Here is a 53,462-nt window from a genome sequence, read left to right as displayed (position 1 = left end):
CGTGTTTGCTGGCGCAGGAGATCCTCCAGGTCCGGGCGTTCCAGTAACTGGTAAGGTTGTCAAACCAGGCGTTGGCAGAGGTGCAGCGGTTGGAGCCGGGGCCATCGGCATTGGAGCAGCGGGCATAGGAACAGGTTGCGTCGTTTCGGCGTCGCGTCGATAACTCGAAATCTGGAAGCCAAGAGGATTGAGATAGCGATCCTGCTCGTTAATGGGCTTACCCGAGAAACTATAGACAACGGACGCTACCCAGGGCTGACGCATCCCGGGACCTCCGCCCTCAGAGCGCTCAGTATCAAACCGGATCATGGCGGAACGTGGGCCCAAAATGGTCACACTTTTAACGGTAACTTGAATGCGAGTATTTGGGCTAACGCGGCTTTGAATACCGTTAGGATTAGACTTGTCCCAATCCCGCAAATACTCGGTCTCAGCAGCACCCTGGGACCATGCCAGCGTTTTTCGATACTGCTCGCGATAATCCGCAACGTCAAAAGTTTCCCGTGCCAATACATATTGTACAACAAAGGATTGAGCGACGGCTTCTGTTTCGCTCAAATTGCCAAGATTGACACCGCGCGTGGTCTGAACATAGCCGGTCTCACGATCAACCGTGATCGTGTAAGGCATGGTTTGCTTAAGCGGCACCAGGACCACTAAGGCGACAGCTTGAATAGCGGCTATACCAACTGCAATTCCTGCCACGATCCATGCTGTGCGCTGCGATCTCCGCAACGTGGCATGGGTATCCTGCGCCCACGTGCTGGCCGCCTCATAGTAATGGGCGCGGGCAGCAACGCCATTGGGCGGCAAACCGGGCGGGGTGTGGGATGGATCAGCTTGGGGGCCGGTCATGGTGCTTTTCCAGTTGCCGATAGGCTTAGTTTTGATGGGGATTGAGCAAACATGCTTTCACGGGGGAGACTTGGACGGGTTGGGTTATTGCGTTTACGACCATTCTGCCCCAATCTGACGGAGTAATCTCCGCGCAAAGCATCACCGCCACCGCCAGCGACAAGTTCAGTGCGGCGGTCAAAAGTGGTTGAAACCTGGCCACCACCAGACACGGCCGCTGCCAAGCGAGCATCGCGTCGATCACTGCTCGCCCCGGCTACACCGCCCGAAACAACTGCGGCTAGACGCGATGCACGGCTTGCCTCCGTTGGACTATCGGCCGCGAAACCCAGGCGCCCGCCCTCGGTTTGGTTGACCAAAACTGGGTCGGGTTCGCGCGACTTAGCGACAGGCAAACGAAATCCGGCAACGAGACGGGTGCAGAGACCAATCACACTCCCAAAAACAGCCGTAAACGTTAGAATGATGACCATTACAGTCAAAATCGGCTGCAGGTCATAGCGATTTTCGGCCCGTGCAACGGCCAGCCCCTGTAAACTTGGCTCAAGGGAAGCCAAAAGGCCTGCCATGAAAACAACCGTGGCCAAAGGTACAAGCGCAAAACCCAAAGCGGTTCGCAACCACCCCTCAAAAAACCCTTTTGTGCTCTCAAAAAGCAGGAGGCCGACAAACAATGGCCCGAGGGCCAACAGAAGGCCTAACATCAACTTTGCTAGAATTAAGAGTCCCAAAGTTGAGACCAGCAATGTAATCGCGGAAAGCCAAAGAGCTGTGGCGCCAAAGGCTGGCCCACCTTGTAAGGCCGAACGCATTTGAATGACAGGTGCCAAGCCCTTTAGACTCTCTGGATCTGTCCCCGGTGCTGCTTGCAGGACGAAACTTCCCGCATTCAATGAGGCACCGGCCACATTTGGGCCTTGACCAGGAATGTCGCTAACCAGCGACATCGCACTTGCCGATTGGGTCAATTGATCAAATGTATATTGTAACCGCGCAAATATATCGCTTGGACCCATAGTCTGCGGCATGGGCATGTTGGCCAAGAGACTATTGGCGATTTCCGCGGGCCCATCGAATAGCAAGGAAAACACCAAGCTTTGATAGCTAGCCCAAGAGGTGGTCAGCATCACGACGGCACCCAACTTGATTGCAATCATTGGGAGGTCGCCAACGCGCAAATCAGTGCGGCCCGTTAGGAGACGGAAGCCCAACAATGCGACATAAATGGTCAGTAAAACCGTAATGACGGAGCCCAGCATGGAACCTGGGCCAAAAAAGGCAGTGTAGCCACCCTGAACACCCTCACGGATATTGCAGTCAACTGTATCGAGTAGGCCGCGAACTAACCCCAAATCTGCGCGTGGGGCGGAACATTGACCAATCATCGCCGCCCCCCTCGGTTCGGATCACGAGCTTGATGAACACTTGCAGTCAAAAGCGGCAACCAGATGGCGGGATCATCCCCATGCTCGGCGCGTAGCGCATCTAGACGGCGAACTGTCGACTCTCGACCAGAAAGTACGGTCAACACATCAGGCATTCCGTCAAGGTTGAGACGGGCCACAACGCTGTCAGTGCCGTGCTTAATGACAAAGCAGCGCGACGTATCCGGCAGAGCGCGGATCAAGTCCAACTCGTGCAAGGTAAGACCAAACCCGCGACAATATTCGTCTTCCTGCGCCTTTGGGTTCGGCATGAAGATCTGGGTAGCTGCTTGCTCGATAATGGCGGAGGCAATTTGGCTGGACAAAGCGTCTGATGCACTTTGGGTCGCAAAACCTACGATGCCATTACGCTTACGAATAGTCTTTTCCCAATCCCGAATTCGAGCCACAAAAACTGGATCATCCAGTGCTTTCCAGCCTTCATCAACTACGAGAATTGCGGGTGTGCCATCTAGGCGTTGCTCCACGCAATGAAACAAATACATCATGGCCGGTGTGCGCAGGGCGGGGTCGTCCAAGATCGCCGTCATGTCAACGCCAAGCGTGCGGGTCGATAAATCTAGACGGTCTTCTTCGTTATCGAAAAGCCAGGCGCGCACGCCATCATGAATCCATGGCTCTAGGCGCGACGCAAGATCACCAGGAACCGGCCTACGGACACCGGCAAGCAACTCAGCAACATAACGCAGTCGGCGGTACTGTGGCGCTTGGTCAAAATTGGCAGCCACAGCATCAGCAATCTGGGCCTGCTCATCAACACTCAATTTCTCACCATCAACGCTCACTAACCGCGACAGCCACTCCGTAACAAAGGCACGATTGGCTGGCGTATCGGGCAATGACAATGGGTTTAAGCCAGATGGGTTGCCATGACGTAGGGTCTCGTAGCGGCCGCCAATCGCACGAATAAAGATTTCCGCGCCGCGGTCCTTGTCGAACAAGACAATGCGCGGATCAAACTTTCGCGCCTGTGTCAGAAGGAAGTTCAACACCACTGTCTTACCGGATCCAGATGGCCCAATAATGGTGAAGTTGCCTAAATCATTCTTGTGGAAATTGAAGTAATATGGGGTTGCCGAAGTTGTCTCCAAAACAGTAACGGCTTGACCCCAAACGTTGTGATCTTCCTGGCCAATCGGAAAATTGTGAAAACTGGCCAGGCCAGCAAAATTTCCCGTCGAGACTAAAGCCCGACGGGCGATATCTTTGAAGTTCCCGGGAAACTGCGCCCAGAATGCTGGTTCAAGATTCACGTCCTCTCGGACCGAAATAATGCCTTCTTCGGTAAAAGCGGCTTGCACATCGGCTGCAGCTTGATCAAGCTGTGCCTGCGTTGCTGCTTTGATGCACACGCTCATATGGTGCTCGCCAAAGGCAGATCGCCCCGCGGAGACATCGTCTTTGGCAATCGATAAGTCACGACGCAAACTTATGGCATCGTCATCTGCCGCACGCATCCGGCGAAGTGCAAGATTCATGCGGTCGAGAGCGACTTGCCGATCTACAAATGCAAAACTTTCGGTGACAGTCATCTCGACTGGCAGACGCATTAGATCATCCAACATTCCTGGTGCCGTGTGAGGAGGATAATCCTTGATCGAAATCATGGTGCCAAATTGGCGAGGCAGTCCGGGGGCCGCGTGAAGTTCAAAGGCTTCGAGACCAAAGCTGATCCGTCGGTACGGAATATGAAAACCAAGATCTGTGTCGGGCAACAGAACAGGCCGCAACTCTCCGTTATAGAGGCCAGACAGAAACTCCAACGGCTCTGAACAGGGGCCATGGCGGCTGTCATAAACTGACAAAACGCGCGCGCCATAGGGCGAAAGGGATGCCATTAAGGCATCTCGAGCGGTATCCAATTCTCGCATGTCGCGCGCACGCTCAGCAGCAATGGCTTGGGCTGATGTCCCTCGAAAAAGCTCCATTGTCTTGTCGATGAAGCCTGACCGGCCAACAGCAGGGCGACGCACAATCGTCAAGAACAGATCATTGATGAACATAGCCCGACCGTCGAGACGTGCGGACCATTGTTGGTCAACTTCACGGGAGAAGGCATCCGGAAAATCTGCATCAAGCGATGGTTTAACTGGGCTTCGCACAACATGGTGAACCACGGCAAAGCGTGCATGCGCGATAGAACGCAACATCGTGTCACGTATCGCTTTGCGGTAGTTGAGATCCTCGGTATCTGCCGTCTCGAAGGCTAAACCGTCCAGCTTAATGACCTGAAGCAACATGCCATCGCGGGTTTCAATTGTTGTGTCATCAACATGGCGTGCATAAGGCAGACGAGCGCCCGCCGGGGCTTCTCGGTGAGCTATTTCGGCCAGAGTAGCCAAACGCTTGTTATGGGCGCGTCGTCCTGCCATTTAAGCTTCAAACACCCCTTACGGTCGGTACGAGTTACAGCGCCAAAAGGCAAAATTTGCGACGCGAGGTGAGCTGATCATACGCGTGATCCACAGGTCTAGGAAGCGCGGCTCATCTCGCGCTGCGATCACCCCAACTAAATGCAAAACAACAGCAGCAACCAAAGCCCATACTGACTTTGTGACCAAAAAGACTTCAGCCGTAATGATGCCATTAAGAATGAACCAAGTGTAGGTCACGCCGGCAAACATCTGCGGGCGCGTCAGAGCGGCAAAGACTGGATCGCGCTCGAGCTGCGCCATGGTCGCCCCCTAAAACCCTTGTGCAGCGCTGCGGATGCCCCCGACAATGGCAGCGGATCCAAACAGGATAAAGCATCCAAGGATAACCATACCGCCATGCCGCCAGTTCATTCGACCTGTTAGCATCATAAACCCACATCCAGCCACTGCGATCACCGCAACCGCGGTCGCGACCGCGCCTAGAAGGGTACCCTGTACCCAATTCACAGCACCTAGAATGACACCCGAGCCTGCGGGATCCAGATTGGCCGATTGTGCTAGGGCTGGACCTGCCCAAAAAATCGCCCAGATGGAGGTTAGCGCCCAGAGCGCCTTGTGTACTTCTGTCATCGACATCTTCCTCAAGCTTCCAAATGTACTAGCGGATCGAAAGCCGCTCTGAGATGGCCTTCACATAGTTTTGGGTTTCACGATAGGGTGGAATTCCACGATGGCGGGCAACCGCTTCTGGACCAGCATTATATGCGGCAAGCGCAAGGCGGACATCACCGCCAAAGCGCTCGAGCAACGTACTGAGGTAGGCGACACCGCCAAAGATATTCTCACGCGGATCGTAAGGGTTTACGCCCAGCCAAGAAGCTGTCGCGGGCATTAGCTGCATCACACCAATCGCTCCCTTTGGAGAGACTGCGGAATCGCGAAACCGCGACTCTTGCCAAGCCACGGCTCTGACCAAGATTGGGTCCACGCCATATTTTGTAGCCGCTTCTGTTACGTATGCATCCAAGGTTGGATGTAGCCTTAAAGGATAGGCAGGTTCAACCAGCTTAGCGGGGGTATAGGTGCCAGGCCCAGGTGGCGATGCTTTTGCTTCAGGTTTCAACACGGGTCGCGTTGTATCGCCCAAAAACAAAGTTGGCCCGGCATAGACTGTCGCCGTGCCGTTTGTACCAACCTCAATAACATCCGCTCGAGCTTGACCAGTACCCAAACAAGAACAAGCCACCACCAGCCAGGCAAATGCTTGCCAAGCTCCGTGCCTCATAGTCAATTTCACTTTATAGATCATGTGCATGCCAAGCGCTTGGATCAGCGAGTTTTGTCTGAAACGGTTTGTTTGTCGAGGGTTGCCTTGTTTTACCCTCAGTTGCTAACCGCAGTTTTGACCAGATCCATGCCCAAATCCTAATTTCCCCCTGACTTGAAGCCAACTCCAAGGTCCAACGCACCTAAATCATCATACGAAAAAGCCATAGAATGGCAGGAAATCGCAAAGTGATTCGGTAGCTTTGGACTCCAAAATCAGTGGCGGACAGTCAAACTCAGCGAAATCGACCGACCTCTTTTGTAGGTGTTTGATTCGGTACGACCCAGCTTGGAGATTTGGAATTCCTGATTGTCTTCAGCTAGCAAATTGCGGCCGCTGATACCAAACGTATAGTCGACTTTTCCAATGGTGAAATCGCGTTTGTAAACCAAATCAACGTTCGTCCCTGGATTTTCGATTACGGAAGGAACCGAACCTAAACCGCGACGCGCGATACGTTCGTCAACCCAGCCAATCAACAGAGTCAATTGCTGGTCGTCGGTTTCATAGCCTAATTGCAAATTGGCAATGTTCTTGGGCGTACCTTGCAACTCGCTGCCATCCAAACCGAATTGCGAAGCAGAAATCGAGCGGAAATCGATTGGGCTTATCACATTTGACCCTGTTGGCGCATTTACCTCAGAGTGTGTGTAGGTATAGTTAGCGGCAAAATTCCACTTGGCATCTTGAAGAACAGGCATCTTGAACGGCATTTCGAAATTGGCGCGATACTCCAATTCTAAGCCATACAAGGTTGCTTCGGGGGCATTGATGAAGCGGGTAAATGAGCGCTCCAGGCGTACGATGACTTCTTCAATTGGATTGTCGATCTTCTTGTAGAAAGCACCTGCCGTGACGAATTGGCCGCGACCAAAATAGTATTCCAGCCGAGCGTCAAAGTTCTCAAACTCACTATCTTTGAGGAATGGGTTGCCTTGATAAATTCGATTGGATTCTGGGTCGATGTAAGGTGTAAACGCTAACTCGCGGAACTGCGGACGTGCGATGGTCTTTGAATAGCCCAACCGCATCTGCAATTCGTCTGCGAAGTTCCACGTGATCGTGGCCGCAGGCAGCAAATAGTCGTTGGCCAGTTCAACGGGGGCTGTCGGCGTATCGCCAAATCGGTTGGTAGTCCGCACTTTTTGTGTAGCATCCTCATAGCGCACACCAATTGACGCGCGGATGAAGGAGGTAAGCTCAAACTCTGAGGCGAGATAGGCGGCCATGTTTTCGAGGCTACCCACATACGCATCATCTTTACCGGTCTGCTCGCTGATTACAAAACGTGCAGGATCGATGTTGTCCGGCGAAAACAGAAAATCAACCCGTGAGCGCAAGACGTTGTTGGACGTAGGACCACGAGGACCCGTAAATGCGAAGGAAATCAGCTCGTAATTGCGGTCAGTTTTGGACGTGACCGCCCCACCAGAAAGCTCAACCTCTCGCCCCTTCGCGAGTTTTAGAATGTATTTTGCATCAAATCCAAAGCTAGAAACCTCGTCCTTTAGTTCCGAGAAGCGGATCGCATTGCCCAGTGAAGCCCCATTAAATGCTGTAATGCCGTTGACCACAGTGTATGAGATATCACGCTCATAGGGTGCTTTGCGGGTAGATTGACCTATCGAGCCACGCCACTGCAATTCCATCCCACCCAGCTTGTGTTCACCAGAAAGCTGGGCTGAGGCCAGCTCGCGCTCGTACCAAGCAGTGCCTTCAGTGCGATAGGATTGACCACTTGGAAGGTTGGTATCCGTGCCGACCTCAACTTGTGCTTTTTTTGATGTGCTCCGCACCAAAAGACCGGTTAAACCAATACGATTATCGCCCCAATTGGCGCTGGCACTACCAAAACCATTTATCACAATGTCCCAAGTTGACGACAAATTGGTGCCTTCAGCCTCGACCGTATCGGATACAACATCCTGACGCAGGGCTTCTTGGGTCTTAAACCCACTCTTATAGCCAAATACTCCAACTAGGCCGATGGTGGCGTCGTTGACGTCCAGACTGCGACCTGCAGTGATCTCTGCATCGAAATCAGGGCGGGTCCTTTCGCTTTGAATGACCGTCAAGGGTGAGTTGATGAAGCTCTCGCCAATGAATTCAAGCTGCTTAGGCGTAAAGTTAGTATCATTGATACGTTTACCGGTAGCAACGGCATCTCGCACAGGCTGAGGAAGACGACGTAGGTCAGTGTCAACCCCAGTCCAGTCCATTCGGTGGCCTTCATAAACAAGGCCAGTTTTGCCAGTGGTCTCAGAATTATAACCGGTGCCGACCTTTAGGGTTAGGAAGTCTTCATTTGGGGTCTTCAAAGTCCGCAGGTCAATAACGCCGCCACCGAATTCGCCGGGATAGTTAGGGGAGAAAGTCTTTTGTACTGTGGCACCGTTCAGAATGTTGGATGGAAAGAGATCCAGCGGCACTTGACGACGCAGTGGTTCCGGGCTTGGCAATGGGGAACCGTTAAGCAGGGCTGACGAATAGCGGTCACCCAAACCACGCACGTAAACGAAACGGCCAGAAACAACAGACAGACCTGTTAAGCGAGTCAGCGCGGCTGCGGCATTGTCATCGCCGGTTCGCGCAAGATCAGCTGCTGATAAGAAGTTTGCAACTTCTGACGTTACACGTTGAGGTTCAGGAATAAACCGGCCACGAACAACAACCACTTCGACATCTTCTTCGGGTTCATCTCTTGCGGCAGGAGCAGAAGTCGGCTGAGCCGGGGCGGCTTGAGCGCTGGCAAAACTGGGCATCAGTGATGGCACTACAAGAATGCTAGTAAGCAACAGAATTCTGCGCAGACGGGCGGAAATGATCATGTCGGACGGCCTTTAGGAAGACTGAGAAGGGGCCAGGCTGGCCAAAGCAAGAAACCAATCGATGCGGCAAGGAAGCCCTGCCGCACCGATCGATTGAATTCAACAGGACGAACCCGCGGCTAGACTACAAGTCCAAGAAGACCACCATAAGTCGGCAACATCGCGAACTGCTCCTATGTAGTTCGTCGCGGTGAAGAATGGGTCGACCGTCGTTGGATTCACTGCAGCGCGACCCGATTCTGCCGACCCATTGATAAAGCGGCTAGCCAAGGTCGCGGCTGTGCCTGTGGAATTGTTTGAGCCTGCATTTAAACGTGCGGTGGCAACCGCTCCATACCCACCTGAACAACTGGACAAGATCGAGTCGAGCTGTGGTGCTGGGCTGGTATTCGCCGATTCGAAGTTCAAGCATGTTGTTGAACCCGTGACCACGCCGTTGAGAAGGCGAGCCGAGCCACCCGGCGTGCCGCCAGTGTTGTTCAAGACGATGCCAGTCAAGCCAGCCGAAGCATCATTTTGTGGGACACCTACAAAGGTGAAGTTGGCAATGATTGGGTTGGTATTCAGCGTACCAGCCAAGCTAGCGACAGTACGATTGCTGCCTTCGATCATACGATCTGGCCCACCGGTAGCTGTCAAGGCCTGAAGAACAATGCCAAACTGCGCCTTGCCAACCCAACCCTCGTCAAAGTCAAGCGAGTCATCGAGAGCACCCGTGACAACCCAGTTTCGCAGATTCACCGTGCCGCCAAAGATTTCGATGCCATCATCTCCAGAGTTGTGGATTTGGATGTTGCTGATTTCAGTAGCTGAACCGACGCCGCCTAAAGTCAAACCGTTCAAGTCGTCGCCTGCCGCAGCCGAAGTCAGGAAAGCACCTGGATAGCGGATTTGTAGATAGGTGATCCGGCCGCTGTTGTCCGCCGCCGTAGCTCCACCATACAAAGCTTGACGACCTGTTGCTGCGGTAATGCCCTCAACGGCATTTTGGCAATCAACACTGCCTTGAGCCACAGCCGTTGAGCAACCTCGAATGGGTGCCGCGCCTAGCACGATAAGGCCAGCCCATTCCCGACTTGCCCGTGCCTTGTCCGTTTGCGTGCCCGCAACGTCATTGCGTGAAGTCATAACAACTGGCGCTTGGGGTGTGCCGTTGATAAAGATTTGTGAGCCACGGTTCACAATCAAAACATCAGCCGAGGTAGAACCATAGAGGCGAACGCCGGGGTCAATCGTCAAGCTTGCAGCCGTTCCGGAGTTCAAGGCTGCACCGCGGTCAAAGCCCACATCTACCCGACCTGAAATCTGATAGATATTGCCAGCCGTTAAACGGAGATTTGCCGGGATCGTGCCGCTGCCAATAACGCCACTGATGACGCAATTGCGTTGGCCAGCGATGGTGCCCTGCTCAACAGTTCCAGTGGGGCAAGCTGCGGCCGGAAGCAGTTGGATGGTCCAACCCGAAGCCCAGTTCGACGTTGCCGTCGCAGTGGCCGAGAAAGCGCCAACATAGTTAGCCGCTTCGAAGAAAGAATTCACACCGGTTGGATTGAGGGCTGTGCGGGCCAACTCGTTCGGGCCAGGCAGCAACGATGCGCTTAAAGTCGCAGCCGCATTAGAGACGTTATTGGAGCCACCAGAAAGGGCGGCAGCTGCAACCGAATCCATAGTGCCTGGACAGTCGAACAACATGGAGTCGAAGCGCACACTATTGGCAGCACTTGCAACCGCACACGTATTGCTGCCGGTAACCACCCCATTCAAGAAGCGCCCGGATGCACCGGGAGTGCCACCCGTATTGTTCAGAACAATACCTTGGATGTTTGCGCCCGCACTGTTTGTACGAACGCCGACCGCTGTGAAGTTTGCAATGGTTGGGTTTGTATTCAGCGTGCCTGCAAGGCTAGCAACCGTGCGGTTGCTACCTTCAAAAAGACGGTCAGGCCCACCAGCGTTTGGTGTTTGTTTGATCACTAAAAATTGGACAGCACCGGTCCAACCTTCATCAAAGTCGAGACTGTCGTCTAGTGCCCCAGTGATAACCATGTTTTTCATGTTTACCGTGCCACCGAAAACCTCGATGCCGTCGTCACCAGAGTTGTGGACTTGCAAGAAGCTGATATCGGTGGCCGAACCAACACCGCCCAATGTTAAACCGTTCAAATCGTCGCCAGCTGCCGCCGATGATAAGAACTCCCCCGGGTAGCGGATCTGAACGTAGCGCATAGTGCCACTTGTATCCGCAGGCGTCGCGCCACCGTAGAGTGCTTGACGGCCTGTTGCCGCGGTAATGCCTTCAACAGCATTCTGACACTCCAATGTACCCTGAGCGACAGCGGTCGAACAGCCGCGGATTGGTGCGCGGCCAAGCAGGATGAGGCCACCCCACAAACGATTAGATGTATCGGCATTTGCGGTACCGGCGATATCCTCCCTACCTGTGAACACGATGGGCTGGCTTGGAGTTCCTACAGCGTTGATTCGGCTGCCGCGGTTAATAATTAATAGGTCGGAAGCTTCATCTCCAAAGATGGTTACACCGGGCTCTATTGTGAGTGTCGCAGCAACGCCGGTTGCCGCATTCCCTGCCGCGCCCAAATCGCGACCGACATCGACGCGCCCGACCAGACGATAGGCCACGCCGGTGATGCGTGGAAGCGTGAGATTGGTGAGAACTTCGCCAGTCAGATTACAAACTGTGGTCGTACCAATTGCGGTTCCGATCGTAGTCCCGAGCGGACAAGTCGCGCCGCTGCCGGTGCCGCCGGTTCCACCACCACCAGTACCGCCGGGGAGATCGCCAACAAACGTTGAACCAGGTGATTGGATACTACCACCCTGCGAACATGCACCTATGAAAAGCGCCAAAGCGGCCACCAGAGTTCCGCGACTTGCGATAAATTTCATTCTACTCCCCTCACTGGCCTTTGCGCCGCCGTCCCCTTAATCAGTAGAAAATACCCAAATAGGCGTGCTTTTCTTGAAAGTAGGCGCAATTCTGCTCGTGCTGGGTTTCCCTAGTCCTTGGATGTGACAGTCTCACAAAGTCGCTGTGACAGAATTGTAAATTGAGTGTGACCGTTTTATTGCAACCACATCAAAACGCCGCCAATGAAGGCAGCACTTCAGCTCATCCATTAGTCTGTAGACAGATGAAAATGAGCTCGGCTTCAGGACGCCTTGACAGCCTTATTTGGTTGGGTGGCGGCTAACCCGACAATTGCCAAGGCCTCATCAATCCCAGAGATCAACGTCTCGGGCGTAAACGGCTTTGCGATGTGCAAATCCGCTCCTGCTTCAAAGGCTTCAGCCTTATGGTGCGTCATTGCATTCGCCGAAACAGCGATGATGGGTATACGCGTCCGCTGGCTGGTCTGTTCACGGTCGCGCAGAATGCGCGTCGCTGTCAGGCCGTCCATCACAGGCATCTGCAAGTCCATCAGAACGAGGTCAAATTCTTCCTGTTGGGCGGCATCTAATGCTTGTTGGCCGTCTTCGCACAATGTCAACTCAACGCCCAAGGGTTCCAAGATCAATTGCAAGACTCGACGATTGGTCGGGTGGTCATCAACGGCCAATATGCGAAGTCGGTCTGGAGCTGCTTCGCTCAATCCTTCTCGAGATAAATCCCGATACCCCGCTATTGGTGTGCTTGGAGCCTCGGCAAGAGGCAGAGTCAATTCCAAATAAAAGGTCGATCCAACACCGACGACCGACTCTGCATGAACCGTACCGCCCATCAATTGTGCCAGAGATTGGCAAATAGCCAATCCCAACCCTGAGCCACCATGGGCCCGGGTAATGGATGCATCAATCTGCTCGAAACGATTGAACAAGCGCGCGAGATCATGGGACTCAATGCCCGGCCCCGTATCTGTCACCGCTATCGACAGGCGCATCTGACGGCATGCACTGGTGTCGGCGGGCATCATATCGACGGCAAGCTTTACAGACCCTGTGGCTGTAAACTTAATCGCGTTTGATAGGAAATTCGCTAGAATTTGCCTTATACGGACCGCATCCCCGACTAGCCAAGTATGATCAGACTCCAGACAAGGCTGGGAGAACTTCAGTCCTTTATCGTCAGCACGAACAGCAAAAAGGGCGCATGTCCCTGTGATCAGATCGGATAACCTGAATGGTGTCGCCTCAATTTCAAGGCGACCGGACTCCACTCGCGCGAGATCGAGAATATCATTCAGAACACGCTCCAGCGAAACACCAGACTGGCGAACAAGATCGACCATTTCACGCTGGGAATCAGAGAGTTCGCTTTGAGATAAGGCGCCGGCAATGGCCACAATCCCATTTAAGGGCGTCCGTATTTCGTGGCTCATATTGGCCAGGAACGCACTCTTTGCCATGTTTGCAAGCTCAGCATTTGCACGCGCTTGATCTAACGCCTCCCGACGAGCAACGTCGTCAGTGATGTCGGTTACAAAGGACCGGATTGTTCCAGCGCCCGATGCGGGTCGGCCAAAAACACTGACGATCGAGCGGCCATGTCGCGTTGTGACGCCATCGAGTGTAAAGCGGAAATCCACCGTTTGCGGACGACCTTCAAGGTACGCCTGCCGCGTAACCCGATGAACGAGCTCACGATCTTCTTCGAGGATATTCTGTGTAAACGAGGCCATCAGATCGCCGTTTCGATCCTGATCGGGCCGCAAGAAATGCTCAACCGCGCCAAAGCCCGTAATCTTGTGCCCAGGCTGTTCTAAATCCCAGACCATGGAAGAACCACTCAATAAGGCGGTCTCCAGACGATTTTCCAGCTGTTCCGCACGGGTTAGAAGTGTCCGAAGCTCGGTCTGATCGTCAACCATGCCAAAAATCTGCGAAACGCGGCCTTCTTCGTCGAGGACTGTGTGAACGATAGACGCAACCTGCCGCGTTACCCCATCCATTCCAACGATGGGCATAACAAATTTGTGCACACCAGCCACCTGATTGAAGCGAAGAATGCTTTCCTTTGCCTCACCACGAAATTCCGGCGCAACCTGCATGAGTTGCTCTCGAGCACTAGGCACACCAGTATTCGGCTGACGTCCATAGGCGCGAAAGGTTCCCGGGGACCAGAAAAGGGTTTTTGTTTTCGCATCGAAGTCGAAGAACCCGATCGGAAGATCGCTCTCCAAGAGATCAAACATATGCGCATCGCGGTCACGGCGTTCGAGCGCATTTGCCAATTGTTGTGCGTGACTGTCCTTTTCGACGAGCAATGTGTGCAGGCGTGCCTGCCCTTGACTGAGGTAGCGTGCAAACCACAACATGCAACAAAAATAGGCTCCAGTAACGGTTGCCAGAACTAGGCCATCTGGCTGCAAGGCCAACCATAAGCCAAACCCTAAAAGGCCAGCCCAAATCGGCCATGTGCCAAGCACCATAATCCGTAAACGGGAGTTGGTTTGGGCAATGAACACATTCGTGCTGGCAGCCAGCATGATTGCAGCCGCCGCGTAGCTAAGACCAGATTGCTGGCTGGCCATCAGAATGGCGACTGAGGGAACCCAAGCGAGGCCGCAGCGCGCAATCAGGACAAAAATCAATTGATCTTCGGCTTTACGGGCAGCGGCCAATAATTGTCCCGGCTCTTGAACCGCCTTCATCCGGCCAAGCCACTTGCTCGAGAAGCTCTTCAAATATCGATCAAAGGCAATACTAGCAAGAAAGATCAGACACGCCCAAACCGGTGCCCCAGACATAGCAATACTGGCGTTAAGCAAGCCGTGACTCAAAAGACTTGCAGACCAATGAACCCGTGTATTCTTGAGCGCTTGCCGAACCCCAGTGATCCGAATTGCGGCTTGTGAGCTCGCCGGCTCAGGCACCGCGCGATCTAAAGCAAAGTCCAAAAATTTAGAAATAGCTTCAAGCATTGTAGCAGACTACCACCATGCAATGAATCTTATTTTAACGACATTGCCAATCTTGGCTGTCCAAATTGAATTTGGATTTGCGTTTTCGTTTGAAACACCTTTTGTTAAGGCCGCTATTGTCTTTGAACGCGCGTTGAACCGGAAGACCTCGTTTACTGGCGGTTTAAGGATTTAAACACCGGTAACCGTGAAAATGAGTCATTCACTCACGATGACTTGAGCCGGTAAACCGCCATGCACGCCAAAGCACTTCGTATGAACCATGACTATATGACGTTGGTTCACTGCAGAGATAAAGCGTGGGGTCAACACGCAGTCACGCGAATTGGATCGATTTTTGTTGCCACAACTGCCGTAGGAATTTCAGTCCCAGGACCTTGGTGGATTTTCTGTGTTGCAGCCATGACTATCGGTTGGGCGATTGAAGGGACATTCTATCGCTGGCTGAGCAACAAAATAGATCATCCGGATGATCTCGATCCGCGAGACTTACCCGCCATCAAACAGCTCACTATTCGGGCAATTATTTGCTTGGTCGCGCTTTATGCCTGCCCGTTCTTAGCGCTTGCGTTTGCACCAGACCCTGGGCCCAGCTTAGGACTAATTTTTGCCTGCGGCAGCCTTTTGGTTATCTGCGGTCAGCATGTTCTAGACCGGAACATGGTCTATAAGACCCTCCCAGTGATAACTTTGGCGGTCGTTCTGTGTGCGGTTCGTCTTGGTGATGGTTGGATCGGTTATCTTTTGGGCTTTCTCGCCTTCTTACTTTGCGTCAATACCGTGGTGTTGACTGGAGCATCGGTCAAATCCTCAGAGGATTTGATTGAAGCTCAAGGCCAAGCACTCCGCTTGGCGAACGAGCTAGATGAACGAGTGGTACAACGGACCCGCGAGTTAGAAGAAGCGGTAAAGGTAGCCGAGGAAGCTAATCGGGCCAAGTCCCGCTTTTTGGCGACCATGAGTCACGAGTTACGTACACCACTCAATGCTGTGATTGGTTATGCCGAAATGGTGGGAGAGGATGTCCGATCAGGAGATCTCGGCTCAACTGAGGCAGATCTCGAGAAAATACGCAACGCGGCCCGTCATTTGTTGGGTTTGATCAATGAAGTGCTCGACATCTCAAAGATGGAAGCCAATGAACAAGTCTGTCGGCCCAGCCAGTTTGACGTGCGTCATATCGCCCAAGAAGCACTTGACGCCATTATCCCAAGAGCGGCGGCAAGCCATACAAAGTGCAAGCTAGAAATCGCATCTGATTTAGAACCATTGGCCTACAATGATGAAGGGAAACTGCGACAATGTCTGTTGAACCTCCTATCCAATGCAGCCAAGTTTACGACCAGTGGCACCATTACTTTGACCTGCAGGGCGAGTGGTCAAAAAGCCGAATGGATTGCGTTTGAAGTTGCAGATACCGGTGTGGGTATAAAGGAGGAGGACCTCCCTCGTATCTTCCTGCCATTTTTTCAGAGCGACACAAGCTTCACGCGTTCCGTCGAAGGCACCGGACTTGGCCTTGCGATCAGTCAAAAGCTGGCTCATCTTATGGGAGGCGACCTTATCGTCGCTAGCCGAGTTGGTCAGGGCTCAACTTTTACGCTTACAATCGCCCGTTTCTTCGAAACAACCAGCGAGCAAGAAATCTCCTCGCTCGCCGGAAGGACTGAGGATAAAGCCTAGAAGCTGCTGACACGCTCGATGATGATGGCCGGTGCCATGCCGCCGGCTGCACACATCGTGATCAAACCATAGCGGCCGCCAGACCGCTCCAACTCGTCGAGTGCCATACCGATCAGAATCGAACCCGTGGCCCCGATTGGATGGCCAAGCGCCATCGCGCCGCCATTGATGTTGACCTTGCTGCGATCGAGCTGAAGATCACGAATGAATTTCTCTGCCACAACGGCAAACGCTTCATTGATCTCCCAAACGTCGATATCCGCGACCGTTAAACCCGCTTTCGCGAGAACCTTTTTAGCTGCCGGGACCGGCGCGTTGAGCATTAATGTTGGGCAATCACCAACATTAGCGGTGGCCACAATGCGACCCCGCGGCTTCATGCCCTTGGCCTTTGCATAACCCTCTGATGTCAGGAGTAGTGCCGCAGCGCCATCAACGACTCCAGATGAATTTCCTGCATGGTGGACATGGTTCATTGCACCCTTGAGCTGAGGGTATTTGCTGGTGATGAGATCACCATAGGTGCGACCAGTGTCATCAACCTTCATTTCTGCCCACATGTTGAACACGGTCTTGAGGCCATTTAGGCTTTCAAGGGTCGTCTGCGGGCGGGGAAACTCGTCATGATCCAATGCAAGCGTGCCATCTTGGTTATAAACCGACACAAGAGAACGATTAAACCGCCCCTCAGAAATGGCTTTAGCTGCACGCTGTTGGCTGACAAAGGCAAGGGTATCAACCGCGTCACGATCTATACCCTCGAGTGTCGCTATAGCATCGGCGCACACGCCTTGTTGGGACTGAGGATGCTTTTCGCGCAAACTTTTATTGCCTGCATCTAACATAGGGGGGGCCGTCAAATCGGCTGTGGCGGCCGTATAGCTCATCATCTCGGTTCCACCAGCAATGACGCAATCCTCCATCCCGGCCATGATTTGAGCGGCGGCAAGATTGACGGTTGTAATACCAGAGCCACAGAAGCGGTCTAGGGTCACTCCAGAAGCTTTGATGTCATAGCCTGCATCCAAGGCGGCCATCCGGCCAAGGTCACAGCTTTGCGCGCCCCGTTGAGAACTGGTTCCCCAAATGATGTCGTCCACCGTGGCGGTATCAAGACCATTACGATCTGCAATGGCCTTCAGGACCGTGGCGGCCAAATGCTGCGGATGCAGATGGGCGAGCGCGCCCTTGCCAACTTTCCCGATTCCACGAGGGGTACGGCAGGCGTCAATGATGTAAGCGTTTGTCATGGTCACTCCCTTAGTTTGTTGCTCAGATCTGAACGCCTGAGTTCTAAGAGGACTTTAGCCCTAGCCCCGACTGAGGGCAAACAAAAAGGGGTGCCGAAAACCGACACCCCTTTTCAGCTCCAGATTAACGGCCGCTTAGGCGGCGCGAACACGTGTCATCGCGGCCTCAAAGGCCTGAGTGATCTCGGAACCTGCATATTTTCCATACTCACACTTAGCCATTACTTCGGCTGGGGGGAAGATGGTTGGGTTGTTCTTATAGGTGTCATCCATCAGCGCCTTGGCGGCAGCGTTTGGCGTTGGATACAAAATGGTTTTGGTGATGTTTGCACCATTTTGACCATCCAATAAGAAGTTGATGAAGGCATGTGCGTTATTTGGGTTTGGTGCCCCTGTTGGGATGCACATACAATCCGAATTCAATAGCGACCCTTCCTTTGGAACCACGAAAGCGAGATCAGGATCTTCTGTCTCCTTCTGTGCAATGTCGCCGTTATACTCCAACACAATATCGACTTCTTTAGACATCAAAAGGTCTTGGCCATTGTCGTCGTGGAAGTTCTTGATATTTACCTTTTGCTTGATCAGCATATCCTCGACTTGTTTGATGAGTTCCGGTGTGGCGTCATTGACGCTCTTGCCCAAATATTTAAAGCCCAAGCGAAATACGTCGGCGCTTTCCGATAATAGGGACACGCGGCCTTTATACTCGTCGCTGTCGTAGAGATACTTCCAGCTGTCTGGAATGACACCCCCTTTCATCGCAGACTTACGATAGCCAATACCTAGAACTAGCCAAGTGTACGGCATCGAATACTTGCGACCCGGATCGAAGTCAGCATCCTGGAATTCCGGCAACAAGTTCTTTTTGTTAGGAATTTTGGCATGATCGAGGGGGGCCAGCATTTTAGCTTCAATCATACGGGCGACGTATTCATTTGAGGGCATGATCACGTCGAAACCAGGATTGCCAGCGCGGAATTTCGCAAAGAGTTCATCGTTATTGGCAAATAGGGTCATATTGACCTCGACACCGCTAGCAGCCTTAAAGTCTGCGAGCGTGTTTTCGCCGATATACGTATCCCAATTATAGAAGGCGAGCTTATTGCCCTCTGAACCTTCGATGACAAGCTTGTCATCGGTCTTTGCGTCGGGTTCAGCAGGTTTACAACCCGAAAGAGTGAGCGCGGCAGCAGTCGCGCCAAATGCGGCCATGAATGCTCGCCGCGAATGGGGTCGGAGTCGTAGGAACAGATCAACTTCTTCACGGGACAGGGGTCGCTCAGTCATTCACGTCTCTCCTTCTCAGGTTTAATCCTTGGTTTAAGCATTGCGGAAACACCAGTCATAATCTGCAAGCGGAACATGTGCGAAGTAGCGATCCTGCTCAGTTCGCTTCACGATCGTATACATGGCTTGAAAACGAGCACCGAGATAGTCTTTGAGCGGGTCGGATGACGCAAAAGTGTCCACCGCTGCAAACCAATTCTTGGGGAGGTCAACAGGTGCTTTGTCCGCCTGTGCATATCCGTCACCGGTAATTGGGGGGCCGGGGTCAAGCTTATGGGTAAGGCCATAATGCACGCCTGCCAACATAGCGGCTAAGGCAAGATAGGGATTAGCGTCCGCACCCGAAACCCGATGCTCAACATGGCGGCTGGCCGGGGGGCCTGCCGTAACGCGCAAACCGACTGTCCGGTTATTCACACCCCAGGTAGCTGCTACGGGCGCATACGAGTTTCCAACGAAACGGCGATAAGAATTCTGGTTTGGAGCAAATATTGCCATACCGGGGGGCAAAAGCTGCTGCATGCCTGCAATAGCATGGCGCAATTGAGGGGTGCCTTGGGGGTCTTCACTGCCGAAAATGTTACGTCCGTCTTGGTCGAGTACTGAGACATGCAAATGTTGGCCATTGCCTGCGCGCCCTTCAAAGGGCTTAGCCATGAAGGTCGCCTCCAAACCATGGCTGACCGCGCAGCCCTTTACGAGGCGCTTAAACATCATTGCTTCATCAGCTACCCGTAAGGCATCGGGTCGATGCTCAAGGCCAATCTCTAGTTGGCCGGGAGCAAACTCGCTAATAGCAGCTTCAATCGGCAAACCTTGGGCTTCAGCCGCCTCATAAAGGTCCCGCAGGTACGGCATATAATCGTCAAGCTCTCGCAAGCCGTAGACTTCATGGCCAGTGGGCGTGTGCCCGGTAACTGGCGACGATGGTAGGGTTGGGGCTTGGCCTGCATAGCGCTGGTCCAAGAGATAAAACTCGAGTTCACATGCCACATCCGGCGTAAGGCCATCAGCGGCGAACCTGTCCAATACACGTTGCAGCACATGGCGTGGGTCAAGATCACTGCCTGGACCATCGAGCTCATATAGCGACAACACGCACTGAGCGACATCCTCGCCCAACCAAGGGGCCTTAAACAAAGTATTGGGCGCGGGCTTGGCTAAACGGTCGGCATCGCCATCTTCCCAAACGAGCCCGGTCGCTTCACAATCGGCACCCTGCATATCCACAACAGTAATTGAACCCGGCAAATAACGACCGTGGCCGTAAACAGTTATAAGCTCGTGCGGTCGTATCCGCTTGCCGCGCGGCGGCCCACTCATTGGATTATACAGAATGTCAATGAAATTAATGCCCGGATTGGCGGCCAGAAAGGCTATCGCTTCTTCTTTAGTCGCGATGCCGTAGGTGTGTTGGGTTGGCTTTTTGGACAAAACAGGACCTCAGACTTTTAGGAGTAAATGTTCACGTTCCCAGGCCGACACGACCCCTTCGAAGGCATCAAGCTCATCCAGCTTAACGGCTGCGAACACACGACAGAATTCTTCACCCAAGACTTCTCGCATGGGTTCACAATTTTGGAAACGACCTAAAGCCTCATCCAACGTCCTGGGTAGGGAACGAGGCATCCGGTAGGCCGAAGTGGTTATCAAGGGTCCTGGCTCCAACCCCTGCACCATGCCAACATAGCCGCATGCTAGCGACGAAGCGATAGCGAGATAAGGATTGGCATCTGCCCCAGGCAAACGATTCTCGACACGGCGATTGCGTCCGTCACTTATCGGCGTTCGCAAACCGCAGGAGCGATTGTCGAGGCCCCATTGCACATTTATGGGCGCATCAAACTGAGGCCGCATCCGGCGGAAAGAATTTACATTTGGGGCAAACAGGGGGGCCACATCTGGCAGGTAGGTTTGCAATCCACCTACGAAGGATCTGAACAATTTGCTGTCTGTTCCGTTGGTATTGGCGAACAGATTGCGACCGGTTTGTCTATCCACCAATGATTGGTGAATGTGCATGGCGCTGCCGGGCTGATTGTCCATCGGCTTGGCCATAAATGTGGCGTACACGTTTTGCGATAAGGCCACTTGTCGGACAATGCGCTTAAACATCAAGACCTGATCAGCCAGCTCGAGCGCGTCACCGTGATTGAAATTCACCTCCAGCTGCGCGGCACCAGCTTCATGGATCATTGTATCGATATCAAGCTCTGCAATCTCACAATATTCGTAGATTTGCTCGATCAGATCCTCATATTCGTTTATCGCTTCGAGCCCATAGGGCTGCGATACTGTCTCAGCGCGCCCAGAGCGCCCAACCGGGGTTTCTAGGGGCAGATCTGGATCAATATTTCGGGCCGTTAGGAAGAACTCCACTTCTGGTGCAACCACTGGCTCCCACCCTCGCTCGGCATATAGGTCCAATACGCGGCGCAATACTTGACGTGGCGCGATATCTATAAGCTTACCTGCATGAGTATAGGCATCAGTCACCACATAAGCTGTGGGAGTGCGATAGCCGGGGGCAACACAGATTGATGCGGGGTCTGGAACCAGCACGCAATCAGGATCCAAGGTGCCAGAGAATCCATCTTCATCGTCAGTCTCGGCATCTGGATATTCACCAGTTACGGTCACTCGTAAGATCGAAGAAGCGATCCGCAAAGTATGATTCGACACACCCTTCAAAAACCTGGCGGCGGGAACCACCTTGCCGCGGATAATGCCGTTCATGTCCGGCAAGATTAGCTCAATTTCAGAAACGCCTTTCTCTTTGATCCAAGCTTCAAGGCGCTTGTGAATGTTAGGGTCTGTTTCGAACGACATGGGTCACCAATTTCCGCTATAGGATCTCATTAAGAATGGAATTGAGGGCTGCAACATAGGCTGCTGGTGCCTCTCTGGATAGGCTTGGCCCCGCCAACAGCATATTGTGGAATGGCGTAACCAAGAAGCCCCGATTTAAAAGGCCGAGGTGGAGAGCAGCCTCCAACTCATGATCAAAGCTGGCCCGCATTTGTTCGGCATTGGTCGGCAGTTTGGGCGCAAACACAGTCTCAAGCCGTGCGCCCAAGCGTATGACAGACCAAGGTAGGCCTGTACTGGCAATCATCGCCGCGATGCCATCTTCTAAAGCAATTGCACCGGCAATCATTGCTGCATAATTGGTCTCAGTCATAACGTCCTGCAGACAAGCACGTAAGGCGGCCATTTGCAGGGCAGAGCCTGACAAAGTTGTGCCAACACCGGAATGCCCGGTGGGAAGCTCACCGCGTACCCGCTCGATCCCGCGCTTTACCTCCTCCGTGAAACCCCAAACCCCAGTGGGAATTCCCCCGGCGACAGCTTTACCTGCAACCCAGATATCAGGCTCAAGGCCAAAGGTTCGTGTCCATCCACCCGGCCCAGTGGAAAGTGTGTGGGTCTCATCAATTAAGAGCAGCGTACCGGTGGCCTGAGTCACGCGGCGCACTTCGGTCAAAAACCCTGGAGCCGGTGCCACGATGCCACAATTGGTTAGGGCGGGCTCCATAATCACGCACGCGACATCGCCTTGCACCAGAGCATGAGTTAGCGCCTCTACGTCATTGAAGGATACACAAACTGTTACTGCAGCAAGATCATAAGCTTGCCCCCATAGGCTGGGCTTAGCGACGGTCAGGCCATCCACGAGATTGACTGCCGTCTCGTCCACTGCGCCGTGGTAGCATCCATCAAATACAAGAATCTTCGGTCTATTCGTAATGGCCCGTGCCGCGCGAAGCGCAAACCGATTGGCATCGGATGCCGTCAAGGTAATCTGCCAGAAAGGCATCCCAAACCTTGCCTGCAATAATGCCCCGACTTCCTCCACATCTGCTGAAGGTAACATCGAGGTCAGTCCACGCATAGCTTGAGCATGCACTGCTTTGGCGACGGGTTCTGGATTGTGACCAAACATAGCCCCAGTGTCGCCCAAGCAAAGATCGATCAAAACATGCCCATCAAGGTCAGTCAGGCTGGTGCCGCTCGCGTGCTCAATAACGAGCGGGAATGGCATGGGCCAATCAAGCATCCAATGCTGTGGAACACCGCCGAAAAAACCATTCTCACGACTGGCACGCGCAGCCGATAACGGACGGCTATTCTGATAGGCCGCGCTTTCACGCGCCTTAAATGCTCTCAGCCTCTCCCTGACAATTGGCACATTCCACCTCAGAATTTGTTATAACGTTCTTGGGGTGGGGTTGGTCAAGCCGAAAACGGCACTAAATGCGCTTAATCATCCAATCGAGACCATCTTGCACATCGGCGGCTATAGATGCGCGCAGTCCTGCTTCATCGCCGGTCTCAAGAGCCTTCAATGCGTCGCCATGGCGATCAGATAGGTCTAGGTCATTAACGGCATCAGGGAACATTAATCGCATAAACGGGCCAAACCGCACCCAAATGCTTTCAATCATAGGAATGATAACTGTGGAGGGACACGCACGATAGAGGTTAAAGTGGAATGCATGATTACTTGCCATATAGCCAACAATGTCGCCCTGTCGCAGCGCGGCGTTCATGGCATCATTGGCCTCAGCCATTGCCCTTTGGTGGTCCACAGTAACATAGGGCAGCGCCCTTGCTGCCGCCTCAGGCTCGAGCAATGCCCGAGCACGCATTAACTCGATGATCCCAGTTCGATCCATCTCCGGCACCGTGATGCGTCGTGTGGCACCCATGCTCAATGCATGTTCCGCGGTGAGTCGCCAGACGGCATCGCGAACGGGCGTAACGCTGCCCCCTAGTTCGGTGGCCAAAGACCGCAAGCTTAGGCTTTCACCCGGTGCAAAAGCCCCGCGTGAAAGGCGCGCTCGCAGCTCTTGATAAATCGCCTCGTGCAATGGTTCGGCACGGTCGACAGTCTCACCAACAAGGCTCTCAGTTTCTGACATGCCACTAGTGTTGAGTTGTTTTGCAGGCTCTGTCGATCATTTTCCGATCACAAAACTTGGCAAGCAGATTCAAATGACAGACGCGGCAGGCGCGGGAACAAATCCTTATCGGTGCCATGACCCAAATTGACCAAGAAATTGGACTTCCAGCCGCTTTCGCTGAAGAAAACTCGGTCAACGCCAGCATTATCAAAGCCGCTCATCGGGCCACAGTCCAGGCCCAGCGCGCGTGCGGCCATCATCAAATAGGCCCCCTGCAAGGTACCATTGCGGAAGGCAGCCTCAGCACCACCGTCTGGCATGCCTGAAAACCACTTTGCTGCATCTGGATTGTGAGGAAACAATTCTGGGATTTTGTCATAGAATTTTGGATCGCTTGCGACGATCACTGTCCAAGGTGCCGACATCGTTTTTTCGACATTACCGGGAGCCAAATAGGGTTTCAGCTTCGCTTTGCCTTCTGCCGAACCAATGAACGCAAAACGGGCCGGAGAACAATTCGCGCTGGTCGGGCCCCATTTTGTGAGATCATATACTGCCCGCATTAAACTTTCAGGCAAAGTCTCTTCCACCCAACCATTGCGGGTGCGTGCATCTATAAACAATTGATGCAATGCGTGATCATCAAGTACAGCCATCATCCCCCCCTCTCAAAACAAGAAGTGTGTCTACAAGGCTTGTTCCACGCGCAGAACCTCCGGGACATAATGCTTGAGCATATTTTCGATCCCTTGCTTCAGGGTGATTGTCGAAGACGGACAGCCTGCGCACGAGCCGCGAAGCCGCAGATAGACAGTGCCGGTTTCAGGCTCAAACCGGTCAAAATCAATGTCACCACCATCTTGTGCAACGGCGGGCCGCACACGTGTCGCGAGCAATTCTTCGATCTCTCGGACGATCTGAGCTGCATCGCCACTATAACTACCCGCTGAAGAAACCGGCTCTGAGGCTACACTTGCTGTGACGATTGGTATGCCAGAGACAAAGGTGTCCATTATGGCACCGAGAAGCGATGGCTTAATGTGAGGCCAATCAACCTCGGCAGATTTCGTAACGGTGATGAAGTCTGAGCCAAAAAAGACCCGACGCACCCCCTCAACCTTAAACAAAGCTGTCGCCAACGGTGAAGCTGAAGCGGCTTGAACGTCGTTAAACTCGATGGCTCCTGCGGGGTGCACATCGCGCCCGGGCAGAAACTTCAAAGTGGCGGGGTTTGGAGTTGCTTCGGTTTGAATAAACATGGGCTAGACATGGGCCTCTCAACTGGAAAATTCAACGCCTATCATGACAAAGACCGGGTCAGTTGCCTACTAGGTTGCAAGGTCGGCCAACTCTTCGTCACTTAATCCTGCAGGAACAATCATGATTGCAACCGCGCGAGCGCCAAATCCAAATCCGCCACGCATGGCAGCCGCAACTAACGGACCAGGCCCCCCACGCCCCGCAGCTGCGGCAAGCAACAATGTCTTGACGCTGGGTGTAGCATCGATGAACGCACGAATTTGGTGGTCCAGAGTACCTTCCTGAACGACAAGTTCAGGCGCAATGCCTGCAGCCTGCCATGCAACATCTGAAAGCTCTTGTAGGTCATCGAGCGCTTCTAGACGCATACGTTCGCGCATCGCCTCCCCCATGGCCGACCATAGGCCCGGATCCATCGGCTCAACGACGCGCAGGATAATCAGCTTTGCGTCTGTACTGGCCGCACGCAAAGCCCCGAAATAGACAGCGGCCCGACATTCTGGGCTGTCATCCGCAATGCAAAGAAGTTTGCGCTCGCCCATAGCTGACATCCGCTATCGCTGAAGAATGTCAGTGATCTCGCGCAGTTTCGAGCGCGCGCGAAGGAGATAAAAGCCTTCGGTTGACAGGTGGTTCGGCATCAAGAGCGCGTTGGGGGAAGCATTCTGCACAATCAGGGGCTGCAAGCTTGCAGCAGTGGCAAGATCTGCCAACATCGCATCATATAGTGCAGCAACCCGCCGCTCGACGATAACGTCCTTAAAGTCTTCGCGAACAGCCCGTAGTGCGATGAAATAGGCGTAAGACTGGCCTTTGACAAAATAGAATAATTTGTCGGCTCGCCGATCAATGAAGACTTTTCGCCCAGCCCCAATTTGCTTCTCTAGAGCGTCAGATGACGACCCGAGGTCAAGAGCTGAACGTGCTAACAACGCTTGTAAGTTGTCGGACCGGACGTCGAATACAGCCTTGCCTTCAGCGACACGAGCGTTATAGGCGATTAATGCGGTTCGGGCCTTCCGATACTCTTGGTCAGCAGAGGAGGTTGGCCACGGATCAAGCAACCAAGTGTCAGGCTGGCGAGAAAGGCCTTGCCGGGCGCGACCCAAATCAGGATCGGCGGCGGAAGTACCCCGTGAACGGCCCACGTAACTCTCTATCTCAACGGTTATGTTCGACAAGGCCTTCACCATTCCGGACTGAAAATTGGCCATATTGCCGCCATAACGCAACAAAGCTGCCGGCTGGAAGGGCTGTGTGTTTGGGGCCCACGCCGTTTGATTGATCTCGCGATCAATCAAACCCGCGATAACAGCAATAGTCCGTGAGGCCCCAGGGCCAGGGTCACCGGCTTTGAAGTTCAAATCGTCATTGATACGATGAGTAAGAATGGCACCGAAAATGTAATAGATCGGCACAACGACGACGATTGCAGCAAGGGCCCAGCCACGCCAACTCGGTCTCGGCTTGGCCGTTACAGGTGCAGCAGCGGGGGTCGTCTCGGCGGTAGCAAAGAGGTCTTGGGGCGGTCGTGGAGTAAACATTCGCCGCAGGCCAGCTAGACTATGTCGTACGCGTTGACCAAAATCCATCTGACGTCTCCGAATAAATGACCATGCTTGGGAAGCCATCTGATGCGACGGAACCAAACTGCTTTCAGATCAATAACGACAACGCACTCTATAGCAAGTCAAGAACCTTGTGTTGGATAAGAACTGTCCCTTTTTCCGTGCGAATGGGGGATTACATTCAAGATGTTAAGCACCTGCCCACATTGCTCGATTAGCAAGACTGATTCTGCTGAACTTCTGGACACGATGAAGGCAAATTGAACTTTTAGTTGACTTGTATTGGCCCATTGAGGCAACGGAACGACGAACAAACTCAATTCGAAACAACGATCTTTTGTCCGCAGTAAATCCAACCAGCGGTTTTTGCGTTGATCACGGGTTCGTGACTCTGGACCTCAAACAATTTCGCACTATAAGTAAAACCATCAGAAGGCTTGCACGCCGATTTTGAGAGGAAAAACCATGAAAAGACAAATTTTGGGTTCTGGAATTGCTGTCTCGCTCGCGGCGTTGGCTCTGGTGGCAGGTTGCGGCCCACAAGCCCACCAAAAGGCCGAAGCACCTGCTGCAGCTACTGAGGCTGCTGCTCCGGCGACTAATGAAGTTGCGGCTGCTCCTGCTGCCGAGGCGCCCGCGACCAATGAAGTCGCTGCGGCGGCACCTGCAGCTGAAGCCGCTGCTGCGGCTGCGCCAGCGGCTGGTGCGATGGTTCTTGCCATTAAAGACAAGGCCGGTGCAACTCTTTCGGGTGACCCAGTAAAGGGTGAGGCCGTGTTCCGTCAGTGCCAAACCTGCCATGTGGTGACCGCTGGTGTGAACAAAGTTGGCCCATCCTTGCACAATATCATTGGCCGCCCAGCCGGACAGGTTGCAGGCTTTCGTTATTCCGAGGCAAACAAAAACTCCGGCATTACATGGACGGAGCAAGAGATTTATACCTATCTAGAGAATCCAAAGGCTCGTATCCCGGGTACGATCATGGCATTTGTGGGCATCAAAGACTCACAAAAGCGCGCCGACCTAGTGGCCTACTTGAAGACCCATACGAACTAAGTGGGGCAATTGAGTCAGCTAGAGTTAGCTGGTCGATAAAGTTCTTGAAGGCGGGGTGTTGATACACTCCGCCTTTCTCGTAAGCCTCGCTCTGCAATTAGATTTTGCGCCGAGCAAGATCAGCCAAGTGAAGCGGCAGAGATAGCAAAAGAAACAAAGCCACCCAAAAAATGCCCGCTTGTGTTAATGCGGCTCGCAAGGCCAACATAAGACACGCTCCAGGTCCAAGCGCGAGGATTAGGGTGACAACACGCGAACGGATCTTTTCGCTTTTCCCCAAGGCCAAAAGCACCAAGAATTCCAGCGCGATCACTCCCAAAGCCACATCAATTGCTAGGCCTGAGAGGAAGAATTGGGTAATGGAAGAAGGCAAGACTTCAGGCATGATTGTGAGGCACTTCGCCCATCACGAAGGTGAGAGGCCCAATAAATGACCCATATCCTTTAAGAATATACGTGCATGGGCCGCAGGTTTTGCCCGCACCAGTTCCTTGTTCATATAGGCTTGCCAAGTGAGATACTGGACGTCCGGGTCGGCGCACATTTGCACAAAGCGCTCTCGCCGCTTGTCATTGCGATACCAAAAATGCTGCATAATGCCCAAAACCCAGAAAACCTTACCATGTGCCTTCATAAAACGCTTTCGAGCTAACTTCAGTGAAGATACTTTCCCGGTCTCTAGAGCCTCCGAAACGGCATCAGCCGCCTCGCGGCCACACACCATCGCATAGTAGATGCCTTCGCCCGAGGACGGGGCGACCACGCCGGCAGCGTCACCCGCCAGTAGAACATCACGCCCATTATCCCATCGCTTTAGCGGCTTTAAAGGAATCGGCGCGCCTTCCGTTCTCACTGTCGCATTGACGTCCAGTCCCGAGGCAGCACGAAGGTCCTTGATCGCACCACGTAAAGAAAACCCTTTCTGTGCACTCCCCACCCCGATACTCGCTGTTGAGCCATGTGGAAAAATCCAAGCGTAAAAGTCTGGCGACAAATGCCCCTGATAATAGACATCGCATCGGCTTGGATCAAAATCGCCCGACATCTGATCAGGAACCGAAATGATTTCGTGATAGGCGAACACACATGGAATCCTGTCCGCGCCCTTAATTGTTTGCTTGCCTACTTTAGACCGGGCTCCATCAGCTCCAATGACATAGCGTGTGGTGATCTGACGGGCTCGACCATCAGCATCAACATAATGGATGAGTGTAGGGCCGTCGATTTGGTGCTCCAAGCGTTCAAACTCGCCCTTGCGACGGTCCGCGCCAGATTTCTCAGCCCGCTCTCGAAGAAATTCGTCAAACGTATCACGATTGACCATGCCGACATAACCACCCTCAATTGGCATATCGACAACCTTGCCACTGGGCGCAATCATTCGCGCAGCATTGGCGTGCGCGCAAAGCAAGTGTGGAGGGATATCAAAATCGCGTATGAGACGAGGAGGAATAGCGCCACCGCAAGGCTTAATCCGACCACCCTTGTCCAGCAGCAGAACCCGACGACCTCTTGCGGCGAGATCCGCCGCAGCTGTGGCACCTGCAGGGCCACCACCAATAACGATCACTTCAAAATCTGGTGCTTGGGTCATGACCTTATCCTTATGTCAAAGTAGAAACATGTCCCATCAATGGGGAGGAGGCAGATTCGCTTTCATCAGTTTTTACGCTTGATGGACGTTCGGAAGACCCAAGACGACTGGCGAGATAAGCGGAGACCAAAAACAGCGCCCCCTCAATCAAAAACACTATGAGGAAGGCGTGACCTGTCTCTGGCAAAACAGCGCGCAGACCATCGACGCCCATTGCCCCAAAGAACCCGCCAAGCCCAAAGGCAATCGCCTGCGCGGCACCCCAAATACCCATCCGAATTCCAACTCGGGACTTTTGCCCATGACCGGCCAATCCCATCATGGAGCCGATTGCCGACACGGCAAAAACCCCATTGGCGAAACCCAAGGCAAACACAGTGGGCATAAGTGGCCAGCCTGGGCCAACCTCTGCCGCCGCGGCAAGGCCCAAAAGCGCAAGGGCGGAACCTAGGCAACCAAAAATAGCCCAGGCCGCCATCCAGCTTTTCCCTGACCGCGTAGTGCGCCCGCCAATCGCGCCGGTCAAAATCATGCCCAACAAGACGCCCATGTTTTGAATGCCGGACATTTGCGTCGATTGGCCGGGCGTCATGTGAAAAACCAAGCCGGCAAACGGTTCCAAAATGAGGTCCTGCGCGCTATAGGCGAGCATCGAAACAAAGACGAAAATTGAGAAGTTTCGAGCCAAGGGTTCAGCCCAAATCTCCTTAACAGCCTGCCTGAATGGAACCGGTGGGCCTTCGCTTGTTGCGGGTTCATCTGCAAGCAACTTTGCCCCAACTGGCAACTCGACCCCATGAACCGCTGCCAAGGTTATCAAGAAAGCGCACCCCGCCACCCACGTCGCGGCGAAGGCTAAGGCTTGGGAGCTAAATGGGTCGATTAGCTTGCCGACAACAATCGAGGAAATCACAATCCCGAGGATCATCATAATCCAAGTAATCGAAGCCGCGGCAGGCCGCCTCTCTGGCGCAACACGGGTAGCTAAAAGGGCCAAGAGCGATGTCCCGGACGCCCCCACCCCCATCCCGATCATAAGGTAAGCGAGGACAGAGATGAAGATGCCAAGTAAAGGCGTGGTGGCCATCATGAGCGCGGCATCAGTTGCCCCAAGCGCTCCCAAGCATAAACAAGCCATGCCACCAATGATCCAAGGCGTACGACGACTGCCCAAATCTGAACCATAGCCCCAATGCGGTCGGGTAATCTGAACAGCAAAATGCAGTCCAACTAAGGCCGCCGGCAGCATCGCGGGCATAGCCATTTCCACAACCATTATCCGATTCAGCGTCGAAGTTGTCAGCGCGACCACGGCACCAAGTGCACTTTGCACTAGCCCAAGACGCGCAATGCCAAACCAATCCAGCGGCTTGTGAATGGTTTCAGTCATGGGTGTCCTCCAAGCAGGGATCCAACACCAATGGCACTGACCAACATACCCAGCACATAGAGGCTGGTTCCGGTGGCATTATACCAAGGCGTATGCTTGAGTGGGTCACTTAAGAGTCGGCGCATTAGCGCAACCTGTGCGATTAGAGCGATCAAGACCCCGCCGGCATAAAGCAAAAGCCCCCAGTTCACGAGCAAGCAGATAACGACCACTTGAGGCGCGGCCATGAAAAGGCACGCAATACGCGCGGCACGATCAACCCCCATCACGACCGGCAAGGATCGAAGGCCCAACTGACGGTCTCCCTCGACGGCCTTAAAGTCATTTAGCGTCATGATCCCATGCGCACCGGCGGCGTAAAGCCCAGCAAGCAGCAAAATCTTTAGGTCAGGCAGGGCCTGAGACACAACGGCCGCACCCGTGAACCAAGTAAGGCCTTCGTACGAAAAGCCAACCGAGGCAGGACCCCACCAACCGCTCTGCTTCAGCCTAAAGGGTGGCGCGCTATAAGCCCAGGCAAGGACAATGCCAAGCGTTGCTGCCACAAGGACCCAAACCCCTAACGTAGATGCAAAAATCAAGGACACAACGGTCCAAATCATGGCAATCCACAGGCCCCATCGGCCGGGGATTCTTCCTGATGGGATAGGCCGATTGGGCTCATTTATGGCATCGACATGGCGATCAAACCAATCGTTTACCGCCTGGCTGGTGGCACAAATCATTGGCCCGGCCAAGATCGCACCCGCTAAAGTCAACGGCCACTTTTCAGAGAACGGCGCGCCGGAAGAAACAACTCCGCACATAAAAGCCCACATTGGTGCAAACCATGTGATGGGCTTAAACAGCTCCAACACCGCTTTAGGGGCCGGTAAATTTGATTTTGCCAAGGGGGCGGCTGTCTCATTCATAGGGCAAGCCTATGTTGGACACTGAAAAGTGTCAATTAAATTCGACACCAATTTACTTTGACAGTAACCTCAAAAAACATATTAATTTCAATGCACACAAACAATGCACATACGAAAGAGCTACCCGCAATAATGAGTTTCGCTACCTTATGCCTCATGCATTAGCGAGAAGCAGACTTGCCCCTATTGGGGATCGTCCTCAAAATTGCCAATCCCAAAACGGTGAAGCTTCGAATATAGGCTTTGACGGCTGACACCTAAAATCTCAGCGGCAGACGCTCGATTATTGCCTGTCAAATCGAGCGCAGCCTCGATACAAAGCCTTTCGACAAAATCCGTTGTGTCGCGAACGATCTCCTTCAAAGAAACCCGACCAACCAATTCACTCATATCTGCTGGCGAGCGGACTAACTCCAAAGGCTGTTGTCCACGCTCCATCTCGCGGCGGCTTACACGGCGGATGCTGAAACCATAAAAACCATCATCACCCTCTGGCACCGAGACAGCGCAAACCTCAACATCTTCCAGCTCACCGAACTGGGTTTGCAAAACCGTTGGAAAATTACGAACGACGCCGTACTTTACCAAATTTTCCAGCAAGATGTTCCGATCAACCCCGGGACGGCCGAGGAAGCGTGTCAGAGATTCCCCGTTTGCTTGTTCAGGCGTCGGTAAATGGACAAGATCCAAAAACGCCGAGTTCTCGGTCAGAATATTCAAATCTCGATCTGTAACGACCAACCCATCCGGCAGAAGATTGATCGCGGCCAACATTCTGTGGTTGCTGTCCACGATAATCGGCTCTGACCGTTCCACGGGAACCAGCCGAACCAAGAAATGCATACTACGATCCTGACGAAACAAGGACGCAGTCACATTCAATTGACGACCGTTTGACGTTAAGTTTGATTGTGGAGCCGTGCGACTTGTCGACGCCTGAGCGACCGAGAGAAGCGATGCCGCATCTTCTTGGCTTTGCACGGCAAAAAGGCGCGAAAACGGTTTGCCAACGAGGGACCCATCGCCACCGATCAGGCGGTCAGCCGCAGGGTTGGCTTCAGCGACCCGGCGAGTCGAGCCATCAATAATCAGAACAGCCTCACTGGTTGACTGGAACAGCATTCGGTAGCGCGACTCTGAAGTGCGCATGCGCGCGTAGTCACGCTCCATAGATTGCTGGGCTTGCAGCAGACGTTGTTGCAACACCGACGCAGCTCGATGATCGCGGCCAATAGCGATAATTCGGCCGTCATCACCCGTTCCGACCGCGACGTAGCGCAACGCGACAGAGTCACCCCGCCGTGACGGGTGATTCAACTCGCGCCACCGAATTGCTTTGTCTGAAGCTGCATCCCGCAGCATTTCCTCAACTTTTGGACGACTATCCTGGGTGACAGTATCGGACCAGGGTTTATTGACCCAGCTTTCAAAGTCATCGAGTTGCAAATCTGAATTGCCGACCGCGAGGTCACAAATCACGCCATCACGATCGAGCACAATTGCAACATCGCCACCTGCTGCAAGCACCTTAACCGCAATCGAAGCCTCCAAGTCACCGAGTGCCGCGGGCTGCAGCAATGGACCAAAGTTTTGATTGGGAGGGCGATGTTCCATGTGCGCGTTGATAACCTTGAAACTAGCATAAACGGCTAATGCCTGTGGGTGTGCTCGTATATGACTGTTTCGGCGATTGCGATAGCTTCTCTGCCGTCACTAGCAGAAAAATCGGCTCCGATGCTTGCGGCCAACTCAGGCCGCCCAACAATGTAGCTTCCGCCAACCAACACGAGAATATGGCGATTATGTGAGACTTTTCGTACTTGGCGGATCAATTCCCTCACAAAAGGGACTTGTGACTCGGTCGAAACCCCGATTCCGAGGATGTGGAAGCTCTCACTCCCAACCATCGCCAAGACGTCGTTGAGCCGTGAATTGGGCTCGCAGAGAGTTCTCCACCCGGCGCGCCTAAACAGTTCGTCCACCATGCGGATGCCAAAACTATGCATTTCACCGGCCGGCGTAACAAAAAGGCCGGAGGCGAGGTCATCCCGGACTTCTTCCTGGTTACGATAGGAATCGCTAAGGCGGTTCAGGAGCGTCTGCATCCGCCCAAGACCAATCGTCACATCAGCAAACGTAGCTGTATCGTTCTCCCACATCTCTCCCAAGTGACGGGCAGCGGGGGCCATGAGGTCCACGTAAACTTCATCTAAATGCATACCAGAGTTGAGATAAGCGTGCAGGATCAACTCCACATCATCAACTTCATGGGTTAGAAGAATATGCGCCAAATCCACCACAGCGGTGTGGCCAAGCACTTTCCCAGCAGCTTGACCTTGGTTTTGTTCGCGGTGGGTTTTGTGTGCTAGCATGAGACGTGGGATGATATCCCCTTCGACCATCTGAGCCAATAGCTCCATAATCTTTAAGTCGGTGGATTTGTCGCCGGAGTGCTGGGGCGATGTATTCTGAGCTTGATCCTCATGGCCGTGGCTTCTGGGATCCAGGTGCTCCAAGGTGTCTTGATTGGGCATTTGCTTCTCCAGATTGTCTTCGGAGTCACACCGTCTCGTACGCGTCCAGCTACGCGCTGCCCCCTGCTAGAATTGCCCGCTTCAGGAAGGGAACAATCAGCAGGCCATCACAAACCAGTGCAGCTGCCCTTTTGACAGAACTTTGCTGACCTCTGGTTTTGTCAGCTTACACGAAGATTCAATATGAGCCATAGGCAAATTAGTTTTTTTGTCCCCGAATGTCAAAAAGTGTCAGTTTAATTGGGCGTCCAAATTGCTTGACAATCAGGGGGGGCGTGCGAAACTGCGGGATGGTGCGGGCAATTTTAATTCCGGACCATGGAAAAATCCGGATGAAATCCTTGAAGAGCTTATCAAATTCAACGGCTTCGCATACATCTTGCGAGTGCGAAGGCGCATCCGCTGTTGAACTTGGTGCGCCTAGTCATCAGGTGAAAAAAGGTGAGATTTTCAGTGCGGACCAAGCAGGGGTTGACTGTGTTTTGTCCAATCTACCTGTCAGTTTGACACCATCTGTGGCCGCACAACGGTCTAAACCGCCAAGAAGGCCCCTCTATACCCCCGAGCAAAGGGCGCGACGTGATGCCACACCCTGGACCATGGTGCAGGCCATTTTAGCCCCATTACAATTTTTGGTATTCCTAATCAGCTTGGCTCTCGTGGCCAATTATCTGATCACTGGCAATGGGTATGAAGCGGCGACGATATCCATCCTCGCAAAAACATTTCTACTGTACACCATCATGATCACAGGTTCGATCTGGGAAAAGGTCGTTTTTGACGAGTGGCTCTTCGTAGAAGCATTCTTCTGGGAAGATGTCTTTTCCATGTTGGTTCTCGCGCTGCAGACGCTTTATGTCGTTGCGCTTCTCAAGGGATGGTGGACGCCGCAACAACAAGTCTACATCGCCGTAGCGGCTTACGGTACGTATCTGATCAATGCGGCGCAGTTTCTTTGGAAACTGCGTATGGCCCGGCTAGAAGGGCGAAAGGTCGATATCGACAACGGCAACCGGCAAACCGCCGCCTCCACAGCATCGACAAGCTCTCGATTGGTGAGGAACCAATCATGACGCCGGAAGCCGAAAAAAATGCCATTGCATGGCGCAATCTAATCGTCAGCATGCTGCCATTTGCAGACTCTGCGAGTGATGACCTGCCCATTAGCCGTCTATTGCGTCTATCGCTTTTCCAAATCACGACGGGGATGGCAGCTGTTTTGCTAACCGGAACCTTGAACCGTGTGATGATTGTGGAGTTGGGCGTTAGTGGAACTCTCGTAGCGCTAATGGTGTCGCTGCCTCTGTTGTTTGCGCCTTTACGTGCCTTGATCGGCTTTAAGTCTGATACACATAAATCCTATCTCGGCTGGCGCCGATCGCCATATATTCTTTTGGGCACATTGGCTCAGTTTGGCGGCCTAGCGATCATGCCGTTCGCACTTTTGATCCTATCAGGTGACGGGCAAGGACCGGTTGTCATTGGCCAAATCGGGGCAGCACTTGCCTTTCTCCTTGTGGGTGCTGGGATGCACACCACTCAAACTGCAGGCTTGGCTCTAGCAACTGACCTTGCAACAGACGAAACACGGCCCCGGGTAGTCGCCCTACTTTATGTCATGCTTCTTGTCGGCATGCTGATTTCGTCTTTGGCTTTGGGCAGCTTGCTGGTGGACTTTGATGCAATTCGCCTGATCCAAGTTATTCAAGGTGCCGCTTTAGTTTCGATGATCCTGAATACGGTTGCGGTCTGGAAGCAAGAAGCTCGAAATCCCGCGCTTACCGCTCCAGACCGGGTCCGCCCCGTCTTTAGAGACCAGTGGAATTCGCTGATGCAGCAGGGTCGTACCCTACGCCTCTTGGTCGCGACTGGCCTCGGGGCTGGAGCATTTGCCATGCAAGATGTTTTACTTGAGCCGTATGGAGCTGAAGTTCTAGGCATGAATGTGGGTTCGACCACTGCTTTGACCGCCCTATGGGCGGCAGGCACGCTAACTGGCTTTGCATTTGCCGCCCAGCAACTCAGCAAAGAAGGTGAAGCCCATCGGCTTGCTGGTTATGGCGCATTGATTGGAATTGCGGCTTTCGCTTGCGTCATCCTCTCTGGCGCAATCTCGCTAACGCCACTTTTTTGCTTGGGTGTTATGGGTATTGGGCTTGGAGGCGGGCTTTTCTCAGTAGGTACTCTAACCGCGGCCATGGCATTGGCGCGGGATGGCCAACAGTCTGGACTTGCGCTTGGTGCCTGGGGTGGCGTTCAGGCAACTGCGGCTGGGATTGGGATTGCCCTGGGAGGCGGCATTCGCGATCTTGGCACACAATTGTCGGGTTCTGGTGCGCTTGGCCCCGCCTTCAGTGGACAAGTGACCAGCTACGGTCTCGTCTATCATTTGGAAATTGGGCTGCTGTTCGCAGCACTTATAGCGATTGGTCCGCTCGCCAAGCATGCGCCGGGCGCATCGAAAATTCGTGAAGCACAGGAACTCACAAATAACGGAGAGCGCCGTTTTGGGCTCGCCGAATTCCCGACCCTCTAACTACGATGGAGAAGTGACATGTATAACTATTATTTCGCGGGGACCGTGGATGTCACAGAGATAGTTCTCTATGTCTTCTTTGGTTTTTTCCTTATGCTGGTTCTTTATCTCTTGCGTGAAGGTCGACGCGAGGGATTTCCGCTTGAACACGACGTCACGGGCGAGTTAGAGCCAACACCTGGTGTTTTCTTCCGCGCTCTACCCAAGACCTACAATCTGCCTGACGGCAGCAAATTGGTGAAACCGGACAATTCGCGCGACACCCATGCAACCCAATTCAAGCGGACAGCCGCTTGGTCGGGATCGCCCATTGAGCCCGACGGCAATCCTCTGACATCAGGCATTGGCCCAGGCTCGTACGCCATGCGGGCAGATAAGCCTGACATGACCAACCATGGAACAACTCGTTTGGCCCCGCTGCGCATTGCAACCGATTATTCCATAGACAAAAAGGACCCAGACTTACGGGGCATGGCACTGGTCGGGCTCGACGGCGCAACTGGCGGCGTTATCAAGGATATTTGGGTAGACCGAGCCGAGTTTCTTGTCCGCTACCTGGAGGTTGATGTCACCTCAGAAGGAGGGGCTGCCAAGCATGTGCTCGTACCCATGACCATGTGCGTCGTGCAAAAGAACTTAAATCGTGTTCGTTTGGACGCCGTTTTGGGGAGCCAAGTTGCCGGTGCGCCAACATTGGCCAATCCAGACCAGGTGACTCTGCTCGAAGAAGAAAAGATCGTCGGCTACTTTGGGGCTGGCTATCTCTATTCTACACCTGCCCGCTCGGAGCCTGCAATATGAGTGTCGAACACGACTTTGAGCCCATTCGCGGGCTCCCAAGTGACCTGCCACCGGGTGAAACCATCCTGTGGCAGGGAGAGCCGGATTGGACCCTTATGGCCAGAAGGGTTTTTCGGGTGGATTGGGTTGCTGTCTATTTCGCCTTGCTAATGGCATGGCGCGTTATCGACAGCACAGCTAATGGCCAAGACTTGGTCACAGCACTACTGGCGGCCATTTGGGTTGCACCAATTGCAATCGTGGGTTTAGGCCTCTTGGTTGGCTTGGCCTATCTGAATAGCCGCACCACGGTCTATACATTGACTAACCGCCGCTTGGTCATGCGGTTCGGCGCTGCGCTCACCAAGGCCATCAATATCCCTTACAAGATAATTGAAAGCGCCGCTGTGAACCAAAAGGCGGATGGCAGCGGCGATGTCGCATTGCAATTGGTGAAGCCCAACAAGATCTCGATTATCTTGTTATGGCCACACGCGCGTCCTGGCTTTGTCTCGCAGCCGCAACCTTCGCTCCGCTGTCTGCGTGACGCCACAAGCGCAGCGGCGGTTCTCGCTGAGGCCCTCCGGCAGACACATGAACAATCTCATGCGACTGCGCCCAGGGTCGATGAAGGGTCTCAAGCCACCAGAGGAGGTGGTGTGGGTGCAGAACCTGCCCTCGCCTAGCAACACAAATTATGACCCGCTTCGCTCAGGTGGAGCGGGTCAAACACTACCTAAACGCACCTAGTCCAACTAAAGGAATTTACACATGAGCGCGATCGACCATGAACCGTTTCCAAAAGGGGCTTTGTACGCGGCAGGCAGCTTGATCGCCTTATCGCTAATCGCCGCAGCCGTAGGCCGGTATCAGAATCTTAATCCCCCCGCCGACGCCATTGTTTCAGCACCTATCCCAAGCCAGCTCCTTAAAATGCGCTTCAAGGACGAACCGGATGGGTCGGTCATTGTTCTGAATGCCGATACTGGCGCGACGATTGATACAATTGCCCCCGGTGAGGATGCCTTTATTCGAGCCGTGATGCGCGGTTTTGTCCGCGATCGAAAACTGCGCAAGATTGGCGCCGAGGTACCGTTCAACCTTTCCCGTTATCCCAACAAGCGGTTGACGATGTCAGATCCAACGACGGGAAAGGAAATTGATCTGCGCGCCTTTGGGCCAACCAATGAAGGTGCCTTCGCCCGCTTTTTGGCTGAACCCGGGTCCCGTTAATGGCAACTGCAAGCAACCTGTTTTGCAAAGTGCGAGGTCGCTAATGGACCTTGCCGCCTTGTCTGTGCCTATAATTGCGACGGTGTTCGCTTGGTGGTTCAGCACCGGAATAATCCTCTTGCTTGTGCGCTTGCCACCCAAGAATTATGGCACCGCTCTAAGCCTGTTCGCCTTAGTCCTCGCCTTGGCCACCGGGGGCGTAATTATTACGGCCGACAAAGACACAAGCTCTGCCGCATACTTTGCAGCTGGCTGTGCATTGTGCATATGGGGCTGGCATGAAGCGAGCTTCTTGATGGGTAAGATAACGGGTCCCCGTCCTGCGGCATGCCCTGCCGATGCAAAGGGTTGGGCTCGCTTTAAGTATGCAACCTTAACCGTCATCCATCATGAGATTGCGATTTTTCTTACGCTGTTAGCCCTTGTCGGGTTGACATGGGGCCAACCTAATCAGGTTGCATCTTGGACTTTCGGGGTTTTATTCACTATGCGGATCAGCGCAAAACTGAATATCTTTTTGGGTGTACCAAACCTGACTGACGAGTTTTTCCCTTCCCATTTGGAACATCTCAAGTCCTATTTGCCCAAGCGGCCAATGAATGCATTGATGCCTATCTCGGTAGTCGGCTCGCTCATCCTCTGTGCCTGGCTAATGACTCAAGCGGACCATGCCCCTGAAGGCTCAGCCATGGCGACCGGCTTCGTATTGCTGTTTACTTTGACCGCATTGGCCTTGTTGGAACATTTCTTCATGGTCTTGCCGGTTCAAGACGCTGCCTTATGGCGGTGGGCTTCACCCAATAAGAGCGTGCGGAAACCAGATCCTAGGCCGCCAAAGGATACGGATTTAGGACCAACATCATGGGAGTCGACGAAGTGAGCCATCTCCCAGAGACCCCAGTTGATTGGCCTCTCTCAATGAAGCAAAAAGCCGCACCTATCCAGCCCATCATTCCAGCAATCGGGATAGATGGTCTGTTGTTTCCAATCGAGAAGCTTAAAGCGCACAAAGACGGCACCCTCCATTTGGCGGTTTCCGTGTTCGTGTTTTGTGGCCCTAATTTGCTGATCCAAAAGCGCGCGGAAAGCAAATATCATTGCGGGGGCCTCTGGGCGAATACTTGCTGCACGCACCCTCACTGGAATGAAGCACCGGAGGCGAGCGCCAGACGCAGACTGCAGGAGGAGCTAGGCCTCAAGTTGGAGCTTAAGGCTGCACACGTAATTGAATACTATGCAGAAGTTTCAAACAATCTGATCGAGCATGAGCGCGTCCAAGTGTTCAGAGCTGATGTACCGCACCAGAACCTTGACTTTAACTTGGCCCCTGACGAAGTGGCGGATATTCGTTGGACGGATGTGCGCGAGTTGAAACTAGATGCCATCGCAAATCCGCAAAATTATGCGCCTTGGTTCAAAATCTACCTGAAACGCTGGAGTGAGTTGGGTCTATGAAGAGCCATGCTCTCGCGATTTTATAGAGGCGCTATCAATCTGCCAGTTTTGAGATTGTGTCGCCCAGCAGACGCGAAACAACTTCTCGCGCTTCTTCAATTGATAAATCTTGCTCGAACCGTAAGGCATGCCAATTTTGGAAACTCAGGATGACTTTAATGCTTCGAGTGCTGACCTGATCTGCCAGAATATGCGGTGGTAGCAGGGCTTCTACTGTCGCAGCTTCCAAATCGAGGGTGCGTCGATATTCCTCGGTTAAAAACGCTGATCGGAAGCGCTTAAAGCTGGCAGAAAGCCGGAATGGGTGTATGCGCTCAAATATTGATGTGCGCCGCTCGACAATACGGACCAGCCGTTCTTTCCAAGTGGCCCCGATCACAGCCTCCCGAAGCAGCGGCATTACTTGGGCAGATACACGCTCACTGACTTCCTGATAAAGGCTGTCCATGTCGTCGAAGTGTCGGAAGACCGACCGCAACCCAACACCGGCTACCTCGGCCACGCGTGCCGCACTTGGTGATAAGTCACCACCTTCAATCAAGTGCAGAACTGCCGCGACAATCTTGTCGCGACTGGTTCGGCTACGCGCACGGCGACCGTCTCCGGGTGGATTGGAAGGCAAAGGTAAAGTTGGGAAGTTTGCAGAAGCCATGGGTAATCTCTCGCCTCAAATAGTCGAAATGGCAAGCCAATCCACCAGCCAATTTGCTTGAATCAAAAATATTGACATGTTAGGTGTCAATATTTTCGAAACGGCTAAGTCGAGTGCCGATTAGAGGCCTCGCTCCACTTGCCGTGACTCTCACTACAATTGGCCAGGGGGACGAGTTGGAAAAGGAAAGGGAACGAGATCGTATACGTAACTAAATCATGGCAGACGTTATGCGTTTGTGCCCACCGAAACTATCAGTTCATAATCGCATGGGCGTCCACCCTTGAGTCAGGGCAAAACTGACCAAAACCTCGCAACCATACCGGTCTTTTCTAAGGACGATTGCAGCGAGACATGATGTGCTTAGCTCGCCAAAACAAGCCCTGCCCGCCTGGCAGCAACTGCAAAAGTAACCACCCAAATCAATGCACCCAAGCCATAGGAGCAACCATGTCAGCTTTGATCATTTGGGGCACCGCCCTCCTTCTCTATGCTGTCTTCCGACTTTGGTACGATAATTGGAACGGGCCAGTTAAGCCCCATGAGGTCGAGGCATTCCTAGACTCAATTGGCGATAGGCTTGAAGAGACTGGTAATAGCAGGTCGATTCTAAAGACCTTTCTGGAGCAAGATGATGGGCGTGAGTTTCTGATGCTCAATCTTGTTAAGGCTGAAATGAGAGAGGTAGAGGATCCGAGGACGGGCCAAAGAGTTCGTGGTACCGCGCTTTTGAAGCGCTACTCAGAGCGCTTCATGCCCGTGCTGCTGGCGCGTGGCGGCCACCCGGCCATCGTGGGGCGGAAAGTTGGTGGCTATATTGATGCATGGAATACGCCAGCAGACCCAGGTTGGACCCTGTTTGGCCTTATGCGCTATCGGAGCCGGCGAGACATGATGCGCCTTGCCTTAGACCCCAACTTTATCGCGGCTCACCCTGAGAAAATATTGGGCACGCCGGTCACCTTTTCATTTCCAACGCACAGAATGTTGAGCCTCTATTTGAGCCCACGTCTAAGCGTTCTTCTGCTACTTACCTTGGCAGCAGCGCTTACTCAGTTAGCTTTTGGCACTTGAGCGGTGAAGTGGGGAAACGACAGCCTGCCCCCAACCATTATGCTCTTGTAGTCAATGGTTGGTTCGGAAATGACACGCCCGTTTAACTCCACATCCTTCATATCCAAACGCTCAACCAAAAGAACCGTTCCGTTAGCTAAGTGAAGCTTTGCTTTCGACACAAGAGGGCGCCCTAAGGTGAAACGTCCACTCGCAGCTTCAACCGGATAGAAACCCAAATTTGCAAAGACATACCATGCGCTCATCTGCCCACAATCATCATTACCAATAATGCCGTCTGGACGGTCCGAGTAAAAAGTTCGGGCAATCCGCTCGATCATCTCATAGCCGCGCTCTGGTGTGTCACTATAGGCGTACAACCAAGCAATATGGTGGCTTGGCTCATTACCGTGCGCATATTGTCCTATGAGTGCCTCTTGACCCAAGTGCTTGTTATCGCCCAGCGATGGCAGGGAAAAGAACCGATCCAACCAGCGCGATAAGCCACTTGATCCACCAACTAGCGCACGGAAGCCATCCACATCATGAAGTGCTGGGGTGGCTGTGTATTGCCATGCATTGGCCTCTGTATAATCGCCTGGATTATTCATCGGCGAAGTGGGCACCAAAGGATCAAAAGGGGTTCGCCAGCCACCCGCCTTGTTACGGGCGCGCATTGTTTGCGTTGATGGATCGAATAAATGGCGATAACCTGCGGCACGGACCTCAAATCGTTTGCCGATTTCATGCTTTCCTAAATGCCTCGCGACACGCGCCACTGCGTCATCACCAATACCGTATTCTAGTGTCTTTGAGACCGCTTCGCCCTCATTCAGATCATAAGGCAGATAGCCAAACTCTTCGTAAGCCCGCCAATCACGCTGGGCCCATGCGGGTGCATTAGGTCGCGGATCAGTTGAGGTAGCAATCATCGCCGCTAGAGCTTCGGCCTTATCAAAGCCTTGAAACCCTTTTGCCACCGCATCAGCGATAACAGGCAAAGCGGGATTGCCGATCATGGTCCAAGTCTCGCGCCCCCACGCGGTCCAAAGAGGCAAATAGCCTTGGGCTCGATGATGCTCAAGCATGGTCTGAATCATTCCATCGACGCGTTCGGGTACGATCAAAGTAAAGAGGGGATGGACGCCTCGGAACGTGTCCCAAAGGGACAGAGTGCTATAATAGTGACCCGTTTCGGCTTTGATGACTTGGCCGGTTGGACCTCGTACCCGGCCGTCCACGTCAGCAATATCGCTTGGATGGATCAAGGTTCGATAAAGGGCGGAATAGAATATCCGTTTCTCCCTATCGCTTCCTTCGATCTCAATCCGCTGCAGCAAGGTGCTCCACTGGCTACGAGCAGACTGAACGACAACGTCAAAACGCGGCTGACCAAAAGCAGCAAGATTGGCACGCGCCCCAGCCACATCCACAGTCGATAGGGCAATGCGCGCCTCTAAAGCTCTGCTCTGTCTAAGGTCAAATTCCAGAATCAAACGCGGCGCGCGGTCTCCAGGGCGCGCGGGCAAGGTTATGACATTCGAAATCGGCCGACTAAAGCGCACAATGAAGGATGCCTCACGCTCAACCCAGTTTTTCGACCAAACAGTACCACTAATCTCACCACGAACAGCATCCGTTTTCACTTCCGACTTCAAAACTCTTGGGCCATCACCAAACAAAATGCCGTGCTGCAGGTCGAGAAGAACCTGCACCTTGCCCGAACGGTCAAAGCGATAGCGCTGAATTGCGACGCGCTGACCGGCTGTGAGTTCGACCCGGACGCCGTGATCCTTCAAAGTTACAGCATAATAGCCTGGGCTGGCTTTCTCCGTCACTTTGTCGAAGGAACTGCGAAAATTGACAGTTTTACGGGTCCATTTAGTCCCTGATGAGGGCTGGAGCAAAACGTCGCCCAGCTCACCAATGCCCGCCCCGCTGATATGGGTGTTGGAGAAACCAAGGATCGAGCGCCCTTGATACTGGTAGCCACTGGAGTAGCTCCAACCCCGATCCTCCATATCAGGACCTGGCGCAACCATGCCAAAAGGTACGACTGCACCAGGAAAGACATGGCCGGTACCATCTGTGCCAATAAACGGATCTACATAATTCAGTGGGTGCTTCTCTAATGCCTCGACAGGCGTGACCAATATTAAAGTGGCAAATCCAAACATCCAAAAGACAAGTCGCTTAAGTACTCGCATTTGCGTCTACCCCTTTGCCTATACTGGCGAAAAACAAGAGAGAACGATGCAAGTTGGACTTCCAATAGTCCCAATCATGGCCGCCAGAAAGTTCTTCATAGATATGTATCAGGTCATGGCTTGCCATCTTTTGGTGGAGTTCTCGGTTTGCGGGGAGAAGAGCGTCCTCTGTGCCACAATCGAAGCGGATGGAGGGTAGTTTTCCATGAGCCGACCGCATAGCCGCAAATATGTCCTGGTCGCTTGGATTAGAACTCCACCCGGCGGTGTCGTCTTCAATCAGCTTGGTTAACTGGGCAACGTTAGTCACTGCCGAATGCGCGCTGATAGCCCTATAGGCACTGGGAAATTTGGCACCGAGGCGAAGGGCTGCAAAGCCACCCATGGACAGTCCGGCCAAAAATCGGGGCGAAACAGAGCTGCAGGCCGATGTTAGCGCGTAAGCGATTGTTGGAACTTCTTCTACAATCCATTTCTCATAATCAGCATCGGCATGCGCAATATAGCCAGACCCATCTCCCCAAAGACCATCGGATGGCATAAGAAGCACCATAGGTGGAATCAGTTTCTGCGACATTAGCGCCCGTGCGGTCAGATGCGCTTCACCCTTAAATGCCCAAGCCCAATGCGAACCGAAAACGCCGTGCAATAATGTCACAACCGGAACGTTCGCCAACGCCTCAAGGCCTTTAGGAATGAAAGCCGTGACATCTGCCCGTCTGCCCAAGGCTTTACTTTTGACGGTGACATGAGACAGCCCAAATGTATCTGCCGTTAATTCCGCATTCTCAAAAGTTCTAAACATGTGCCCTACCATTCTCGAAGATAACGACACCCTTTGCGGTGCGGCCTGCCAACATATCGTCGATGGCGTCACTAAGAGCTTCGAGACGATAGGTCTTGGAGATCATTGTCGACAATTGAAGCGTGCCTTCAGCTGCCCAGTGCATCAAGCGAGGGAAGTCCCGGTCGGGCACGCAGCCGCCATATAGAGGAGTTACGTACCGCTTATCCCACCAGAACATAGGCATTGGGACCTCAACAGGCCCATGGGCCCCACTTACTTGGACAGCCATCCCGCCATTACGGACTAGCTTTAATGGCAAAAATGCTAGCGCTGCAACGCCTGTGGCCTCGAACGCAAAATCTACGCCGCGTCCCGCGGTCTTGGCTTTAACCTGTGCGGTTAGGCCGTCGTGATTGGCGTCAGATGAATCGGCAAGGATAAGGTCTGTGGCCCCCATCTCTCGTGCGCGGTTCAAACTTTCCTGCCGAAGGTCAATCGCAATAATTTTGCTGACACCAGCCAAGCGCGCGCCCTGCACAACCGAAAGACCCACCCCACCACAGCCAACAATAGCGAGTGTATCGCCGGGACTGGGTTGCGCGATATTCAGAACAGAGCCGACGCCCGTCATGACGCCACAGCCCAGAATACAGGCATGCTCGACAGGAATTTCAGGCAAAATTGGGGTTACAGCCGACCTACGAACCAAGGTAAACTCTGAAAATGTGCCAAGATTAAAGGCACGCTCAATAGCTTGGTCCTGCCAAATGGTATGCCCTAGTCCAGCGCGGCTTGTTCCATAGGTTTCAGGGTCAATCCCATGTGAACGCTCGCAGATATTGGCGTGCCCAGTCTCGCATTGCTTGCAGCGGCCACAAGGTATTGCCCAATTAAGCAGAACCGGAGTGCCAATTTCCAAGTCAATGACATCCGGTCCAACGGCCTCGACCCAACCGGCTCCTTCATGTCCTGCCACAAGCGGTCCCTCCCACGAAAGAGATGCATAATCTGTGTGGCATATGCCGGATGCACCAAGTGCCACCCTTACTTCGTCCCCAATTGGTGCACGGACAGATACATAATCCAAAACAAATCCGCCCCGGCCATCGGTAATGGCAGCCAGCCCCTTACGGCTGCTTGTTTGGCTCGGGCTCAGCATGTTGCACGCTCGTAAACTATCGGATTTTTCGGCGTTTGGATGATTTCGCCAATGCGTGCGCCTGGACACCATTGGACCCAGTCCCCTTCTTGGATGCCGTTTGTTGGCTTTTGGAGCACCATGTCAACGTCCATGTAGATTATGGTCATCACACTTCGCGGCTTGGTAGAGACATTTGATCCGGCCTTGTGGAACGTCCAACCCAAGTGAAAGCTGACATCACCAAGCTCATATGGATTCTGGATTAACGGGAATCGACGGGCTTCCATCATCGCTGTAATGGCGGCTTCGCTTTCATCGGAAATGCCGAGGTCTCGACCAAATGCTTCATGTTGACTACCGGCATAAAAACTCAGTGGACCCATTTCTAGAGGGACGTTCTGTAAAGGAATCCAAGCGGTAATTGTGCGGTCAGTTGAAAGTGGCCAATAATACTGATCTGCGTGCGCGGGCGTGATCCCACCACCAGGCTCTTTGTAGAGCGATTGATCATGGTAAAGACGCACACCGCGTACACCCATCAATTCCGCAGCGATACGACCCAAGGTTTTACCAAGAACGAAAGCTTTTACACGCTCGCTTTGTTCCCACAGATTCATAACTTGTAAGAAGGCGCGATCGTATGTGGTTCGCTCCTGCAATGGTTTAGTCTGGGTATTAAGCGCGATGGTCAGGCTTGTGATCTCGCGACCATACTCAGCCAATACACTTGGCGACAACACCGATTTCAAATGGATGAAGCCGTCTTTCTCAAACTTGTGGAGCTGCTCTGGCTTCAGGTCAAAGGGAAGATCGAGATCAGAGTTCAGAACAAGACTCATGGAAAGAATCCTTGGCTAGATAGCGAGGGAAGAGAGACCAGAAAGGCCGATACCGGACCGAGCGTGATTTCCTTTCTGCCGACCGATACTCTGCCGACAGTCAATGCAGGCTGGTCAACCAGCGACTTGGAAGTAGGGACTATTTGAGTCTGGCCTGAGAAATTGAAGCCCGCCAGGCAAGTTTCACCCGAACAATTGCGGGAAAAGATAAGACAAGAGCCATCCTCGTGAAGAACCTTGAAATCGCCATAGCGCAAAGCAGAACTCGACTGGCGTAATCGGATCGCCAGCTTCGCAAAAGCCAATACAGAGGCTCGATTTTTGGACTGTAAGTCGATACTTTGGTCCCGGTGTCCTTCTATAACTGGCAACCAAGGCTTCGTGTCTGAAAAGCCCATAAAGGCTTGGTCATGGAGCCACGGCAGCACAGTCCTGCAACCATCACGGCCCTTATTAGCAGGCCAACTGGCAATCCCGAGGGGATCTTTTAAGTCCTCAAATCTGAGTTCTGCTTGAGTAAGCCCCAGCTCCTCCCCTTGATACAGAAAAACTGTGCCACGCAGAGCAAGGAGGAGTGCTAAGGCAAACTGAGCGACTTGATCTGATGGAGCATCGAGTTCCCATCGGCTGGCCACGCGCTCGCAGTCATGATTGCTCAGCGCCCAAGACGGCCAAGCTAATGCACCCAGCCCTTTAGTCCATGGCACCATCGCTTCGCTAAAGTGTTTCGGGTCAGCGCGATTGCTCAATAGCTGAAATGAATAGGCGGTATGTAGGTGATCTGATCCGGCCGTGTATTCAATCATACGAGCGAGATTGTCATCGGAGCCGATTTCACCAACGACAAATCTACCTGGAAACTCGTTCAGCAATGCTCGAATTTGCTTCAGAAAAGGCAAGTTTTCAGGCTGACAGACATTATAAATGTGCCGCTGCATAGTAGCCGGACTCTCTCCGGGCTTTGGCGGATTATTGCGAAGCTGCTTGTCGTGGAAATAATAGTTCACCGTGTCCAGCCGGAAGCCATCAACACCGCGTTCGAGCCAAAACCGCCCTATATCCAAAATGGCTTTCCGAACTTCTTGGCAGTGAAAATTCAAGTCCGGCATCTGGGGCAGAAAGTTATGCAAATAGTATTGGCCACGACGGGGCTCCCAGGTCCATGTGCCGCCGCCCATCCAGCTCTGCCAATTCGTCGGGCAGGATCCATCACACAGTGGGTCGGCCCAAACATACCAATCCGCTTTCGGATTTGTGCGACTTTGACGGCTTTCTTGGAACCACGCATGCTCAATGGCCGTGTGCGACCAGACCTGATCAATGATTACCTTTAGACCGAGCGCATGCGCTTTGGCGATCAAAGCATCAAAATCTCGCATGTCGCCGAACATCGGGTCGATGGCGCAATGGTCGCTGACGTCATAGCCAAAGTCTCGCTGCGGCGATGCAAAAAATGGAGATAGCCAGATTCCATCAACTCCGAGTTCTGCGACATAGTCGAGCTTGGAGGTTACCCCCTTTAAATCGCCGATCCCGTCGCCATTTGAATCGGCAAAGCTTCGTGGATAGATTTGATATAGCGTTGCGCCACGCCACCAATTCGGATCAGAAAATTGCATTGATTGGTTTAATTCGCTTGGTTTGACCAAATTTAATTGGCGGGACCTCACAAGCATAGAGGCTTCACCTTTGGCATGTCACAAACAATGCCATCACCAGACATGCGAAAAACTATCGCGAACTTGACCCATGATCCGGGTAGGTTGCGCGCTCTGGGACTTCACGAAGACTTCCGAATGAAAACTAAGATACTTGGATGCAGCGAATAAGTGACTTTCTGCCTTAAAGTTATCTCCAAATATCAAAAGCAGGTCGATAACAGTTCAGAGAAGCGATTTTCACTTGCTGCTGCCGCTGCATAAACCATTAATACACCAGTTTCTGCTTATCTATCTCTTACTACGTAAAGGTAACGGCCAGCTGTGTTGTTTTCAAGGAGACAGAGAACTAGGCGACGCGGCGAACGCGGCAATCTAGCCGTGGTCACGGGCCTTATTGCGATCCCTGTGGCCATGATTGTTGTGATTACAATCGAGATGGTGTCGCTCAGTAGTGAGAAGGCGCGAATGCAAGCTGCTGTTGATGCCGCAGCACTCGCTGGTGCTCGCGAACTGGCCGTTGCTGGTGGCTCCGCCCGGAATGCCAATGGCTTTGCAGAAACGTTCGCGATGAACCAAGTCTCTGATTTGTCGCCGCGAATAGCTATGACCTTTACCGCAAGCCAGAATTCCAATGGTGGATTCCAAGTTGCTGGAGTCGGACTACGTGGCTCCTTTTTCGGCAATATGGTTCCCCCTGGAGGCTTCAGAATCGAAGTTAACGCGGTTGCGGAGGCGTTGAACCAAGCACCCCTTTGTGTGCTAGCTTTGCCGGAAAACGAAGACGACGAAGCTGAACCATCTGGCTTGAGCGTTATTCTTAATAGCAGCGTTCAAGCCACAAATTGCTTGGTTCACTCAAACGGGAATATGCAGACAGAAGGCAAAGGCGTCGTAACGGCCGGAACGATCCAAGCTTCACGCACAGCAACCGGCACCGGATTTACACCGGCCGCCAATAGTGGAGCGCTTCGCGTTGCCGATCCATTTAGGGGGCGAACTATCAAAAGAGCCAATGCGTGTTCAGGCACTCCAAGCGCAGCGCTTGAAGTCAATGGATCTTCAGTTTTTACACTTCCGGCGGGCGTTCACAATCGAATAGTCCTTGTACAAGGCAGCGGAAAGCTAATTCTCGGAGCTGGCGAACATTATTTTTGCAGGTCTTTTGCTGTAAGAGGCAACGGAAGTCTTACTGGCGATAACGTGGTAATGATGTTCGATGATGATGCGACGTTCAATGCTACGGAGAGCTCAATCATTGCATTGACCGGCAGAACAACAGGTGACTGGGCTGGCTTTGTGATTGTCACAACGCGAGACAATGAAGAGGACATGGAAATATCCTCCAGCTTCGTCGATAAACTTCTGGGTACCATTTATTTGCCCAATGCCGAATTGCTGATTAATGCAGCGGGATCTGTTGCTGAAGATTCAAAATGGAGCGTAGTCGTCGCCAAAGAGATTGCGTTAGATCGCAACGCTCGGCTTGTTATCAATACAGATTACACAGGCTCTGGCGTTCCTGTTCCTATTGGCGTGGGTGACAAGAAGCTAAGCGGAAACGGAACTAGATTGCGCCAGTAATTTTTCTACACAAGCTCGCTTTAGGACCTGGGCAGTCGGACCCTTTGGGCACTTTTGCCATTGGAACATAAGGAAAACTTTTCTAAAGCAGATGGATAAACCATTCCCGGGCTAAGGTGCCAACGCCTCCAACGAATTAGCAATCCTCCTCTTAATAGCAGCGTCTTCCTGAAGTGCACTTGTGAGCACTTACACGCTGGCCAAGGGCCGAACGAGTTTTACGCTCCAAATCAAGGTCGACCGCAAATCCCGGCGCGGCCGGTTCGCGACTTTCAGAGGCTTAGTTGCCATGCTGTTAGTTGAGATTGCCATTATTAGTAGAATTGGTCGCTCTGTAAGCTGAGCGAAGTAGGCTGCTAATAACAGCATATACAGCAGCCAGAGCTCTCAATAGGTAGAGTAGCACTAATTGCGCGAGAAACTTCGTAAGCCAGCAAATCATGGATATGACGCCACAAATTAGGATCCGTTTCGCAGCGACACTTAGCATCGACCACAGCATACCGATTCCCGTTGCCTCCAATTGGGCAAGACTAAACGGCGATTTAATTCTGCCATATGGATTTATGATGCGTACTATCGCCACGATCGAGGTCTTGACATGGTCAAAAAGGGGATTCCGTGGACCTACACTATACCCAATGTGTTTAACATGTTAACCAAAATATTGATTTTTTGACTATTTCCGACTGCGCAAAAATGATTTTTTCTGGCCTAATGGGCCTTTTCCAAAAAATTTTATTGAATGGCTTAGCTACTCCTTCACCCCCTGTTACTACTGAGAATGCTTTGGTCCTTGCTTTTGTGCGCATTTGGAACAGGCTAATCTATGTCTGGAGTTCGTAACCTAGCTGCGTTGGCAACTTCAGCCTCGACAAGTCGTGTGCTGAATCTAAACTTGGTTGCGAAACGCTATCCAGACGATCCAATGCGCAAAAAGGCACCCCTGTTTACCGATGATCTTCTGAACCGTTCGATCCTAGTTAAGCACAGGCTTCGACGGGATGAAGCCTATTTGTTGCCGAACTCCGCTGCGGTTGCCACTAAGATCATTTTCCCTTTAGATTTTGACGACCTCGAACTCGGCGGACGTTCGATTTTTGTGAACCAGAAGGGCTTCCGCCAGGCCATTTGCGATTTGGTTGGTTATCGCGAGTTGGAGCTAGAGAAGGACTTCCTTGTGCTTTCCTTGCTCAACGAATTGCCCTCCCTCGATCCATTCTTGGTCCGAGAACAGTTGAGGAGAAACCACCACCAGCCAGCAGACTGCTATTTTTCGATCTCGCCTGCTGACACGAGTCGCATGCAGAGCTTCACGAATGCTGAGATGGCCCCTTTGATCCGCATGGCATTCCAAACAAAGCCGGGCGCAACTAGTGCCGGTCTGGTTGGAAAGTTGGCTGATGCCCTTCTGTCTGCGAATGCGGATACGCGCCTCGACCCATTGAGAGAGACCCTTGGTCTGCATGGAGATCAGTTCACCCAGGGCATCTTCAGCTGGAAGGGTTTCATTTATTACAAATGGCAATTCTCTGAAATGATTCAAAGCCTCATCCGGGTCACCCAAGAGATGGAACATATCAAACCATCAGGCCGGAATGACGTTGCAACGCGTGAGGAAATTCGGGCTCTTAAAGCCTCTATCCGCAAACGGATCCGCGAAGCTGCCCGAAACTGCAGTCGCGTCTTGGCTCTCTACGATGATGCTTTTGCAGACCTTGTACACCGAGGCAATACGGCGGCTTTCCGCCGCTTCCTTTTGGAGGCGCCTATATTCTTTTTAGACCTCGGACATTCCATGGGCATGATTTCGCACATCTCGTCCTTTTGGGGTTATCGGTTTAAGGGCGGCTCAGCCGATTTACCAACCGCGGAAGAGTTCCGCGACATTTTGGTTGAGTTTGAGACCGGGCTTGCCCCGCGGCAATCGTATTCCCAACCATGGTGAACTGACAGCCTAGCGCTTGCTGGGTGTGATTGGGTTCACATCATAGGCGGCCAAAGTGGCCAAGGTCACAATTTCAGACACAGGTGCCGACAGCGAACAGATTTGCACAGGGTGCCTTAGGCCGACAATCATGGGACCTAATACAGTCGCTCCACCCAAAAATTCCACCAGATCTGTTGAAATGCGGGCCGAGTGAATAGCTGGCATCACCAAAACATTAGCAGGACCTGACAACCTCGAGAAAGGATAAAGGCGGTGTGAGTCAGCACTCAGCGCCACACCAACCGACATTTCCCCCTCATATTCGAAGTCAATTTCTTCCATCCGGTCTAAGATAGCCGTCGCCTCACGGCATTTCTCGGAGCGCTCGCCCATGGGGCGACCAAACGTAGAATAGGCCACAAAGGCAACGCGTGGGACGAAGCCCAGACGCTTAGCAGCGCCAGCTGCTTGAATTGCAATGCGCGCCAGATCCTCAGCGTTTGGCATTTCGGTCACATTGGTGTCGGCGACAAAAATGGTTCGCCCCTTCGAAATCAATACTGAAAGGCCAATTGGCTTGGTCCGAGGAGGCGCATCAATCGCCAACATCACCTCACCGAGCGCTTGGTCGGTCGTCCGAGTGGTCCCCGTAACCATTCCATCTGCATCACCCATTGCAACCATTGTTGCAGCGAATACGTTTCGATCTTGATTGATCATGCGCTGGCAATCGCGCAACAAATACCCACGACGCTGCAGACGGCGATAGAGATAATCTGTATAATCAACGTTGCGGTCAGAAAGGCGGGCATTGAATATCTGGAGCCCCGAATCTTCAGGAACACCTACCAATGACTTATTGCGCCGGACCTGTTCTTCGCGGCCAATCAAGATGGCCTTGCCCATTTCCAATTGTTCAAATTGATAAGCGGCGCGGATCACTGCGGGGTCTTCGCCCTCTGCGAACACAATTGTCTTCGGGTTGGCACGAACTGTCTCTTGCAGACTTTGCAGTAACGAAGCTGTTGGATCGAGGCGCTGGGCCAATCGATCTCGATAGGCACCCATATCATCAATCGGTTTTCGGGCTACCCCGGTGTCCATCGCAGCTTGCGCCACCGCTGGCGGAATGGCCGCGATCAATCGCGGGTCAAATGGTGTCGGAATGATGTAGCCTGGACCGAACTTTAGCTGGCGGCCATGATAAGCGGCCATTACTTCATCCGGCACATCCTCGCGTGCAAGCTCTGCCAAGGCTCGGGCCGCTGCCAGCTTCATTTCCTCGTTAATGGTTCTCGCGCGGACGTCGAGTGCACCACGGAATATGTATGGAAAGCCCAAAACATTGTTGACTTGGTTCGCATAGTCGGAACGGCCCGTAGCGATAATGGCGTCAGATCTTACTTCCATAATCTCTTCCGGGCGAATTTCAGGGTCGGGATTGGCCATGGCGAAAAT

General features: G+C 53.0%; 44 protein-coding genes. 12 read left to right on the top strand and 32 right to left on the bottom strand.

What is annotated here, in order from left to right:
* The 9 genes from IOB61_RS09855 to IOB61_RS09815 all read right to left on the bottom strand — a co-directional run.
* A partial coding sequence (locus tag IOB61_RS09855) for a virB8 family protein (protein ID WP_290815794.1) occupies nucleotides 1-855 on the bottom strand: 855 nt, incomplete at its 3' end.
* On the bottom strand, nucleotides 852-2,240 hold the full coding sequence (locus IOB61_RS09850) for a type IV secretion system protein (protein ID WP_290815791.1): 1,389 nt from the start codon (nucleotides 2,238-2,240) through the stop codon (nucleotides 852-854). The genes IOB61_RS09850 and IOB61_RS09855, both read right to left, overlap by 4 nt.
* A complete protein-coding gene (locus IOB61_RS09845; protein WP_290815788.1) occupies nucleotides 2,237-4,672 on the bottom strand; it encodes a VirB4 family type IV secretion/conjugal transfer ATPase in 2,436 nt (811 codons plus the stop codon). Before IOB61_RS09845 ends, IOB61_RS09850 begins: the two co-directional genes overlap by 4 nt.
* Before the next feature lie 18 nt (nucleotides 4,673-4,690).
* Nucleotides 4,691-4,975: a type IV secretion system protein VirB3 gene (locus IOB61_RS09840; protein WP_085339825.1), complete on the bottom strand. Its 285-nt coding sequence runs from the start codon at nucleotides 4,973-4,975 to the stop codon at nucleotides 4,691-4,693.
* Between the two features lie 9 nt (nucleotides 4,976-4,984).
* Nucleotides 4,985-5,305, bottom strand: coding sequence for a TrbC/VirB2 family protein (locus IOB61_RS09835; protein WP_290815785.1), 321 nt, complete (start codon nucleotides 5,303-5,305; stop codon nucleotides 4,985-4,987).
* A gap of 28 nt (nucleotides 5,306-5,333) precedes the next feature.
* Complete coding sequence (locus IOB61_RS09830) at nucleotides 5,334-5,960, bottom strand: lytic transglycosylase domain-containing protein (RefSeq protein ID WP_290815781.1); 627 nt, start codon at nucleotides 5,958-5,960, stop codon at nucleotides 5,334-5,336.
* Between the two features lie 257 nt (nucleotides 5,961-6,217).
* Nucleotides 6,218-8,830 (bottom strand): TonB-dependent receptor, encoded by a 2,613-nt coding sequence (locus IOB61_RS09825; protein WP_290815778.1) that lies wholly within the window; start codon nucleotides 8,828-8,830, stop codon nucleotides 6,218-6,220.
* Between the two features lie 99 nt (nucleotides 8,831-8,929).
* Nucleotides 8,930-11,737: a hypothetical protein gene (locus tag IOB61_RS09820; RefSeq protein WP_290815775.1), complete on the bottom strand. Its 2,808-nt coding sequence runs from the start codon at nucleotides 11,735-11,737 to the stop codon at nucleotides 8,930-8,932.
* A 263-nt stretch (nucleotides 11,738-12,000) separates the two neighbouring features.
* Complete coding sequence (locus tag IOB61_RS09815; RefSeq protein WP_290815772.1) at nucleotides 12,001-14,556, bottom strand: PAS domain-containing hybrid sensor histidine kinase/response regulator; 2,556 nt, start codon at nucleotides 14,554-14,556, stop codon at nucleotides 12,001-12,003.
* 408 nt (nucleotides 14,557-14,964) lie between these two features.
* Between IOB61_RS09815 and IOB61_RS09810 the strand changes: the two genes are divergently transcribed.
* Nucleotides 14,965-16,392, top strand: a complete 1,428-nt coding sequence (locus tag IOB61_RS09810; protein ID WP_290815769.1) for an ATP-binding protein — start codon at nucleotides 14,965-14,967, stop codon at nucleotides 16,390-16,392.
* Here the strand turns inward: IOB61_RS09810 and IOB61_RS09805 are convergent.
* From IOB61_RS09805 to IOB61_RS09760, 10 genes are all read right to left on the bottom strand, one after another.
* Nucleotides 16,389-17,642 (bottom strand): acetyl-CoA C-acetyltransferase, encoded by a 1,254-nt coding sequence (locus IOB61_RS09805; protein ID WP_290815766.1) that lies wholly within the window; start codon nucleotides 17,640-17,642, stop codon nucleotides 16,389-16,391. The two genes, IOB61_RS09810 and IOB61_RS09805, sit on opposite strands and share 4 nt — an antisense overlap.
* A gap of 135 nt (nucleotides 17,643-17,777) precedes the next feature.
* Nucleotides 17,778-18,857 (bottom strand): PotD/PotF family extracellular solute-binding protein, encoded by a 1,080-nt coding sequence (locus IOB61_RS09800; protein ID WP_290815765.1) that lies wholly within the window; start codon nucleotides 18,855-18,857, stop codon nucleotides 17,778-17,780.
* Nucleotides 18,858-18,965: 108 nt separating this feature from the next.
* Nucleotides 18,966-20,366: a glutamine synthetase family protein gene (locus IOB61_RS09795; protein WP_290815763.1), complete on the bottom strand. Its 1,401-nt coding sequence runs from the start codon at nucleotides 20,364-20,366 to the stop codon at nucleotides 18,966-18,968.
* A 9-nt stretch (nucleotides 20,367-20,375) separates the two neighbouring features.
* Nucleotides 20,376-21,761, bottom strand: a complete 1,386-nt coding sequence (locus IOB61_RS09790; protein WP_290815760.1) for a glutamine synthetase family protein — start codon at nucleotides 21,759-21,761, stop codon at nucleotides 20,376-20,378.
* Nucleotides 21,762-21,777: 16 nt separating this feature from the next.
* A complete protein-coding gene (locus tag IOB61_RS09785; protein ID WP_290815757.1) occupies nucleotides 21,778-23,121 on the bottom strand; it encodes a transaminase in 1,344 nt (447 codons plus the stop codon).
* A gap of 61 nt (nucleotides 23,122-23,182) precedes the next feature.
* Nucleotides 23,183-23,854 carry a GntR family transcriptional regulator gene (locus IOB61_RS09780; protein ID WP_290815754.1) on the bottom strand — a complete coding sequence of 224 codons (672 nt, stop codon included), beginning with the start codon at nucleotides 23,852-23,854 and terminating at the stop codon, nucleotides 23,183-23,185.
* Nucleotides 23,855-23,901: 47 nt separating this feature from the next.
* A complete protein-coding gene (locus tag IOB61_RS09775) occupies nucleotides 23,902-24,492 on the bottom strand; it encodes a malonic semialdehyde reductase (RefSeq protein WP_290815800.1) in 591 nt (196 codons plus the stop codon).
* 30 nt (nucleotides 24,493-24,522) lie between these two features.
* On the bottom strand, nucleotides 24,523-25,095 hold the full coding sequence (locus IOB61_RS09770) for a NifU family protein (RefSeq protein ID WP_290815751.1): 573 nt from the start codon (nucleotides 25,093-25,095) through the stop codon (nucleotides 24,523-24,525).
* A 69-nt stretch (nucleotides 25,096-25,164) separates the two neighbouring features.
* The gene (locus IOB61_RS09765) at nucleotides 25,165-25,638 is read right to left on the bottom strand and encodes a universal stress protein (protein ID WP_290815748.1); all 474 of its coding nucleotides are present in this window, start codon (nucleotides 25,636-25,638) and stop codon (nucleotides 25,165-25,167) included.
* Between the two features lie 12 nt (nucleotides 25,639-25,650).
* Entirely contained in the window at nucleotides 25,651-26,640 is a 990-nt protein-coding gene (locus IOB61_RS09760; RefSeq protein WP_290815745.1) for a DUF2333 family protein, read from the bottom strand.
* Between the two features lie 489 nt (nucleotides 26,641-27,129).
* Here IOB61_RS09760 and IOB61_RS09755 point away from each other — a divergent pair, with 489 nt between their 5' ends.
* Entirely contained in the window at nucleotides 27,130-27,720 is a 591-nt protein-coding gene (locus IOB61_RS09755) for a cytochrome c family protein (RefSeq protein ID WP_290815742.1), read from the top strand.
* A 97-nt stretch (nucleotides 27,721-27,817) separates the two neighbouring features.
* Here IOB61_RS09755 and IOB61_RS09750 read toward each other — a convergent pair whose 3' ends face one another.
* The 6 genes from IOB61_RS09750 to IOB61_RS09725 form a co-directional block, all read right to left on the bottom strand.
* Nucleotides 27,818-28,105, bottom strand: coding sequence for a hypothetical protein (locus IOB61_RS09750; protein WP_290815739.1), 288 nt, complete (start codon nucleotides 28,103-28,105; stop codon nucleotides 27,818-27,820).
* A gap of 21 nt (nucleotides 28,106-28,126) precedes the next feature.
* Entirely contained in the window at nucleotides 28,127-29,314 is a 1,188-nt protein-coding gene (locus IOB61_RS09745; RefSeq protein WP_290815736.1) for a geranylgeranyl diphosphate reductase, read from the bottom strand.
* A gap of 10 nt (nucleotides 29,315-29,324) precedes the next feature.
* The gene (locus tag IOB61_RS09740; RefSeq protein ID WP_290815733.1) at nucleotides 29,325-30,704 is read right to left on the bottom strand and encodes a BCD family MFS transporter; all 1,380 of its coding nucleotides are present in this window, start codon (nucleotides 30,702-30,704) and stop codon (nucleotides 29,325-29,327) included.
* Nucleotides 30,701-31,615: a chlorophyll synthase ChlG gene (gene chlG / locus IOB61_RS09735; RefSeq protein ID WP_290815730.1), complete on the bottom strand. Its 915-nt coding sequence runs from the start codon at nucleotides 31,613-31,615 to the stop codon at nucleotides 30,701-30,703. The genes IOB61_RS09740 and chlG overlap by 4 nt, the downstream gene beginning before the upstream one ends.
* A gap of 183 nt (nucleotides 31,616-31,798) precedes the next feature.
* On the bottom strand, nucleotides 31,799-33,229 hold the full coding sequence (gene ppsR, locus IOB61_RS09730; RefSeq protein WP_290815727.1) for a transcriptional regulator PpsR: 1,431 nt from the start codon (nucleotides 33,227-33,229) through the stop codon (nucleotides 31,799-31,801).
* 35 nt (nucleotides 33,230-33,264) lie between these two features.
* Complete coding sequence (locus IOB61_RS09725) at nucleotides 33,265-34,149, bottom strand: cobalamin-dependent protein (RefSeq protein ID WP_290815724.1); 885 nt, start codon at nucleotides 34,147-34,149, stop codon at nucleotides 33,265-33,267.
* Nucleotides 34,150-34,481: 332 nt separating this feature from the next.
* Between IOB61_RS09725 and bchF the strand changes: the two genes are divergently transcribed.
* From bchF to IOB61_RS09690, 7 genes are all read left to right on the top strand, one after another.
* On the top strand, nucleotides 34,482-35,222 hold the full coding sequence (bchF, locus tag IOB61_RS09720) for a 2-vinyl bacteriochlorophyllide hydratase (RefSeq protein WP_290815721.1): 741 nt from the start codon (nucleotides 34,482-34,484) through the stop codon (nucleotides 35,220-35,222).
* A complete protein-coding gene (locus IOB61_RS09715; protein ID WP_290815718.1) occupies nucleotides 35,219-36,685 on the top strand; it encodes a BCD family MFS transporter in 1,467 nt (488 codons plus the stop codon). The genes bchF and IOB61_RS09715 overlap by 4 nt, the downstream gene beginning before the upstream one ends.
* A gap of 18 nt (nucleotides 36,686-36,703) precedes the next feature.
* Complete coding sequence (gene puhA / locus IOB61_RS09710) at nucleotides 36,704-37,486, top strand: photosynthetic reaction center subunit H (protein WP_290815715.1); 783 nt, start codon at nucleotides 36,704-36,706, stop codon at nucleotides 37,484-37,486.
* Nucleotides 37,483-38,151, top strand: coding sequence for a photosynthetic complex putative assembly protein PuhB (puhB, locus tag IOB61_RS09705; protein WP_290815712.1), 669 nt, complete (start codon nucleotides 37,483-37,485; stop codon nucleotides 38,149-38,151). The genes puhA and puhB overlap by 4 nt, the downstream gene beginning before the upstream one ends.
* Nucleotides 38,152-38,236: 85 nt before the next feature.
* Nucleotides 38,237-38,698, top strand: coding sequence for a photosynthetic complex assembly protein PuhC (puhC, locus tag IOB61_RS09700; RefSeq protein WP_290815709.1), 462 nt, complete (start codon nucleotides 38,237-38,239; stop codon nucleotides 38,696-38,698).
* Nucleotides 38,699-38,762: 64 nt separating this feature from the next.
* Nucleotides 38,763-39,578 carry a putative photosynthetic complex assembly protein PuhE gene (gene puhE, locus IOB61_RS09695; protein WP_290815797.1) on the top strand — a complete coding sequence of 272 codons (816 nt, stop codon included), beginning with the start codon at nucleotides 38,763-38,765 and terminating at the stop codon, nucleotides 39,576-39,578.
* A 38-nt stretch (nucleotides 39,579-39,616) separates the two neighbouring features.
* The gene (locus IOB61_RS09690) at nucleotides 39,617-40,153 is read left to right on the top strand and encodes an NUDIX domain-containing protein (RefSeq protein WP_290815707.1); all 537 of its coding nucleotides are present in this window, start codon (nucleotides 39,617-39,619) and stop codon (nucleotides 40,151-40,153) included.
* Between the two features lie 34 nt (nucleotides 40,154-40,187).
* On the opposite strand, the gene IOB61_RS09685 is transcribed toward IOB61_RS09690, so the two are convergent.
* Nucleotides 40,188-40,805, bottom strand: coding sequence for a TetR/AcrR family transcriptional regulator (locus IOB61_RS09685; protein ID WP_290815704.1), 618 nt, complete (start codon nucleotides 40,803-40,805; stop codon nucleotides 40,188-40,190).
* A 450-nt stretch (nucleotides 40,806-41,255) separates the two neighbouring features.
* Between IOB61_RS09685 and IOB61_RS09680 the strand changes: the two genes are divergently transcribed.
* Nucleotides 41,256-41,879, top strand: a complete 624-nt coding sequence (locus IOB61_RS09680) for a hypothetical protein (RefSeq protein WP_290815701.1) — start codon at nucleotides 41,256-41,258, stop codon at nucleotides 41,877-41,879.
* Here IOB61_RS09680 and IOB61_RS09675 read toward each other — a convergent pair.
* Genes IOB61_RS09675 through IOB61_RS09655 form a run of 5 tightly spaced genes read right to left on the bottom strand, consistent with a single transcriptional unit; the run spans nucleotide 41,858 to nucleotide 48,508 of the window.
* On the bottom strand, nucleotides 41,858-44,065 hold the full coding sequence (locus tag IOB61_RS09675) for a GH92 family glycosyl hydrolase (RefSeq protein WP_290815698.1): 2,208 nt from the start codon (nucleotides 44,063-44,065) through the stop codon (nucleotides 41,858-41,860). The genes IOB61_RS09680 and IOB61_RS09675 overlap by 22 nt on opposite strands.
* Nucleotides 44,052-44,870 carry an alpha/beta hydrolase-fold protein gene (locus IOB61_RS09670; RefSeq protein ID WP_290815695.1) on the bottom strand — a complete coding sequence of 273 codons (819 nt, stop codon included), beginning with the start codon at nucleotides 44,868-44,870 and terminating at the stop codon, nucleotides 44,052-44,054. Before IOB61_RS09670 ends, IOB61_RS09675 begins: the two co-directional genes overlap by 14 nt.
* Nucleotides 44,863-46,011 carry an alcohol dehydrogenase catalytic domain-containing protein gene (locus tag IOB61_RS09665; protein ID WP_290815692.1) on the bottom strand — a complete coding sequence of 383 codons (1,149 nt, stop codon included), beginning with the start codon at nucleotides 46,009-46,011 and terminating at the stop codon, nucleotides 44,863-44,865. Before IOB61_RS09665 ends, IOB61_RS09670 begins: the two co-directional genes overlap by 8 nt.
* The gene (locus tag IOB61_RS09660) at nucleotides 46,005-46,832 is read right to left on the bottom strand and encodes a phytanoyl-CoA dioxygenase family protein (protein ID WP_290815689.1); all 828 of its coding nucleotides are present in this window, start codon (nucleotides 46,830-46,832) and stop codon (nucleotides 46,005-46,007) included. Before IOB61_RS09660 ends, IOB61_RS09665 begins: the two co-directional genes overlap by 7 nt.
* Entirely contained in the window at nucleotides 46,829-48,508 is a 1,680-nt protein-coding gene (locus IOB61_RS09655) for an alpha-amylase family glycosyl hydrolase (RefSeq protein ID WP_290815685.1), read from the bottom strand. Before IOB61_RS09655 ends, IOB61_RS09660 begins: the two co-directional genes overlap by 4 nt.
* Before the next feature lie 306 nt (nucleotides 48,509-48,814).
* Between IOB61_RS09655 and IOB61_RS09650 the strand changes: the two genes are divergently transcribed.
* Together IOB61_RS09650 and IOB61_RS09645 are read left to right on the top strand one after the other, a co-directional pair.
* Complete coding sequence (locus IOB61_RS09650; protein WP_367272836.1) at nucleotides 48,815-50,074, top strand: pilus assembly protein TadG-related protein; 1,260 nt, start codon at nucleotides 48,815-48,817, stop codon at nucleotides 50,072-50,074.
* A gap of 829 nt (nucleotides 50,075-50,903) precedes the next feature.
* Nucleotides 50,904-52,022, top strand: a complete 1,119-nt coding sequence (locus IOB61_RS09645) for a hypothetical protein (protein ID WP_290815678.1) — start codon at nucleotides 50,904-50,906, stop codon at nucleotides 52,020-52,022.
* 9 nt (nucleotides 52,023-52,031) lie between these two features.
* Here the strand turns inward: IOB61_RS09645 and IOB61_RS09640 are convergent.
* Nucleotides 52,032-53,462 (bottom strand): phosphate acyltransferase (locus IOB61_RS09640; protein ID WP_290815676.1); only part of this gene is annotated, 1,431 nt, incomplete at its 5' end.

Origin of the sequence: Aquidulcibacter sp. (genome assembly GCF_020253525.1) — a bacterium.
Lineage (GTDB): Bacteria > Pseudomonadota > Alphaproteobacteria > Caulobacterales > Aquidulcibacteraceae > Aquidulcibacter.
Note: the sequence above shows the minus strand (reverse complement) of the source record. Positions and strands in the feature narration are given on the sequence as shown.

Bases quoted from the DNA above. Each gene is read 5' to 3' on its own strand.
- IOB61_RS09850 (WP_290815791.1), bottom strand. From the start codon at position 2,240: ATGATTGGTCAATGTTCCGCCCCACGCGCAGATTTGGGGTTAGTTCGC.
- IOB61_RS09845 (WP_290815788.1), bottom strand. From the start codon at position 4,672: ATGGCAGGACGACGCGCCCATAACAAGCGTTTGGCTACTCTGGCCGAA.
- IOB61_RS09840 (WP_085339825.1), bottom strand. From the start codon at position 4,975: ATGGCGCAGCTCGAGCGCGATCCAGTCTTTGCCGCTCTGACGCGCCCG.
- IOB61_RS09835 (WP_290815785.1), bottom strand. From the start codon at position 5,305: ATGACAGAAGTACACAAGGCGCTCTGGGCGCTAACCTCCATCTGGGCG.
- IOB61_RS09830 (WP_290815781.1), bottom strand. From the start codon at position 5,960: ATGAGGCACGGAGCTTGGCAAGCATTTGCCTGGCTGGTGGTGGCTTGT.
- IOB61_RS09825 (WP_290815778.1), bottom strand. From the start codon at position 8,830: ATGATCATTTCCGCCCGTCTGCGCAGAATTCTGTTGCTTACTAGCATT.
- IOB61_RS09820 (WP_290815775.1), bottom strand. From the start codon at position 11,737: ATGAAATTTATCGCAAGTCGCGGAACTCTGGTGGCCGCTTTGGCGCTT.
- IOB61_RS09810 (WP_290815769.1), top strand. From the start codon at position 14,965: ATGAACCATGACTATATGACGTTGGTTCACTGCAGAGATAAAGCGTGG.
- IOB61_RS09805 (WP_290815766.1), bottom strand. From the start codon at position 17,642: ATGACAAACGCTTACATCATTGACGCCTGCCGTACCCCTCGTGGAATC.
- IOB61_RS09800 (WP_290815765.1), bottom strand. From the start codon at position 18,857: ATGGCCGCATTTGGCGCGACTGCTGCCGCGCTCACTCTTTCGGGTTGT.
- IOB61_RS09790 (WP_290815760.1), bottom strand. From the start codon at position 21,761: ATGTCGTTCGAAACAGACCCTAACATTCACAAGCGCCTTGAAGCTTGG.
- IOB61_RS09780 (WP_290815754.1), bottom strand. From the start codon at position 23,854: ATGTCAGAAACTGAGAGCCTTGTTGGTGAGACTGTCGACCGTGCCGAA.
- IOB61_RS09775 (WP_290815800.1), bottom strand. From the start codon at position 24,492: ATGGCTGTACTTGATGATCACGCATTGCATCAATTGTTTATAGATGCA.
- IOB61_RS09770 (WP_290815751.1), bottom strand. From the start codon at position 25,095: ATGTTTATTCAAACCGAAGCAACTCCAAACCCCGCCACTTTGAAGTTT.
- IOB61_RS09765 (WP_290815748.1), bottom strand. From the start codon at position 25,638: ATGGGCGAGCGCAAACTTCTTTGCATTGCGGATGACAGCCCAGAATGT.
- IOB61_RS09760 (WP_290815745.1), bottom strand. From the start codon at position 26,640: ATGTTTACTCCACGACCGCCCCAAGACCTCTTTGCTACCGCCGAGACG.
- IOB61_RS09755 (WP_290815742.1), top strand. From the start codon at position 27,130: ATGAAAAGACAAATTTTGGGTTCTGGAATTGCTGTCTCGCTCGCGGCG.
- IOB61_RS09750 (WP_290815739.1), bottom strand. From the start codon at position 28,105: ATGCCTGAAGTCTTGCCTTCTTCCATTACCCAATTCTTCCTCTCAGGC.
- IOB61_RS09745 (WP_290815736.1), bottom strand. From the start codon at position 29,314: ATGACCCAAGCACCAGATTTTGAAGTGATCGTTATTGGTGGTGGCCCT.
- IOB61_RS09740 (WP_290815733.1), bottom strand. From the start codon at position 30,704: ATGACTGAAACCATTCACAAGCCGCTGGATTGGTTTGGCATTGCGCGT.
- chlG (WP_290815730.1), bottom strand. From the start codon at position 31,615: ATGAATGAGACAGCCGCCCCCTTGGCAAAATCAAATTTACCGGCCCCT.
- ppsR (WP_290815727.1), bottom strand. From the start codon at position 33,229: ATGGAACATCGCCCTCCCAATCAAAACTTTGGTCCATTGCTGCAGCCC.
- IOB61_RS09725 (WP_290815724.1), bottom strand. From the start codon at position 34,149: ATGCCCAATCAAGACACCTTGGAGCACCTGGATCCCAGAAGCCACGGC.
- bchF (WP_290815721.1), top strand. From the start codon at position 34,482: ATGAAATCCTTGAAGAGCTTATCAAATTCAACGGCTTCGCATACATCT.
- IOB61_RS09715 (WP_290815718.1), top strand. From the start codon at position 35,219: ATGACGCCGGAAGCCGAAAAAAATGCCATTGCATGGCGCAATCTAATC.
- puhA (WP_290815715.1), top strand. From the start codon at position 36,704: ATGTATAACTATTATTTCGCGGGGACCGTGGATGTCACAGAGATAGTT.
- puhB (WP_290815712.1), top strand. From the start codon at position 37,483: ATGAGTGTCGAACACGACTTTGAGCCCATTCGCGGGCTCCCAAGTGAC.
- puhC (WP_290815709.1), top strand. From the start codon at position 38,237: ATGAGCGCGATCGACCATGAACCGTTTCCAAAAGGGGCTTTGTACGCG.
- IOB61_RS09690 (WP_290815707.1), top strand. From the start codon at position 39,617: ATGAAGCAAAAAGCCGCACCTATCCAGCCCATCATTCCAGCAATCGGG.
- IOB61_RS09685 (WP_290815704.1), bottom strand. From the start codon at position 40,805: ATGGCTTCTGCAAACTTCCCAACTTTACCTTTGCCTTCCAATCCACCC.
- IOB61_RS09680 (WP_290815701.1), top strand. From the start codon at position 41,256: ATGTCAGCTTTGATCATTTGGGGCACCGCCCTCCTTCTCTATGCTGTC.
- IOB61_RS09675 (WP_290815698.1), bottom strand. From the start codon at position 44,065: ATGCGAGTACTTAAGCGACTTGTCTTTTGGATGTTTGGATTTGCCACT.
- IOB61_RS09670 (WP_290815695.1), bottom strand. From the start codon at position 44,870: ATGTTTAGAACTTTTGAGAATGCGGAATTAACGGCAGATACATTTGGG.
- IOB61_RS09665 (WP_290815692.1), bottom strand. From the start codon at position 46,011: ATGCTGAGCCCGAGCCAAACAAGCAGCCGTAAGGGGCTGGCTGCCATT.
- IOB61_RS09660 (WP_290815689.1), bottom strand. From the start codon at position 46,832: ATGAGTCTTGTTCTGAACTCTGATCTCGATCTTCCCTTTGACCTGAAG.
- IOB61_RS09655 (WP_290815685.1), bottom strand. From the start codon at position 48,508: ATGCTTGTGAGGTCCCGCCAATTAAATTTGGTCAAACCAAGCGAATTA.
- IOB61_RS09645 (WP_290815678.1), top strand. From the start codon at position 50,904: ATGTCTGGAGTTCGTAACCTAGCTGCGTTGGCAACTTCAGCCTCGACA.